General features: G+C 27.4%; 55 protein-coding genes and 1 pseudogene (1 of these 56 running past the window's edge). 53 read left to right on the top strand and 3 right to left on the bottom strand.

The window, feature by feature from the left end; all coding sequences use genetic code 11:
- Positions 1-464 precede the first annotated feature (464 nt).
- The 10 genes from BM027_RS00005 (at position 465) to BM027_RS00050 (ending at position 13,865) form a co-directional block, all read left to right on the top strand.
- Positions 465-1,400 carry a DUF5692 family protein gene (locus BM027_RS00005; RefSeq protein ID WP_090087232.1) on the top strand — a complete coding sequence of 312 codons (936 nt, stop codon included), beginning with the start codon at positions 465-467 and terminating at the stop codon, positions 1,398-1,400.
- 530 nt (positions 1,401-1,930) lie between these two features.
- Positions 1,931-2,572 carry an ABC transporter permease gene (locus tag BM027_RS00010; protein WP_090087237.1) on the top strand — a complete coding sequence of 214 codons (642 nt, stop codon included), beginning with the start codon at positions 1,931-1,933 and terminating at the stop codon, positions 2,570-2,572.
- Positions 2,572-3,480: a glycine betaine ABC transporter substrate-binding protein gene (locus BM027_RS00015; RefSeq protein WP_090087241.1), complete on the top strand. Its 909-nt coding sequence runs from the start codon at positions 2,572-2,574 to the stop codon at positions 3,478-3,480. Before BM027_RS00010 ends, BM027_RS00015 begins: the two co-directional genes overlap by 1 nt.
- A 23-nt stretch (positions 3,481-3,503) precedes the next feature.
- A complete protein-coding gene (locus tag BM027_RS00020; RefSeq protein ID WP_090087245.1) occupies positions 3,504-4,235 on the top strand; it encodes an ATP-binding cassette domain-containing protein in 732 nt (243 codons plus the stop codon).
- A gap of 213 nt (positions 4,236-4,448) precedes the next feature.
- Complete coding sequence (locus tag BM027_RS00025) at positions 4,449-6,011, top strand: FAD-dependent oxidoreductase (protein WP_090087250.1); 1,563 nt, start codon at positions 4,449-4,451, stop codon at positions 6,009-6,011.
- A gap of 455 nt (positions 6,012-6,466) precedes the next feature.
- Positions 6,467-7,804, top strand: coding sequence for an APC family permease (locus BM027_RS00030; protein WP_090087254.1), 1,338 nt, complete (start codon positions 6,467-6,469; stop codon positions 7,802-7,804).
- Positions 7,805-8,248: 444 nt separating this feature from the next.
- Positions 8,249-8,962, top strand: coding sequence for a DUF434 domain-containing protein (locus BM027_RS00035; RefSeq protein ID WP_090087257.1), 714 nt, complete (start codon positions 8,249-8,251; stop codon positions 8,960-8,962).
- Between the two features lie 472 nt (positions 8,963-9,434).
- Positions 9,435-10,277 carry a BglG family transcription antiterminator LicT gene (gene licT, locus BM027_RS00040; RefSeq protein ID WP_090087260.1) on the top strand — a complete coding sequence of 281 codons (843 nt, stop codon included), beginning with the start codon at positions 9,435-9,437 and terminating at the stop codon, positions 10,275-10,277.
- A gap of 170 nt (positions 10,278-10,447) precedes the next feature.
- Positions 10,448-12,358 carry a beta-glucoside-specific PTS transporter subunit IIABC gene (locus tag BM027_RS00045; protein WP_090087265.1) on the top strand — a complete coding sequence of 637 codons (1,911 nt, stop codon included), beginning with the start codon at positions 10,448-10,450 and terminating at the stop codon, positions 12,356-12,358.
- 82 nt (positions 12,359-12,440) lie between these two features.
- A complete protein-coding gene (locus BM027_RS00050) occupies positions 12,441-13,865 on the top strand; it encodes a 6-phospho-beta-glucosidase (RefSeq protein WP_090087269.1) in 1,425 nt (474 codons plus the stop codon).
- 498 nt (positions 13,866-14,363) lie between these two features.
- On the opposite strand, the gene BM027_RS00055 is transcribed toward BM027_RS00050, so the two are convergent.
- Positions 14,364-14,651, bottom strand: coding sequence for a DUF503 domain-containing protein (locus tag BM027_RS00055; RefSeq protein ID WP_090087274.1), 288 nt, complete (start codon positions 14,649-14,651; stop codon positions 14,364-14,366).
- Positions 14,652-14,818: 167 nt separating this feature from the next.
- Here BM027_RS00055 and BM027_RS00060 point away from each other — a divergent pair.
- From BM027_RS00060 to BM027_RS00120, 13 genes and pseudogenes are all read left to right on the top strand, one after another.
- Positions 14,819-15,067, top strand: a pseudogene (locus tag BM027_RS00060) (winged helix-turn-helix domain-containing protein); the annotation flags it as partial.
- A gap of 155 nt (positions 15,068-15,222) precedes the next feature.
- The gene (locus BM027_RS00065) at positions 15,223-15,480 is read left to right on the top strand and encodes a hypothetical protein (protein ID WP_090087281.1); all 258 of its coding nucleotides are present in this window, start codon (positions 15,223-15,225) and stop codon (positions 15,478-15,480) included.
- Positions 15,481-15,756: 276 nt separating this feature from the next.
- Entirely contained in the window at positions 15,757-16,260 is a 504-nt protein-coding gene (locus BM027_RS00070) for a hypothetical protein (RefSeq protein WP_090087284.1), read from the top strand.
- Positions 16,261-16,578: 318 nt separating this feature from the next.
- Positions 16,579-19,596 carry a hypothetical protein gene (locus tag BM027_RS00075; protein ID WP_090087287.1) on the top strand — a complete coding sequence of 1,006 codons (3,018 nt, stop codon included), beginning with the start codon at positions 16,579-16,581 and terminating at the stop codon, positions 19,594-19,596.
- The gene (locus BM027_RS00080) at positions 19,586-21,394 is read left to right on the top strand and encodes a hypothetical protein (RefSeq protein ID WP_090087290.1); all 1,809 of its coding nucleotides are present in this window, start codon (positions 19,586-19,588) and stop codon (positions 21,392-21,394) included. The genes BM027_RS00075 and BM027_RS00080 overlap by 11 nt, the downstream gene beginning before the upstream one ends.
- Positions 21,391-22,884: a reverse transcriptase domain-containing protein gene (locus BM027_RS00085; protein WP_090087293.1), complete on the top strand. Its 1,494-nt coding sequence runs from the start codon at positions 21,391-21,393 to the stop codon at positions 22,882-22,884. Before BM027_RS00080 ends, BM027_RS00085 begins: the two co-directional genes overlap by 4 nt.
- 730 nt (positions 22,885-23,614) lie before the next feature.
- Positions 23,615-24,616 (top strand): 2-hydroxyacyl-CoA dehydratase family protein, encoded by a 1,002-nt coding sequence (locus tag BM027_RS00090; protein WP_090087296.1) that lies wholly within the window; start codon positions 23,615-23,617, stop codon positions 24,614-24,616.
- Positions 24,613-25,380, top strand: coding sequence for an acyl-CoA dehydratase activase (locus BM027_RS00095; protein WP_090087299.1), 768 nt, complete (start codon positions 24,613-24,615; stop codon positions 25,378-25,380). The genes BM027_RS00090 and BM027_RS00095 overlap by 4 nt, the downstream gene beginning before the upstream one ends.
- Before the next feature lie 171 nt (positions 25,381-25,551).
- The gene (gene queD, locus BM027_RS00100; RefSeq protein ID WP_090087302.1) at positions 25,552-25,983 is read left to right on the top strand and encodes a 6-carboxytetrahydropterin synthase QueD; all 432 of its coding nucleotides are present in this window, start codon (positions 25,552-25,554) and stop codon (positions 25,981-25,983) included.
- Position 25,984: 1 nt separating this feature from the next.
- The gene (queE, locus tag BM027_RS00105; protein WP_090087305.1) at positions 25,985-26,650 is read left to right on the top strand and encodes a putative 7-carboxy-7-deazaguanine synthase QueE; all 666 of its coding nucleotides are present in this window, start codon (positions 25,985-25,987) and stop codon (positions 26,648-26,650) included.
- A gap of 3 nt (positions 26,651-26,653) precedes the next feature.
- Complete coding sequence (gene folE, locus BM027_RS00110) at positions 26,654-27,244, top strand: GTP cyclohydrolase I FolE (RefSeq protein ID WP_090087309.1); 591 nt, start codon at positions 26,654-26,656, stop codon at positions 27,242-27,244.
- A 225-nt stretch (positions 27,245-27,469) separates the two neighbouring features.
- Complete coding sequence (gene queC, locus BM027_RS00115) at positions 27,470-28,156, top strand: 7-cyano-7-deazaguanine synthase QueC (RefSeq protein ID WP_090087312.1); 687 nt, start codon at positions 27,470-27,472, stop codon at positions 28,154-28,156.
- Positions 28,149-28,802 (top strand): HAD family hydrolase, encoded by a 654-nt coding sequence (locus BM027_RS00120; RefSeq protein WP_090087315.1) that lies wholly within the window; start codon positions 28,149-28,151, stop codon positions 28,800-28,802. Before queC ends, BM027_RS00120 begins: the two co-directional genes overlap by 8 nt.
- A 27-nt stretch (positions 28,803-28,829) precedes the next feature.
- Here BM027_RS00120 and BM027_RS00125 read toward each other — a convergent pair whose 3' ends face one another.
- Positions 28,830-29,192 (bottom strand): C-GCAxxG-C-C family (seleno)protein, encoded by a 363-nt coding sequence (locus tag BM027_RS00125; RefSeq protein ID WP_090087318.1) that lies wholly within the window; start codon positions 29,190-29,192, stop codon positions 28,830-28,832.
- Positions 29,193-29,500: 308 nt separating this feature from the next.
- Between BM027_RS00125 and BM027_RS00130 the strand changes: the two genes are divergently transcribed.
- The 6 genes from BM027_RS00130 to BM027_RS00155 all read left to right on the top strand — a co-directional run bounded on the left by BM027_RS00130 (position 29,501) and on the right by BM027_RS00155 (position 35,425).
- Positions 29,501-30,157: a nitrite/sulfite reductase domain-containing protein gene (locus BM027_RS00130; protein ID WP_090087323.1), complete on the top strand. Its 657-nt coding sequence runs from the start codon at positions 29,501-29,503 to the stop codon at positions 30,155-30,157.
- A gap of 177 nt (positions 30,158-30,334) precedes the next feature.
- A complete protein-coding gene (locus BM027_RS00135) occupies positions 30,335-31,354 on the top strand; it encodes a tyrosine-type recombinase/integrase (RefSeq protein ID WP_090087328.1) in 1,020 nt (339 codons plus the stop codon).
- Positions 31,355-32,175: 821 nt separating this feature from the next.
- Entirely contained in the window at positions 32,176-32,859 is a 684-nt protein-coding gene (locus tag BM027_RS00140; protein WP_090087332.1) for a hypothetical protein, read from the top strand.
- A gap of 295 nt (positions 32,860-33,154) precedes the next feature.
- Positions 33,155-34,087 carry a GIY-YIG nuclease family protein gene (locus tag BM027_RS00145; protein ID WP_090087337.1) on the top strand — a complete coding sequence of 311 codons (933 nt, stop codon included), beginning with the start codon at positions 33,155-33,157 and terminating at the stop codon, positions 34,085-34,087.
- A 40-nt stretch (positions 34,088-34,127) separates the two neighbouring features.
- Complete coding sequence (locus tag BM027_RS00150) at positions 34,128-34,988, top strand: GIY-YIG nuclease family protein (protein ID WP_090087340.1); 861 nt, start codon at positions 34,128-34,130, stop codon at positions 34,986-34,988.
- Between the two features lie 152 nt (positions 34,989-35,140).
- Positions 35,141-35,425, top strand: a complete 285-nt coding sequence (locus tag BM027_RS00155) for a hypothetical protein (protein WP_175559905.1) — start codon at positions 35,141-35,143, stop codon at positions 35,423-35,425.
- Positions 35,426-36,050: 625 nt separating this feature from the next.
- On the opposite strand, the gene BM027_RS00160 is transcribed toward BM027_RS00155, so the two are convergent.
- Positions 36,051-36,239: a hypothetical protein gene (locus tag BM027_RS00160; RefSeq protein WP_090087348.1), complete on the bottom strand. Its 189-nt coding sequence runs from the start codon at positions 36,237-36,239 to the stop codon at positions 36,051-36,053.
- A 160-nt stretch (positions 36,240-36,399) separates the two neighbouring features.
- Here BM027_RS00160 and BM027_RS00165 point away from each other — a divergent pair, with 160 nt between their 5' ends.
- The 24 genes from BM027_RS00165 to BM027_RS00265 form a co-directional block, all read left to right on the top strand.
- Positions 36,400-36,882 (top strand): helix-turn-helix domain-containing protein, encoded by a 483-nt coding sequence (locus BM027_RS00165; protein ID WP_090087352.1) that lies wholly within the window; start codon positions 36,400-36,402, stop codon positions 36,880-36,882.
- Positions 36,883-37,188: 306 nt separating this feature from the next.
- Complete coding sequence (locus BM027_RS18085) at positions 37,189-37,350, top strand: hypothetical protein (RefSeq protein ID WP_175559906.1); 162 nt, start codon at positions 37,189-37,191, stop codon at positions 37,348-37,350.
- 28 nt (positions 37,351-37,378) lie between these two features.
- Complete coding sequence (locus tag BM027_RS00170; RefSeq protein ID WP_090087355.1) at positions 37,379-37,933, top strand: hypothetical protein; 555 nt, start codon at positions 37,379-37,381, stop codon at positions 37,931-37,933.
- A gap of 93 nt (positions 37,934-38,026) precedes the next feature.
- Positions 38,027-39,004 (top strand): phage lytic cycle repressor MrpR family protein, encoded by a 978-nt coding sequence (locus BM027_RS00175; RefSeq protein WP_090087359.1) that lies wholly within the window; start codon positions 38,027-38,029, stop codon positions 39,002-39,004.
- 413 nt (positions 39,005-39,417) lie between these two features.
- Complete coding sequence (locus BM027_RS00180) at positions 39,418-40,110, top strand: hypothetical protein (protein WP_090087364.1); 693 nt, start codon at positions 39,418-39,420, stop codon at positions 40,108-40,110.
- Positions 40,110-40,316: a hypothetical protein gene (locus BM027_RS00185; protein ID WP_090087368.1), complete on the top strand. Its 207-nt coding sequence runs from the start codon at positions 40,110-40,112 to the stop codon at positions 40,314-40,316. The genes BM027_RS00180 and BM027_RS00185 overlap by 1 nt, the downstream gene beginning before the upstream one ends.
- A gap of 54 nt (positions 40,317-40,370) precedes the next feature.
- Complete coding sequence (locus BM027_RS00190; protein ID WP_090087372.1) at positions 40,371-40,622, top strand: YjcQ family protein; 252 nt, start codon at positions 40,371-40,373, stop codon at positions 40,620-40,622.
- A gap of 103 nt (positions 40,623-40,725) precedes the next feature.
- Positions 40,726-41,658: a ParM/StbA family protein gene (locus BM027_RS00195; protein WP_090087378.1), complete on the top strand. Its 933-nt coding sequence runs from the start codon at positions 40,726-40,728 to the stop codon at positions 41,656-41,658.
- A 2-nt stretch (positions 41,659-41,660) separates the two neighbouring features.
- Positions 41,661-42,095: a hypothetical protein gene (locus tag BM027_RS00200; RefSeq protein ID WP_090087382.1), complete on the top strand. Its 435-nt coding sequence runs from the start codon at positions 41,661-41,663 to the stop codon at positions 42,093-42,095.
- A 24-nt stretch (positions 42,096-42,119) separates the two neighbouring features.
- Positions 42,120-42,857: a hypothetical protein gene (locus BM027_RS00205; RefSeq protein WP_090087387.1), complete on the top strand. Its 738-nt coding sequence runs from the start codon at positions 42,120-42,122 to the stop codon at positions 42,855-42,857.
- Between the two features lie 173 nt (positions 42,858-43,030).
- A complete protein-coding gene (locus tag BM027_RS00210) occupies positions 43,031-46,309 on the top strand; it encodes a hypothetical protein (RefSeq protein ID WP_090087390.1) in 3,279 nt (1,092 codons plus the stop codon).
- Positions 46,310-46,398: 89 nt separating this feature from the next.
- Entirely contained in the window at positions 46,399-46,572 is a 174-nt protein-coding gene (locus BM027_RS18090) for a hypothetical protein (protein ID WP_175559907.1), read from the top strand.
- A gap of 29 nt (positions 46,573-46,601) precedes the next feature.
- Positions 46,602-48,800: a hypothetical protein gene (locus tag BM027_RS00215; protein ID WP_090087395.1), complete on the top strand. Its 2,199-nt coding sequence runs from the start codon at positions 46,602-46,604 to the stop codon at positions 48,798-48,800.
- A 319-nt stretch (positions 48,801-49,119) separates the two neighbouring features.
- Complete coding sequence (locus BM027_RS00220) at positions 49,120-49,701, top strand: hypothetical protein (RefSeq protein ID WP_090087399.1); 582 nt, start codon at positions 49,120-49,122, stop codon at positions 49,699-49,701.
- 183 nt (positions 49,702-49,884) lie between these two features.
- The gene (locus BM027_RS00225; protein WP_090087405.1) at positions 49,885-50,436 is read left to right on the top strand and encodes a hypothetical protein; all 552 of its coding nucleotides are present in this window, start codon (positions 49,885-49,887) and stop codon (positions 50,434-50,436) included.
- A 526-nt stretch (positions 50,437-50,962) separates the two neighbouring features.
- Positions 50,963-51,481 carry a hypothetical protein gene (locus BM027_RS00230; RefSeq protein ID WP_090087408.1) on the top strand — a complete coding sequence of 173 codons (519 nt, stop codon included), beginning with the start codon at positions 50,963-50,965 and terminating at the stop codon, positions 51,479-51,481.
- Between the two features lie 97 nt (positions 51,482-51,578).
- Entirely contained in the window at positions 51,579-51,956 is a 378-nt protein-coding gene (locus tag BM027_RS00235; protein ID WP_090087411.1) for a hypothetical protein, read from the top strand.
- Between the two features lie 272 nt (positions 51,957-52,228).
- Positions 52,229-53,173, top strand: coding sequence for a DUF4062 domain-containing protein (locus BM027_RS00240; RefSeq protein WP_090087415.1), 945 nt, complete (start codon positions 52,229-52,231; stop codon positions 53,171-53,173).
- A 125-nt stretch (positions 53,174-53,298) separates the two neighbouring features.
- Positions 53,299-53,466 (top strand): hypothetical protein, encoded by a 168-nt coding sequence (locus tag BM027_RS18095; protein WP_175559908.1) that lies wholly within the window; start codon positions 53,299-53,301, stop codon positions 53,464-53,466.
- 75 nt (positions 53,467-53,541) lie between these two features.
- Positions 53,542-53,829, top strand: coding sequence for a hypothetical protein (locus tag BM027_RS00245; protein WP_090087419.1), 288 nt, complete (start codon positions 53,542-53,544; stop codon positions 53,827-53,829).
- Positions 53,829-54,293, top strand: coding sequence for a hypothetical protein (locus BM027_RS00250; RefSeq protein ID WP_090087423.1), 465 nt, complete (start codon positions 53,829-53,831; stop codon positions 54,291-54,293). Before BM027_RS00245 ends, BM027_RS00250 begins: the two co-directional genes overlap by 1 nt.
- A gap of 374 nt (positions 54,294-54,667) precedes the next feature.
- The gene (locus tag BM027_RS00255; RefSeq protein WP_090087426.1) at positions 54,668-55,129 is read left to right on the top strand and encodes a phage terminase small subunit P27 family; all 462 of its coding nucleotides are present in this window, start codon (positions 54,668-54,670) and stop codon (positions 55,127-55,129) included.
- Positions 55,126-56,808: a terminase TerL endonuclease subunit gene (locus BM027_RS00260; protein ID WP_090087430.1), complete on the top strand. Its 1,683-nt coding sequence runs from the start codon at positions 55,126-55,128 to the stop codon at positions 56,806-56,808. The genes BM027_RS00255 and BM027_RS00260 overlap by 4 nt, the downstream gene beginning before the upstream one ends.
- A 25-nt stretch (positions 56,809-56,833) precedes the next feature.
- Positions 56,834-57,671 carry the 5' portion of a phage portal protein gene (locus tag BM027_RS00265; protein WP_090087435.1) on the top strand. 449 nt of this gene lie beyond the right edge of the window, so the window shows 838 of its 1,287 coding nt (coding positions 1-838); it begins with the start codon at positions 56,834-56,836; the stop codon falls past the right edge of the window.

Below are 57,671 nucleotides of genomic sequence, written 5' to 3' on the forward strand. Positions count from 1 at the left end.
TATAAAAAAACTCCTTCTTGTAATAAATTGTTATCTCAATTATTGCCAAGAAGAAGTTCATTTTATTCAGTTTACACAAAATTATTTACAGGGCCGCTAAAGAGGGTCTTCTTCTTTTTTTATCTCTAAAATCATTTCATCAGCATTATATCCATAATTTTATTTATATGCACAATGCTTTAAGATTACTAAAATCGACCTAAGAGAAAAGCAAATTCAAACATCATTATTCAAATTTAACATAATAAAAATATTTCTTATACCTATTATTTTGATATAAATAATTCCAATGGTTTAAAATTGATCATTTGAAAATAATTGACATAAAAAACGCTATATAATATATATTATACTTATAGATAAAAAAAGACACCAAGTTCACAAATATTCATACGTTAAATGATTTGTGGCAGACAAGAATATTAGAGTTATGTGGAATGCTATTTTTATGGAGGTAAAATGTTATGGGTTTTTTGTATGAAACAACAAATTTTACTGGTTGGGGAATTTGGTTTTTTGTTTTCTTTGCTTTAATGGCATTTAATGAGCTTGGTCGTTCTACAAAATGGGGCGGACTTATACTTTTTCTAATTGTTCCTATAGGGCTAACTATCTTTGTTTGGCCAACAACTGCAGCCCCAGGAAATGAATATGGTACTGGCAATTGGTTTAATTGGGTAAAAACCTATTCAGCCATTGCAGGGTGTCTTGGTTTTATGGCTATTCGCTATATTCCATCACTTACTAAAAAGAAGTGGCCATTATGCTTTCCACCTTTTATCTTGGCAATTAATATTTTTGAAGCAGCTCTTCGTGATTTTCAATGTTTTACATATGGTGCATGGAATGGATCATATATAGACAATCTTTGGGTAATGTCAGGACCATGGAATATCATGAATGGTATAGCTGGACTACTTAACATCATTACCATCTGTGGCTGGGTTGGTATTTTTATTTCTAAAGACAAAACAAAAGATATGATTTGGCCTGATATGATTTGGCCTTGGATTATAGCTTATGATTTGTGGAATTTCGCTTATACCTACAATTGTATAGCTGATCATTCATTTTACTGTGGCTTGGCCTTGTTGCTTTCCTGCACCATACCTGCTTTTTTTATCAAAAAAGGAGCGTGGTTGCAGCATCGTGCGCAGACTCTTGCCTTATGGATTATGTTTGTCATGACAGTACCTTCGTTTGCAGACCGCATAGCTCCTGTAGCTACTACCCATAATCCAATTGCATTTTTTATCTTAAGCTTCTTGTCATTAATCGCAAATGTTGTACTAGCAGTTTATCAGTTTAATAAGATTCGCAAAAACAAACTCAATCCACTAAAAGACGAAATCTTTGTAGAAACAAAAGTGTATAAACAGGTCACTGAAGAAAACAGATAATTTATAAAATTAAAGCACTTCCTAAATTATTTTTAAAATACTTACTTCATGATTTTGTCCTGATAGTTTGATTCACACGGGATAATATTATGATCTCACAAGAATACTTGTTAGATATATGATGAACTTATGATTTCTGCTTGTCTGACAAAGGTTGAAGCGTACACTTGGATTAACCACTTTATTTTGGACAATCTCTAATTAAGGATAAAGAAATCCGATACCACAACTAAAAAACGATAAAAATAAAAAGCAGAAGACTAAATGTAAGAATAGAATAAAAGCAATAATTGTAGATATAAAAAAATATAAACTTGGATGTAAGGTTATTTTGCTATTATGTAAAAAATGTTCTATAGAATAAAATATTTATTAGTATTAAACAAGGATATTAATTCTCTAAAAGTAATTTTTAGGGAATTTATTCTTATTTAAAGAATAATGTAGTAAAGAAGGATTTATTGAGCCTAATTATATTAATAATTAGTATAAAAGATAATTGATAATTAAAAGAAATTTTGGAGGTTTAAATGATTAGAGAAGTATTTCAGTTATATATTGATAGGTGGGATTTTTTCTTAAAGTTAATAATGCAACACTTGAAAATTGCAGGACTATCAATATTAATAGCATCCATATTAGGGTTAATATTAGGGGTTTTAATTAGTGAGTATAAAAAAACATCATCAATTGTTCTTGGGATAACAAATTTTGTTTATACAATTCCATCAATATCCCTTCTTGGATTCCTAATTCCATTTTCAGGGATTGGAAATACAACAGCTATAATAGCACTTACAATTTATGCACTTTTACCAATGGTTAGAAATACATATACAGGGATAGAAAATATAGATTCTTCAATAATTGAATCGGCTAAAGGGATGGGGAGTACACCTTTTGAAATATTATATAAAGTTAAACTTCCTCTAGCTACTACAGTAATTTTGTCAGGACTTCGAAATATGGTAGTTATGACAATTGCGCTTGCAGGTATTGCTTCTTTTATTGGAGCAGGTGGACTTGGAATAGCTATTTATAGGGGTATAACAACAAATAACACAATTATGACAATTGCAGGGAGTTTGTTAATAGCTTTATTAGCATTAATAGTTGATTTTATTATTGGGAGTATTGAAAAAATCATTAAAAGGAGATGGAAGTTAGTATAATGAAAAAATTTAATAGGTATTATAAAAAGGTTTTGTTAGTAGTAGTAGTATTTACTTCGGTAATTTCGCTGGTAGGGTGTTCAAATAATGGTAGAAAGATTAAGATTGCCACTAAACCAATGACTGAACAATTTATTTTAGGCGAGATGTTAGCATTATTTATAGAAGATAATACTGATTTTAAAGTTGAAATAACTAAGGGAGTAGGAGGTGGAACAAGTAATATTCATCCTGCTATTGTAAAAGGTGATTTTGATCTTTATCCAGAATATACGGGCACTGGTTGGAGTTTTGTACTAAAAGAAGAGGGGATTCCAGATGATAAAACATTATATAAAGGTCTTACAGAAAAATACGAAAATCAGTACAACTTAAAATGGGTTGGACTATATGGATTTAATAATACTTATGGATTAGTAATAAGGAAAGATATCTCAGAAAAGTATAATATAAAAACTTATTCTGATCTTGCAAAATATTCATCAGAGCTTATATTTGGAGCAGAATATGATTTCTATGAAAGAGAAGATGGATATGATGCATTATGTTCCACTTATGGATTAAAATTTAAAAAGGCAATAGATATGGATATTGGTCTTAAATATCAAGCAATAAATTCTAAGGAAATTGATGTAATGAATATATTTACAACAGATGGACAACTTGCTACTTCTGATATTGTAGTACTTGAAGATGATAAAAATTTCTACCAAACATATTATTGTGGAACAGTTGTACGTAAAGATGTACTTAAAGAACATCCAGAATTAGAAGAGGTTTTAATGAAAATGGAAAACATTTTAACAGATAAAGAAATGGCTGTATTAAATAATAAAGTAGAGGCAGATGGTCTTGATGAAAGAGAAGTGGCAAAAGAATTTCTAAGCAGTAAGGGATTATTAAAATAATAATATCATAGGGAGAAATATTTATGGAAAATCAAGTAATTATACAGCTTAAAGGTGTTTCAAAGGGATATAGTAATAATCTAATATTAAATCATTTCAATTTAAGTATAAATAAAGGTGAGTTTTTAACTATAATAGGTAGTTCAGGTTGTGGTAAGACTACAGTACTAAAGCTCATTAATGGATTACTTACACCAGATAGTGGTAAAGTCTATGTAAATGGAGAGGATATATCAAGTGTTAATCAGATTCGATTAAGACGAAAGATTGGTTATGTTATTCAGGGAATTGGATTATTTCCACATATGAATATAAGGAAAAATATTGCCTATGTACCGAATTTAATAAAGAAAGATGATAAAAATAAAATAAAATCCAAAGTTGAAAAGCTAATAAAAGTTGTTGGGTTAGGTGAAGAGATGCTAGATCGTTATCCAAGTGAACTTTCAGGAGGACAGCGTCAGAGGGTTGGTCTTGCAAGAGCTTTAGCTGCTTCTCCAGATATATTACTTATGGATGAACCCTTTGGGGCAGTTGATGAAATAACTAGAAAGTTATTACAAGAAGAAATATTACGCATTTATAAAGAACTTAATGTGACAATTGTATTTATTACTCATGATATTAAAGAGGCATTAAAGCTTGGAACTATAGTACTTGTGATGGACAAGGGTCGGATAATACAAGTTGGGCCTCCATCTGAAATAAAAGAAAATCCTAAAACAGATTTTGTAAGAGAACTAATTGGTGCATAAAGAAAAGTCTTTTAATTATCCCTCAGACTGATGTTTGAGGGAATTTTTCTTTTAGACCAGCTAATAATAGTCAACTAAGAAGTTGAAAAATATTTTTTAGAAAAAGGGTATAAGAAATAAACCATTTTATATTCCTATGTATAATAGTTGTATGAATAATTTTATATAAGTATCAAATACTAACTATTATTAAATGGTAAAGGGAGAATTTTTATGAATAAACTAAATAATAACAACCCAAATATTAGTGAGTATTTAAAATCTTATTGGATAACGTCAACACCAGAAACAAATTATCCTTCCTTAGACGAAGACATAGAGGTAGATGTGGCAATTATAGGAGGCGGAATTGTTGGTATAACTGCAGGTTATCTTTTAAAGAAGGAAGGAACAAAAATTGCTATTATTGAAGCAAGTAGAATTATTCAAGGAGCTACTGGTTTTACTACTGCAAAAATAACTTCTCAGCATCATTTAATATATGATAAAATAATAACTTCAATGGGGATAGATTTTGCAAAACAATATGCTGATGCTAATGAATCCTCAATAGGATTTATTGAAAATATAGCAAATGAACTTAATATAGACTGTGATTTTCAGAGACTCCCAGCATACATGTACACAAGAAAACAAGAATATATTAAAGATATCGAAAAAGAAACTGAGGCAGCTTTAAAGATAGGAATAAAAGCAAAGTGTATAGATAAGTTACCAATTGATCTAAACATCGAATCAGCTTTAGTTTTTGAAAATCAGGCTCAATTTCATCCGAGAAAGTATTTACTACCAATAGCTGAGAAGATACCTGGAGATGGAAGTCACATATTTGAAAATACAGAAGCAGTTGAAATTGAAAAAGGAAATTTAGTTACTATTATTACTAATAAAGGTAAAAAGGTAATAGCATCAAAGGTTATTATTGCCTCTCACTTTCCATGTTATGATGGCAAGGGATTATATTTAACAAGACTTAGACCACAAAGATCTTATGTTATTGCTACAAGTATAAAAGAAAAGTTCCCAAATGGAATGTTTATTAATGCTGAAGATCCTGGACGCTCTTTGAGAGCTCAATATGATGGAAAAAATCAATTAGTACTAGTGGGTGGGGAAGGACATAAGACTGCTCATGGGGATAGTTTTAAGGAACATTATGATAATCTAGAGGAATTTTCACAATCAATTTTTAATGTTAAAGATGTTCTTTATAGATGGTCAACTCAAGATTATATAACCTTAGATAATGTACCTTATATAGGAAACCTAACAGCTCTAGAAGAAAACATTTATGTTGCAACAGGCTTTGGCGAGTGGGGAATGACTAATGGAACAGCTGCTGCACGTTTGCTTACTGATAAAATTTTAGGTAAAATTAATCCTTGGGAAGAAGTGTTTAACCCTTCAAGGCCTTTTAGTGTAACTGCTTACAAAAAACTATTTACTGAGAATTTGGATGTAGCAAAAGAACTTATAATAAGCAAAATTAAGTCTGGTGAAAACGAAATTAATATTAAATGTGGAGAAGGAAAAATAGTTAAATTAGATGGTGATAAATATGGAGCATATAAGGATGATGAGGGTAAATTACATATAGTTGATATTACTTGTACTCATGTTGGATGTGAATTAAAGTGGAATGATGCAGAAAAATCATGGGACTGTGCCTGCCATGGCTCAAGGTTTACCTATGATGGCGAAATTCTAGAGGGCCCAGCAACTCATAAGTTAAATCATTATAAGGAAGGCAAAAATAAAATAGATCTTAATTTGTAGTTTTAATTTTGACAATCATTATAATAAGATTAAAATGTTGGTTTTGAAGTGTATGCTTTGTTTCCACCATATAAAAAATCGTATAACTATGTTATGCGATTTTTTTAATTTATAGAAATAAATTAATTATAAAATTACAGTTTAGTATTAAAATTATTTGTTAATTTAAAACATAAGTTTAATAACAAAAAAGTTATATATTCTTAATTAATTAAGATGAAATATATAGAGGGAAAGGCGGAAGGATATTTTTGATTATTTTAAAATCGCAACAAAAGCTACAAGAAAAGTTATAAGTAAAATTGCCTGAAATAGGAGTGAAAATGATATTTGTTAAAGTAAGATATACATTGAATAAAGGGGAAGTCTATGATATCATAGACCGGAAATGCAAAAAAATAGTAGTTTTGTAAATTAAACAACAAATGATAAGCCGTGAAGGAGAATAGGTGATTATGAAAAAAAATGAATATGGTTTGTTTACTGCAATAACCATGATTATAGGAATAGTTATTGGATCAGGAATTTTTTTTAAAAGTGATAATATATTAGTGGCCACTGGAGGAAGTACTAGTCTAGGAATTTTAGTTTTTTGTATTGCATCAATAGCTATTATATTTGGTAGTTTAACGATTGCAGAGTTAGCATCAAGAAACTCAAAAGAAGGTGGAATAATAGCATATGCAGAGGAATATTATAGCAAAGCAGTTGCTTGTTCATTTGGATGGATGCATACATTTATTTATTATCCAGCATTGCTAGTAGTTGTTGGATGGGTAACAGGAATATATACATGTATGTTATTTGAAATCCAAGGAACTTTAGAAAAGCAAATAGGTATAGGCGTATGTGCTATTTTAGTTTTCTTTTTACTAAATATGCTATCGGCTAAATTAGGAGGATATTTTCAAAATTTAGCTACAGTGATAAAATTAATACCTTTAATAATGATTGCAGTTATTGGATTAGTTTGGGGGGATGTTAGTAGTATAAAGTCAACCGATATTACCAACATGCAGTCATTTGCTTGGATTTCAGCAATAGCTCCAATATCATTTTCTTTTGATGGATGGATAATAGCTACAGCTGTTGGACATGAAATAAAAGATGCTAAAAAGAATTTACCAATAGCATTAATTGTAGCACCAATAGTTATTTTAGTTATATATATATTATATTTTGTAGGAATATCAATATATGTAGGACCAGAAAAAATTATGGATTTAGGAGATGCTCATGTTAATTTTGTAGCAACTAATTTATTTGGACCTATGGGGGCTAAAATAGTATTAATATTTGTTATTATTTCAATTTTAGGTGCTACTAATGGATTAGTATTAGGAATGTCAAGAATGCCATATTCTTTAGCTAAAAGAAAAATGTTTCCATATTCTAATAAAGTATCTAAAATGAATGAAAAACTAGGTATTCCTTTAATTTCAGCTTTTGTTTCTCTTGGGATTTGTTCTGTATTAGTGGTTGCACATTATTTAACTCAGAAGTTTGGTTTATTACCAAATTCAGATATTTCAGAAATAGCAATTACAATGAACTATGTGTTATATGTACTTTTATATTATAAGGTATTAAAAATGGGATTAAGAAAAGAAATTAAGAGTAAATTTAGAGGAATTGTATGTCCGATAATGGCTATAGTAGGTTCTTTTATTATTGCATTAGGAAGTATATCTAATCCATTATTTATTTTATATACGATAATATGTGCAATGCTTATAGGCGCAGCAGTTGTATTTTCAAAAAAGCAAGAAAAGAGTATAAATGAACATATATAGAGTATTAAAAATATAATTAAAGGCTCTGTTTTAAAATTGTGTTGATATTGTTACATAGCTTAAATAAAAAGACGCTACTACAAAATGTTTTTTTAAAATCATTTTGTAGTAGCGTTTTTTTATTTATAAATATTTCTCCGAAGGAACGTGGTGCGCGAACTTTATTCTGAAAAATTAGTAAATAAAAATATTTTAATAATATAGTATATGGATAATACTTTCGTGAGAAGGGGTTGTCTCAGAATAAAATGGACCCCGAGTGAAGTAATAACAAAGAAATAGAAATAACATTTATTAAAGAAGACTAGAAAAATTTCGCTAAGGCATATGAAACAAAATAACAATAATTAATATACTTATCTTACTAGAATACATAGTAGTGAGAAGGGGGATATATAAGGATATAAATAATAAATACTAATTAAGTAAGGTTGTGTATATAAAATGAGTAAAGTATCTAAAAGAGGTTTTGATGAAGCTGATACAAGATGGTTTTCAGAAAAATCACTTATAACATTAAGAAAAGCTCATAAAGAAATTAAGTGGTTAATAGATAGAGAGTATAAAATAGAAAATGTAGTTACTTTTGTAGGAGACAGATATCAATTTTCAACAAGACAACGAGATGCGTTAAAACGTTCTACATGTACTACTAAAAATCAAATAATAAGAAAAGAAAAAGAACTTTCTATTAATGAGATGAGTAATGGAATTATACAGATAGATACATTTAACCTAATAATTACACTGGAAGTAGCTTTATCTGGAGGAACCTTAATTACAGGTAATGATGGAAATATTAGAGATTTGGCAGGCTTACGAGGAACGTATAAGTTAATTGACAAAACAGATATAGCCTTAGAGTTAATAGGCGAGCTTTTAAAAGATAAAGAAGCAAAGGAAGTTAGATTTTATTTAGATTCTCCAGTTTCTAATTCTGGTAAGTTGAAATCTAAGATACTAGAATACTCTAAACAATGGGGCTTTGAAACAGAAGTTGAATTAGTTAATAACGCAGATATTGTTTTAGAAAATCTAGAAAGAGTAGTTAGCAGTGATTCAATTGTGATTGATAAGTGCAAAAGCTATTTCAATATGGGCAAAAGTATAATAGAGGATTATATAAATGAAGCTAATATAGTAAATTTAAGCAACTAATTAGGATGGGCTTTAAACCCCATACACTTGTAGCCTATATTCATGACAAGAAATCTTAATACAGATAATCCAATTGAAAATTTTGCTGCATCATTTAGAAATTAAGGAGTTAGAGAAATTTACAAACTACAATACTATTAATATTTCTTAAAAAATCAGAGCGAAGGCTATAACAAGTAAGACTACGAAATAAATGCAGCTAAAAGATTAGTAAAGAAACTTAAATATAGAAAATTAGGAATATAAATTTTAGGGTTATAGTCTTTATTGTTGTGAACCTTTTTATGAAATGTGTGATTCAGACAAATTGAATTTTATTTTAAGGCAGTTGTTAGAAAACGTTGACAGAAAGTTTATTGTGAGATATAATTTTGTAAAAGAAGGATAGTGATTGTTTAAGTGCAAGCTAAACCTATTTACAGAGACAAAATTCTGTAAATAGGTTTTTATTTATATACGGAGGAGGAAACCAATGCTTATCAATAAAATATTAAATAATAATGTAATAGTTAGTGTTGATGAAAATAACAATGAAATTATCTGTATGGGTAGAGGAATTGCATTTAATAAAAAATGTGGGGATGAAGTTTTAAATGAAATGATTGATAAAATATACAAGCTTTCAAGTGAAGGTATGTCAAGTAAATTTCAAGAGTTACTAGCAAATATTCCATTAGATTACATGAAATTATCAGATGAAATTATTGAATATGCAAAAACAAGTTTAGGAAAGAAACTAAATGAGAGCAGTTATATTTCTTTAACAGATCATGTATATACGGCTATTCAGAGATTTTTAGATGGAGTATTAGTTAAAAATGCCTTGCTATGGGAAGTTAAAAGGTTTTACAAAGATGAATTTATAGTTGGTATGAAAGCTTTAGATATGATTGAAAATAGATTTAATGTTAGATTGCCAGATGACGAAGCTGGATTTATTGCATTGCATATTGTTAATGCACAATTAGAGGAAGGTATATCAATTGGACATGATATTACTGGAGTAATACATGAGATATCTAAAATTGTGACATATTATTTTAGCATAACATTTGATGAAAATTCAGTATATTATTATCGTTTTTGCACTCATCTAAAATTTTTTGCACAGAGATTATTTACTGGAAATGAATATAGAGATAAAAATGATGATGGACTGTTAGATGTTATTAAAGTTAAATATGCTGATGCATATGCATGCGTGCAAAAGATTACTAGTTTTATTGCTGATAAATATGCATATGATTTATCAGATGAGGAGCAGTTATATTTGACAATTCATATTACACGAATTGTACAAGAATCTAAAAGATAAATCCTAAACATCTGTTTAGAGAGATATATATAATAAAAAAAAGGAGGTATAAATTCCTAGGGAATATGACAAATTAGAGTGATATTGGATAGTGACATTAAGTTGGCTAAACCTTCATGATTGAAAATTATAAATTAAAAATTATAATATGAAAGATGGAGGAGAAAAAAATGAAAAAGTATCAAGAATTAGCAAAAATAATTATTGAAAATATTGGTGGAAAAGAAAATGTAAATAGTTTAACTCACTGTGTTACTCGTTTACGTTTTAAATTAAAAGATGTAAATAAGGCAAATACAGAGATATTAAAAAATACAGATGGTATTGTTACAGTAATGAAAAGTGGAGGACAATATCAGGTTGTTATAGGAAATCATGTACCTGATGTATATTCTACAGTAATGGAAGTTAGTGATATGAAAGAATCGGATGAAAGTAGTGCGAGCAAAGAACAAGGTGGTAACTTATTTGATAAGTTCATTGATATTATCTCTGGAATCTTTCAACCAATTTTAGGCGTGCTTTGTGCAACAGGAATGATAAAAGGTTTTAATATATTATTTTCTATAATGGGATTGTATACAAAAACTAGTGGTATATATTTAATATTAAATGCCATAGGGGATACAGTATTTATGTATTTGCCTATTCTTTTAGGCTATACATCAGCAAAGAAGTTTGGGTTGAAACCTTTTGTTGGTTTGGTAATAGGTGCTGTTTTATGCTATCCAGCTATCCAGGCATCTAATATTAAAACAGTAGTTGATCCACTTTATATTATATTTCAGGGATCAATATTTGAATCACATGTGTATTCAGAATTTTTAGGATTGCCAATTATTACAATGGATTATACTTCATCAGTATTACCAGTTATTTTTATTGTTTATATAGCATCAAAATTTCAAAATCTATTCAATAAATTTATCCCAAATGTTATAAAAACATTTTTTGTGCCAATGCTTGTATTAATATGTTCTCTAGTTATTGGTCTTTTAGTTATTGGACCAGTTGCCACGTTTGCATCTAATTTAGTTGGTCTAGGAGTTTCTAATTTATATAATATGGCACCTGTTATAGCAGGTATTGTTATTGGTTTCTCTTTTCAAATTCTAGTTATTTTCGGATTGCATTGGGGAATAATCCCAATTTACATAAATAATATGGTTACACTTGGTTTTGACCAAGTATTAATGCTTGCATTCTCAACTGTATTTACACAAGCAGCAGTTGTTTTAGCAATTTTCTTTAAAACAAAAAATATAAAAATTAAAGAATTAACAATTCCAGCATTTATATCAGCAATATGTGGTGTTTCAGAACCAGCTATTTATGGAATAACTTTACCAATGAAAAAACCTTTTTTAATTAGCTGTATAGCATCAAGTGTTGCAGGAGCATTTTACGGATTAAAAGGATTTAAAAAATTCGTTATGGGTGGAATGGGAGTATTTGAATTACCAGGAATGATAGACCCTAAAACAGGAGATATGACACATGTATATATTGCCTTAATTGGTGTAGCTATAGCCAGTGTAATTGCATTTGTACTAACTATGATAATCTACAAAGATAACGAGTCTGCAAAATCAACCGAAAACAAACAAACAAACGAACCATTAATGACAAGAGAGATTATTAGTAGTCCGCTAACTGGAAAAATTATACCATTATCAGAAGTAAAAGATGATGCTTTTGCACAAGGTGCTTTAGGGAAAGGTATAGCTGTATTACCCTCAGAAGGAAAAATAGTTTCACCAGTAGATGGTGTTTTAACAACTTTCTTCCCAACAGCTCATGCACTTGGAATCACATCAAATGCGGGTGTAGAAATATTAATTCATGTGGGTATGGATACGGTACAATTAGAAGGAAAACATTTTACACCCAAGGCTAAACAAGGTGAAACTGTGAAAAAAGGTCAAGTATTATTAGAATTTGATATTAAAGGAATTAAAGAAGCAGGATATGAGATTATAACTCCTGTAATCGTAACAAATTCAAATCAGTATTTAGATGTAGTAGAAACAAATGCAGAAGATATTGCGTTTGAAGAAGATTTACTAAATGTTGTAATTTAATTCAAGCATATAAATTATATAATTTTATTAATTCAAAAAGGAAGATGCAAATCTTCCTTTTTGAAGAAAGTGAGGAATAAATATGAGTTTTCCAAAAGGTTTTTTATGGGGAGGAGCAACTGCTGCAAACCAATGTGAAGGTGGATATTTAGATGGTGGAAGAGGGCTGGCTACAGTAGATGTAGTACCAGCTGGTAAAGATCGTTTACCAGTGGCATTAGGAATGAAGAAAATGCTTGAATGTGACAGTGAACATTATTATCCAAGTCATGAAGCAATTGATATGTATCATAATTTCAAGAATGATATAAGGTTATTTGCTGAAATGGGCTTTAAATGTTACCGCTTATCTATATCTTGGTCAAGGATTTTCCCGAATGGAGATGAAAGTAATCCAAATGAAGAAGGGTTAAAGTTTTATGATGAATTATTTGACGAATGCATCAAATATGGAATTGAACCTTTAGTAACCATTTGTCATTTTGATGTACCTATACATTTAGTAAAAACAATAGGATCATGGAAGAGCCGTAAAATGATAGAGCATTTTACAAAATACTGCGAAACTGTTTTCACTCGTTACAAAAATAAAGTTAAATATTGGCTAACATTTAATGAGATTAATATGTTGCTTCATTTACCATTTATGGGAGCTGGTATTTTATTTGAGGATGGGGAAAATAAGGAAGAGATAAAGTATCAAGCAGCTCACCATGAGTTAGTTGCAAGCGCAATGGCAACTAAGATTGGACATGAAATAAATCCTGAGTTTAAGATTGGATGTATGTTGGCAGGAGGTAATACATATCCCAATACATGTAACCCTAAAGATGTATGGAGATCAATGGAGCTTGATAGAGAAAATTATTTCTTTATTGACATACAATCAAGAGGCGAATACCCAACATATGCCAAGAAAATGATGGAAAGGCAAGGAATAAATATTAAAATGGAAGACGAGGATGATGAATTACTGAAGAATAACACAGTTGATTTTATTTCATTTTCATATTATTCATCAAGACTAATAAGTGCAGATCCAGCAGTTAATAATTTAACAGAGGGAAATGCATTTGCAACATTGAAAAACCCATATTTAGAAGCAAGCGAATGGGGATGGCAAATTGATCCACTTGGATTACGTATTACATTGAATTCTTTATACGACAGATATCAGAAGCCATTATTTATTGTTGAAAATGGTCTAGGAGCAGTAGATAATGTGGAAGAAGATGGAATAATAAATGATGACTATCGAATCCAATATTTAAGAGAGCATATTAAAGCAATGAAGGATGCAATTACAGAAGATGGAGTAGAACTATTGGGATATACACCATGGGGATGCATAGATTTAGTAAGTGCAAGTACTGGAGAAATGAAAAAACGTTATGGATTTATATATGTTGATAAAGACAATGATGGAAAAGGTACATTAGCACGTAGTAAGAAAAAATCTTTTAACTGGTATAAAAAAGTTATAGAGACAAATGGAGAAGATATATAATAAAAAACTAGAATAGCATTATAAGACAGGCTACTGAAAAAGGGGTTGTCTCAGAATTATCAAGTGAAGTAATAACAAAGAAATAGAAATAACATTTATTAAAGAAGACTAGAAAAATTTCGCTAAGGCATATGAAACAAAATAGACTAGCATACTGACTTGTTATTTTGTTGAATATGCCTAATAGTTTCTAACATTTAAAGTTGTACCCATAAAAGATTGCTCCTAATATGCATTAGGACAATCATTTATGGAACACCTTCAAATTAAGAAACTCTAAGCTTATTTTTCAATGCTTCTTCCACAAATGTTATTTCTATTTCTTTTTTTTGAATATACATCATATCATTAAATGATTTGTATTATGATGCAGCCCCTTTTTTAATTTATGATAAATTACACTTCACCTCTAATTAATAAAATTACAAAAATTATACAAAAAATAAAACTCCTAAAAATCTTTAGAATTTTAGGAGTTTAGAACTTAAGAATTTAATTTTAAAACACATCTTTATCATTTTCTATATTTACAATTTCAGCATCGGTATTAACTTCTATAAAGTTTATAATATTTTCAAAAGTAGAATCTACCATTGCACTTGTATTACAAACACCAGCAATTCCAATTACAATAGTTTGATGTATATCTTGATTATCAACTTCTCCAACGGATATATTAAATTTATTTTTTAGCTTTTGAATTATACTTTTAACAACCATTCTTTTTTCCTTTAAAGAATGAACCCAGCTAGCTCTTAATGTTACTTTTATTAATAATATTTTCATATATTAACTCCTTTTCTATAAGATTTATGATATTTATAAAGAAACACCTATATAAACAGAATTTATAATATTTTTTTATAAATATATTATAAATATTCTAAATCATATTTATTCTTAAGAATATGTAATAAATGTATAATTAGAGTAATAAAACTGTGGAGGGTGGAAAAATAGGAGAAACTATAGTTACTCTAACGGCAAGAGAATATGCAATACTAGAATTATTATTAACTAATCCTAATAAGGTATATAGTAAATCTAATATTTTTAAAAGTATATGGGGAGACGAATTTTTAGATGATGATAATACTGTAAATGTACACGTGAGTAGATTGAGAACTAAGTTATCTAGTGGAAATAATAAGGAAGATTATATAGAAACAATCTGGGGAATGGAATATAAATTAAAAAAATAGATAATTAAGTACTACAATATCAATACTATATTAAAACAGAGCCTTATTTAAAAATTAATAAACTGTAATATTATATTAAGAAATGTTTAATATAATTGACAAGCAGCTGACAAAAACTAATAATAATATATTTATTAGAGAGGATGTGTAATCGCATGGCAAAAGAAAATAAAGAATTAGAAATAAAAAAAGAAGTTACAATAGAAGATAAAAAAATATTAAGTATAGCCTTAAATGGAATAAAAGGATGGGAATTTAAGCCTATAACAGTGATTACTAATGGCATAGAAGATTATTATTTTATTTGTAAAGTAAGAACAATTATAGAAGATTTACAAATGAAAATGGCAAAATTATATATTAAAATTCAAAATAAAAATCCAATATTATTAAGTATAGAAGAAATAGTTTAATAAAGCAGTAGGTAATAGAAATGAAATGCACCTCCAAATGTTACATATGATATATCATATGTCTAACATTTGGGGGTGCACTTCAAAATCTTACTTACTGCTTTTTGTTTGATTTAAATTATAAATAATAGTGAAATTATATATATAAATATAAAAAATATTATTGAAAATATGTTGGGGAAATAATGAAAAACTTAATTTAAAAAATCTTTCACCAATAAAAATTTAATTCTATATTATAAATAAAGAAGATAAAGTAAAGGGAGATGAGATGGTGTGGCACAAAATTCAAACTACAAAAATAATTATTATAGGTATAATAAAAGCAATAATGAACATACAAGTGATAGAAATGATGGAATAAATTTTACTGAAGAGGATATAGAAAAATTAAGATTATTAGATATACAAAGACGTGCTCAAATAATAAGTATATACGCTTCTATCCTTTCATATATGTCAACAATAGAAGGAATTGAATTAATTTATAGTAAATATACCAATAATTCAAATTCAAATAATGTGCCAAATCCAGATATTCCAGCTTTACAATCAGTTTATCTTGGGCTAATTACAAGGTCAATATTTACTGAAATAGGAGTTAACAAATACAATATGTTATATGAAAAGTACATTAATGGAAAAATTACTTATTCGCTTAAACCTAATATAGATATTAATATAGGAAATATGTTAGGAATTATATCATCTTATTATACATTGAGAGGCACAAAAGGAATTTATGATAGAGATATTAATCAACCTATATTTGGAATATGAACAAAGTTTTTAGTTTCAGGTGGTGGAGTTTTTAATCCATTAGGAACTAAGAAAAAGTTATTAGATTAGATCTATTTTAAACCATTCTTATGTAAATTAGACAAAAAAGTTCAAAATAAAACAAAATTATGCTAAAATAGATAATAATGAATTATATGGTTTTAGTGTTTTACACTAAATAATAATAATTATGATATTAAAAATTAGGCTATGTTTTAAAATAGTGCTGATATGGTAAATTACAATGCCAGTTGGTGCTTATATTAAAATATGAACATTTACTTAAAATATAGCTCAAAATTAAGGTGGTTTACTGTTATGTCAAAGTCTAAAGAAAACAACTTTTTTAAAACAGTTTTCTCTTTTTTAAAATCGAAAGAAGGCACAATTGAACAGCCAGACTTAAACGAAAATGAGATTAATGAAAACTGTTTAGTTAAAAAAACTAAAGTACAAAAAAGAATATGGAAAAAGGATTATAACCCATTAAGAAGTATAGTTTTATGGGGATATGATAGCAATGATAATCCAAGTTTTCTTATTCTTTATGGAGAACATGAATTTAAAAGTACTGAAAGTGATGGAGAATCTATTAATAATATTCTTGAAGATGATGTTAAATATACTAGTTATGTCATATTCAAAGGCAAAGAAGGACATTTACCATCTTTCCAAGCAGTAAAAATTATAGAAGATGGTGGATATTATAATAGGAATAAAGATGAAGATTTTCCTAAAATGTATTATAAAACAGGAATAAAATATAATTGGTACTGGAATAGAGATGAAAATTATTTAGTTAAGGAATTTAAAAAGTTAGAATCAGAAAAGCAAATTGTATTGCCTTATTTTACAGAAGTATCTTATGAAGAATGTGTAGAGAAGGTAAAATCCCAAAACATTAAATTTCCTGACTTTAAATTAGCTAAACATCCTAATGAAATTTTGAAATTAGATGAAGATATTTCTAAGTATTATGCAATTATTTATGATATGTTGAGTAATGAAAATCTTTATATGAGAAAAAAGAGTTTAAATGAATTGCTTGAAAGTAATGCGCCGAAAGAGATATATGATTTGCTTTTAAAGGTGGGAAGTACTGAATTAGTATCTGGTTTGTTTTTAGAACTTGCTAAGAGAAAGAATTCATTATTAATTGAAGAAGCAAAAACTATTACTGAATCTGATATAAATTGGGGTGGCGAAAATTATACAAAAGGTGTAAAGAGATGTACAAATATCTATATAAATACAATAACTCCAGAGTTAAAGAAGAATAGAGTAATTTCTATACGTGAACATTTACCACAAATGGATTTACATCTTATCAGTATTAATGGTAAGGATATTCAGCCAAATAAAATACTTGAAGGAGTTCATTATAGAAAATATGCTGCACAGGAGTTACTAAAAGAATATTACGGAAGATATGATTATGAAAAGGGTGAATGGATACAGTATAGATGTCCAGAACGTTATAAAGTAGGTCCTTATACTGATGGGGTAATATTAAATACTATTGATTTTAAAAATACAATAGAGGAAGCTGAAGCTTATGGACTAGCAGATGTTATTGGAAAAATAGCATATTATTTAGATGCACCACGATTAACTTATTATTTTAAAGGTAGTGGTAAAAGTAAAGAACTAAAATATTTTAAGAGATATGTAAGAAGAATTATTGATTCTTATGGAAAGAATGATCCGGACAAATTTATGGAAGCAATGAAATCTCTTTTAACAAGTTATACAAAATATGATTATGTATGTAAATTCCGTGGTAATTTTCAATTTAATGATTTTATAAAGAACTATCTATATTATGATTTTAATGAAAAACCTCCTACTGGTTGGGATAATTGGTATGCTAGACATGAGTGGATGGAAAGTGACCAATTAATGAAACTTGAAGGACGATATGAGTTTATGAAGGAAATTTGGGATAGCCATCTAGAAGATGTATTAGATATTGCTATTAATTCAAATATTAACTCAGTATTTAAAGCATGTTATTATATTTTGAAGGATTCTGAAAAAACTAATGAACTTATTAATAAAATGTCTTACAAGCAGCTAAGTGATTTAACACAAGTTTCTTATGAACCACTTGCACACATGTTTATGGATATTCTTACGAAAAAGTTAAATAAGCTTAATACATTTGATTCAAAATTAATGATTGATTTAATTAATAGTAGTGATGAAGCTATTCATGAGATTGCTATGAAATTCTTTGAAAGAACTAATGGCTCATTTAAAGCTAATGATATAGTGGATTTAATGTTTTTAGATAATCTTAATGATTGGACAAGTTTATTTAAGGAAAATGTTCTTTCTTTAGAGGGAAATGAGTATTTAAAATTTGTAAAAGCTATTATAAATAATGCTGATAGATTTAAAAATTCTAATATTAGTTTTTCTAAGGATATTAAGGATTTACTTTCACTTTCTACGAGCAAAATCCAAAATATTTTAGATAATGAAAAGATAAGTTTAATATCATATATTATTTCATCAATTTTTGATAAAGCTACAATGCCAGAATGGATGGAAGTATTTTTAGAAGAAGTGATTTTCTCACTTTCATATGAAGATTTAGATGATTTACTTAAGGGAGTTGTTATAGAATCTACACCAAAAGCAATTTCAGTAAGAAATAGACAAATTATTTCTATTTTAGAATCAATACAAAATAAGAATTTACCTTGTGATGCTGAATTTATAAGCATATTAGAATCTGGTACATCTCAAATGATTAAAATATTGTTTGGAATTATCATGGAAAACTGTGAAGAATTAAATAGAAGATTTTCTACCTTATTAATTATGTTTGAATCTGATGTAACTATACTTAATAAAAAAGCAGAAGAAATTTTTGATAATATGGCTAAAGAAAAACAAAAGAAATTGCATGGAATTATAATTGATTCTCCTGTAAAGAAAGTATATTTATTTGGACTTAGAAAATTAGATGAAATTTATAGAGATTTAATTCCTAAGGAATTTATCATTCAAATGTTAGAGCATACTTCTAATGAGGTGAAAGCTTATATTTCTGATAAGACAAATGAAATACTACATAATTTAGGCAATGGAAATGAAGATATTTTCATGTATTATGTAAAGACTCTTTTATTTCTTCCTAATAGAATTTCTAAGAGTAAAGACAATGTATATGAAGCTATTCCTAAATTTGTACTTAAATATAGAAATAAATTAGATGAATTTGAAGATATGCTATTAGATATTGGAGGTTCAAATGTAATTATAGATTCAGAACGTGCACTTATTACATTAGCTAAAATTAGAAAGGAGGTTATGTTCATTGAAGGTTAATTATCAATATGCAAGTCCATCAATGTGTATAAAGCAAAATGAACAAACTGTCTTAGGACTTAGTCCTGATCTTTCTAGAGATGAAAAGGTATCTTTTTTAGGTAAATTAAAGCATCCACTTATTTTTAGAGATGCAATGCTTATGCTTCGTGAAATTGTTATTTCAGACGCAAGCCAAAAAAAGAAAGAAAGAGTTGAATTTTTTGAGTGGCTTGATGGAGAAATTGAAAGACGAATTTTAAAACATGAACAATATTTGCCACAGGTTAGAGAAAATCTTAATAAGGATATGAATGATTTAATAGGTAAATTAGAAGATAAAAATACAGATATATTCAAGCTGATTGATGTTAAAAATAATCTTAAAAAAGAAATTGATAAACATGATATTTGGAAAGATTACTATAAAATCGAAAAAGATTTTTGGAAATTCATAAAAGATAGAGATCTTGATCTTTGGTTTGTTTTAGACCCTGTAATAACAGTACATCCTGATATGGTATCTTTTGAAGCATTTTCTGTGGATGAATCTACATATGGATGTTTATCAATTGATATGGAAGAATTTGAATTGCTTCAAAAGCCATCTTTAGGAACAACTAATATAGATTTTTCAGCTAAATTAGCTAAGGAAATTGAAAGATTTAGAACATATAGTGATGTAGAGCTTTCTGTTAATCCAGAAGGTTTTGCAGTAGATACTGGGGTAATGCCTGAACATATGGAAAAGAAAATAGACCTTCCTGAAACGTGGATAAAGGGATTTAATCAAGTTTCTTCAGCTGCAAGTTTAGGTGGGATAGATATTGAATTATCACCTATAGATATGTATGATATATGTTCATTTCTAAGAAGACATAAAGCTAAAAAAAGTCCAAGATATATGAAGTGGGTACTAGAGCCTAATAAACCTGTAAAAATTATTTTTGAACCTTTTGGTACGGTTCTTACACTTAAAGCAATATATACTGGAGAAAAAAAGCGAGAAGAGAAAATGTGGGGAAGAAGACGTTGGCTAGTCTTAGAAAAGATAATTCCACTATCTAAGTCTTTTAAAGTAAGACTGCTTGGTTTTGGAATGCCACAATTTATTACAGCTGATATGGGAACAATGAAAATGACTATAGGTTTTTCATCATGGTCTTCTAATGACTGGGTTAAAGGAACTGCCTTTAATATTTTAGGAGGATTTATTGGTGATGGAAACTATGATAAAGTTTATAAATTATTAAAAGAAAAGCGCTATGCTTCAATGGAGAGTATTTATGATAATTTAAATGAAGATTCAAAGAGCGTAAATAAAGCAGGAATAGGTATGCTTTTAAGACGTGGTGAAGGTTATTATGATGCAGTAAATGATAATATAAGATTTAGAAAATTATGCAATGCACCCATTCCAAAAGAATTATATGAAACAACAGATATTGAGTTAAAAGTTCAAGAACATATAGATGAAGGAATGGATAATTTCAGAGTAAGAATGAGTGATGATAATGAATTTATTTTTACACATTCATTAAAAATGCCAAATAGTAAATATAAAAAATGGAAATATTATCGTACAGATGATTATAATAGAGAATTTGATTTAACAGAAACTTTATTAACAATAGATGAAGATGGCCAAATTTCAAAAGTTAAATGTAACTGTAGAGAGTTTAATAAGGGACCTAGAAACATTTCAGCTCCTTGTGCGCATATTCTTGCTTTATATATGATTTCTACAAAATTTTTGAGATTAAAACTAGAGCCTAACAAAGAATACAAAATCAATGATATTATGGAGACAGTACTATGATGGAGAACCATGAAAATAATATGAATAATAGACAAAACTACAGAGAAACTGTAAATAAAATGGGTAAAAAGGAATTTACCCTTATAAAGATGCAAGAATACGGATTTTGGCCAAAGAATTTACCTACACCTTATGAAAAACAAGAAAATGAAACAAAAGAGCAATATGCACAAAGAAAAGATTTGCTAGAAAAATATCAAAAGATAATTGATGAAATTGCTAATTTATATGAAGAAAAAGATAAAATAAATGAAAGACTAAGAGAATTTCAGAAAAAGTATGATGAAACATGGGACTATGAAAAAATCAGATTAGATGTATCTAAAATTATTATGGAAGAGTCTATTGCTAGACGTGCTGAAAGAAAGAAACAAAGAGAGTTTGAAAAAAGACAGCGTTCTGAGGCATGGGAAAAAGAAAAAGCTGATAAAATTGTATTTATAGGAAAAGGGTATTCTTCGTTACTTCAGGATACAGAAACTGATGATGAAAAGTTATTATCACAAGAATTACCTCTTATAAAAGATGATAAAGAATTAGCTAATTTCCTTGGAATAGAATATAAAAAGCTAAGATTTTTAGTTTACCATAGAGATGTAGTTTCAGTTGATCATTATAATAGATATACTATTCCTAAGAAAAAAGGTGGAGTTCGTAATATTGCAGCTCCTAAATCAATACTTAAAAATTCACAAAGAAAAATTTTAGAAGAAATTTTATCAAAAATTCCTACAAGCAATTATGCCCATGGATTTTTAAAAGGAAGATCAGTTGTTTCAGGAGCAAAAGCTCATACTAAGCAGCCTGAATTATTAATTAATATGGACCTTGAAGATTTCTTCCCAACTATTACATTTGAAAGAGTAAGAGGGATGTTTAAATCCTTTGGATATTCTGGATATGTTGCATCTATGATTGCTATGATTTGTACATATTGTGAACGTATGAAAGTAGAAGTTAGAGGAGAAGAAAAGTACGTTAAAACATCAAACAGAATTTTACCTCAAGGTTCACCAGCAAGTCCTATGATTACAAATATTATTTGTGTAAAATTAGATAAAAGATTAAGTGGACTAGCGTCTAAATATAGTTTCGTTTATACAAGATATGCAGATGATATGAGCTTTAGTTTTATGAATGATAATAGTGACTTAAACATTGGAAAATTCATGGGATTAGTTTCAAAGATAATAGAAGAAGAAGGCTTCAACATAAATAAAAATAAAACAAAATTCCTACGAAAAAATAATCGTCAATGCATAACTGGCATTGTCATAAATAATGAAGAAATTGGAGTTCCAAGAAAATGGATCAAAAGACTAAGAGCTGCAATTTATAATGCTAATAAAGTTAAAAATAATGGTGATCTTCCATCATCTAAAGTAATAAATGAAATATCAGGTATGACATCATGGATAAAAAGTGTTAATGCAAGAAGATATGAAGATATTATTAATGATGCTATGGATTTGATAAATAGCCAATTATAAGGTTGCATTTCTTGAACTTACTCAGCGAATGGATATGAGTCAAGTTTATTTTAAAACATATAAAATTAAAAAAATAGTCATAAATTGTTGAATTTTAAGTTTCAATATGGTATACTTTAACAAGTAAGAAAATTCAATAATAAACGTAGATTTCTTGGCCTTTATGCCTCGGTGTTGCGCCGCGGTGGAGATTTGTTAGACACACATCATTAGGTTGCGCGCAATTCGCTTCGCTACCAATACTGTGCACATTAAAAATCGAGCCTTCGGTTATGTGACAGTATTGGTGCTACGCTGAAGTGTCACAACCAAATATAAGAATTGTTAGCAAGAAATCTATGACAAATAGAGAGATTACCTTTTATTTTTAATAAATTAGGTAATCTTTTTTAGTTTCTATATAAAATAATAAAAATTCATTTAAATAAAAATCAATAATATTATTCTATATTATTAAAAAATGAATTGAGGTTGGGGGTCAAATAAGACTTTCAACCTCTATTTTATAAAATCAATTTGACTTACTTAATTGAATATAGTAATATGTACACATATTAAATAGAATAATAAAGACAGTTCGTGTAACCATCCTGTCTATAAACAAAACTAGGGCGTAACTACCGACTTAGGTAGTTTTTTGTTTAAGGGCGGTTTCTGCCCTTTTTTATTTGCAAAAAATTAGTTATTAATATATAGTTTCTGCCTTTACAAATGTAAGGAGGTCGTGATAATGAAAAAAATAGGATTAACAACAACAGTTCCAGTAGAAGTCCTTATAGCAGCAGGATATACACCTGTAGATTTGAATAACCTTTTTATAACATCTACTGATTATTTAAAATATATAGATATAGCTGAAAGAGATGGTTTTCCTAAAAGTTTATGTGCTTGGATAAAGGGGATTTATGGAGCATGTATAGAAAACGACATTAAAGAGATAGTTGGAGTTATTGAGGGAGACTGTTCTAATACCAAAGCTCTTATTGAAGTACTTCAATTAAAAGGAATTAAGGTTTATCCATTTTCATTTTCACACAGTCATAAAAGACAAGATATAGAAAATGAAATAAGAAAGTTTATGGATATATTTAATGTAAGTCTTGAAGAAGTTGAAGTAGTTAGAGAAAGACTAAATGAAATTAGAGAATTATCAAAAGGAATTGATGAATTAACATATGTGCATAATAAAGCTAATGGCTTTGAAAATCATTTATATCAAGTAAGCTTAAGTGACTTTAACGGAGATTTAGGTGCTTTTGAAGCAGATTTAAAAAAAGTTATTGATGATATAAAAAAAAGAAAACCGATAAATAAGAAGCTAAGATTAGGATACATAGGTGTTCCGCCTATGACTGGAGATATATATAAGTTTGTTGAAAATTTAAATGCTCATTTTGTATATAATGAAGTGCAAAGAGAATTTGCGTTTCCTAGAGCGGATAAAGCATTAACTATATTTGAACAATATTATGATTATACTTATCCTTATGATACTGAATTTAGAATTATGGAGTTAAAAAAGCAAATTGAAGATAGAAAATTAGATGCTATAATTCACTACACTCAAGCTTTTTGCCATAGAGCAGTTGAAGATATAGTGTTAAAGCAAAAGTTGGATATTCCAATATTGAATATTGAAGGAGATAAATTAAATATATTAGATGCAAGAACAAAACTTAGATTAGAAGCTTTTCTTGATATGCTACTAGATTTAAAGGAGAGTAAAAAATGAGAGTGTTAGGTATAGATCTTGGAAGTAGAGAAGTTAAAATTGTTTTAATGGAAGATAATAAGATAATACAAAATAAAAAAGTAAGTACAATGAGTTTTTACAGAGATTATTGCAATTTTGATGGGAAGGTAATAGTAAATTTAGAAAAGCTTGATATAGGACAAATTGATAAAGCTGTTTCTACAGGTTATGGAAAAAACAATACTGATTTAAAACTTTTTACACCTATAAATGAGTTAAAAGCACATATATATGGTGCAATTTATCAAACTGCATTAAAAGACTTTATACTTTTAGATATAGGAGGTCAAGACGTTAAAGTTGTAAAAGTAGAGAAAGGTATTACTACTGATTTAGAACTTAATGAAAAATGTGCTGCTTCCTGTGGAAGATATTTAGAAAATATGGCTAATGTACTTGAAATATCTATTGATGAAATGAGTAAATACTCAGAAAATCCTGTTGACTTAAATTCAACTTGTGCAGTATTTTCTGAATCAGAGTTAATTGGGAAAATAGCTGAAGGAGTAAGCATTGAAAGGTTGTGCGCAGGGGTTAACTATTCTCTTTACAAAAGGCTACGCCCTCTTTTAAGCAAATTTAAAGGTAAAAAATTAATTATAACTGGCGGTGTTGCTAGTAATATTTCAATAAAGAAATATCTGAAAAATGATTATGAAGAAATAGTATTAGTAAAAGAACCTCAGTTTAATGGAGCAATCGGGTGCTGTTATTATGGAAGTAAGGTACATTCAAAAAAATAATAGAACAGTATAATTTTCTCTTCTGAGTCATACTGCATCGGCAAAATCAGATAATAGTCTGCTATTAACTGAACTTGCCGATGCATCTGACACGAAAGACAATACTTATCTTTGGTCTATTATTTTCTTTTATGTGCCTAAGATTTTAAACTAAGTTTTGGAGGAAGAAACATGTATATTTTAAAAGCAGAACATAGCTTTGATAGTGCTCATTTCCTTGCTAAATATGAAGGTAAATGTGGAAACATTCATGGCCACAGATGGAAGGTTGAAATTGAAGTACAGTCAGAAACCTTAGTGAAAGGTGGTCAGCTTGATGGCATGGTAATAGACTTTGGAGATTTGAAAAGAGATGTTAAAGATATGGTGGATTATTATGACCATGCATTGATTATAGAACAAGGAACTATGAGAGAAGAAACACTAAATTGTATAAAACAAGATGGATTTAAAACAATAGAAGTTAATTTTAGACCAACAGCAGAAAATTTTGCGGCATTTTTCTTTAAAACAATGAAAGATAAAGGATATAATATAAACAGATCCACTGTTTATGAGACTCCTACTAATAGTGCTACATATGAAGAAAGTGAGGCTCGTTAAAGTGAATTTTAAGGTAGTTGAAAAGTTTGTTAGTATTAATGGAGAAGGTCGCCTTTGTGGACAATTAGCAGTATTCATAAGATTTGCAGGGTGTAATTTAAACTGTAGCTATTGCGATACAACTTGGGCAAATGAAAAAAATGTTTCTTATGATCTAATGTCTTGTCATGATATATATGAATATATTAAATCAACAAAAGTTAGGAATATAACTTTAACTGGAGGAGAACCTCTTCTTCAAGAAGGAATAATAGGACTATTAGAACTATTATCTCAAGATAATAAACTTGATGTTGAAATAGAAACTAATGGAAGTGTGTTAATAGATAAGTTTTCCACGATAGAAAATCCACCAAGCTTTACTATGGATTATAAACTTCCTTCAAGTAATATGGAAGATAAAATGTCATTACAGAACTTTAAATATTTAACTAAGAGGGATACAGTGAAATTTGTATCCGGTAGCATTGAAGATTTACAGAAGGCTAAATATATAATAGATAAGTACAGTCTTGTAGATAAAACTAATGTGTATATTAGTCCTGTATTCGGAAAAATTAATATGGATGATATAGTAGAGTTTATGAAAAAAAACAACATGAATAAAGTTAATTTGCAAATACAACTTCACAAAGTTATATGGGAAGTAAATAAGAGAGGTGTATAATATATGAAAATTGATATAAAAGCAATTGAAGAACATATAAGAGGTATTTTAATAGCTCTAGGTGATAATCCTGATAGAGAAGGACTAAAAGATACACCTAAACGTGTAGCTAAAATGTATGAAGAAGTATTTCAAGGGATGTGCTGCAGTAATGATGACATTGCAAGTATGTTTAATACTACTTTTGAGGATGATTTATTAATAAAAGAAAATACCAAGGATATAGTGTTTATGAAAGATATAGAAATATTTAGTCATTGTGAACACCATTTAGCACTCATGTATAACATGAAAGTTGCAGTAGCATATATACCTAATAAAAAAATTATTGGTCTAAGTAAAATAGCAAGAATATCCGATATGGTAGGCCGTAGACTACAGCTTCAAGAAAGAATAGGAACAGATATAGCTGAAATCTTGCAAAAAATAACTGAATCAGAAGACGTAGCAGTTATTATAGAGGGTGAACATGGATGTATGACTACTAGAGGAATACAAAAGCCAGGTGCTAAAACAATATCGACTACTTTAAGAGGAAGATTTAATACTGATCCAATTCTAAATAACAAATTAATGATGCTTTATACTAAATAATAAGGCTATATTTTAAGTAAAGGTTGATATTGTAGTATAAGGGCGAACTGGCATTGGAATTTGCTTTTTAGAACTCTTAAGTGAGAGTTCTAAAAAGTAAATTCCTCTGTCCATGAGCTTTATACTACAATATTAACACTGTTTTAAAACATAGCCAATAATAAAAATGAGTGTAGTTTGTAGTTAAGATTACACTACATAGTTTAAAGGGCGGTGTACTAATAAATGAATAAAGAAAAAGCAATAGTAGTATTTAGTGGTGGTCAAGATAGCACAACTTGTTTATTTTGGGCAAAAAAGAGGTTTAAAGAAGTTATAGCAGTTTCTTTTGATTATAATCAAAAACATAAGTTAGAATTAGAGTGTGCAAGAGATATATGTAAAAAATATAATGTAGAACATCATATTTTAGATTTAAATTTATTAAATCAACTAGCACCAAATTCACTAACTAGACAAGATATAAATGTTGACAAAGATACACCTAAGGAAGGACCTCCTAATTCATTTGTAGATGGAAGAAATATGTTATTTTTAACCTTTGTTGCAGTATTTGCAAAGCAAAGAGGAATAAATAATATTATAACTGGTGTATCTCAAAGTGATTTTAGTGGATACCCAGATTGCAGAGATGTATTTATAAAATCATTAAATGTTACATTAAACTTAGCTATGGATTATCAGTTTGAAATTCTTACACCATTAATGTGGATTAACAAAGCAGAAACTTGGAAAATGGCTAATGATTTAGGTGTGCTTAATATTGTTAAAGAAGAAACCTTAACTTGTTACAACGGAATAATAGGTAATGGTTGTGGAGAGTGTCCAGCTTGTAAGTTGAGAAGAAATGGATATTTAGAATTTAAAAAGGAATACTTAAAATATGTAGAGGAAAAGATAAAAAATGAATGAAATAAAAGCAGTATTATTTGATATGGATGGAGTTATATTTGATACAGAAAGGATATATTTAGATATTTGGACCAAGGTTTTTGATAAATATGGATATAAAATGACTAAAGAGGTTTATGTATCTGTAATGGGAAGAGGACGTAAAAATGTTATTAAAACATTCTTGGATGTGTATGGACAAGATTTACCTATAATAAGAATGTATGATGAAAAGGATGATAGTTTAGTACAAGTTATAGACAAGGGAGAAGTTCCTATGAAGTTTGGAGCTAAGGAAATCTTAAATTTTTTAAAAGAAAATGGATATAAGATAGCCCTTGCGACCTCAGCCAAAAGAGATAGATTAAATAAACAATTGAAGATGGGTGATATTAAAAAAGTATTTGATGCTATAGTTTGTGGAGATGATGTAATAAATGCAAAACCAGATCCAGAAATATTTTTAAAGGCAGCTAAAAAACTTTCTGTAAATCCAGAAAATTGTATTGTTATAGAAGATTCACCAGCAGGTATTAAAGCAGCCTATAATGCTAAAATGATAGGTTTACATGTAGAGGATTTAAAAAAGTCCGATGAAGAAATTATGAAATATTGCCATAAAAGTTTTAAAAATTTACTTGAAATTAAAGAATACTTAAAAAGATAGGTGGATTAGATTTTCCACCTATCTTTTTTACTTTTCTAACATTTTAATTAGTGTATTATAAGAAAAATCTACTATTTCAGCACAACTAATATTATTTGCTTTTAATTCTCTACACATTTCTGTAGAATATTTTTCTTTTATTGTTGTTATAAATTCTCTTGAATAATTTCTAGCCATATTAGTTTCTGTATTATCATTTCTTCCTTTTAAATAACCTATTATTACAATACCAGCATTTATAGCACCACAAAGGCTTCCAACACCTACGCCAGCTCCCATTCCACTACCTAATCCAAGTGGAATATTTTGATTATGCTCCTCATTATAAGATTTAATTAAAGATTCAGCACAATTATATCCTTTACTAAGATATTCTGATGGACATGCCATTAAAATCACTCCCCTAAAATAATATGTAATTTATTGTCTACTACATTATATTACTATATTTTTTAATAATAAACAGTGATTTTGTTACATAATAGAAATTTTAAAGAGTATTAATAATTTATTTATTACAATATTACTAGGAAATTTTAATTCCAGTAATATTTTTTTAGTTAAAAAGAAGATACATAGATTAAGATACATATAATTTACAGTAAGATAGAAGACTATTTATATAAAATACATGATAGAATATATATTAATGTCATATTAGTCATTATTTAATAATTGTATTTAGTAGGAGGAAGAATATGAAATTTGGTAATCTTCAAAAAATAAGAAATGGAAAAAGAACCTATGGAATAACTCCACATATTCCAGGAGGTTTTATTACTCCAGACATTATGCAAAAAATTGTCGATGTAGCAAAAAAATATAATGCAGTATTAAAGCTAACATCAGGGCAAAGGATATTAATAACTAATCTTAAAGAAGAGGACTTATCTAGCATATGGAGTGAACTTGGTATGGAGCCTGCTGTTCGAACACAGAACTCAGTAAAGAATATTGAAATGTGTCCTGCTGGATTATGTAAGAGGTCAAAATATAATACTATTAGCACTGGTATGAAGCTTTCAAGAAGATATCAATGGATGGATATGCCATGTAGAACTAAGATAGGAGTATCAGGATGTAGAAATGCTTGTGGTAGTGTATATAGTAAAGATGTTGGAATAATTGCTGATAAAACTGGATTTATTGTAACAGCTGGAGGATCAGCGGGTTATAATCCAAGAATAGCAGATATTATTGCTAAAGATATAACAGAGAAGCAAGCGTTAAAGTTAGTAGATAATATTTTTATATATTATAAGGAAGATGCAGAGGATGGAGAAAAACTAGGATTTTTTATTGATAGAGTTGGAATTGATAAATTTAATGAAGAAGTTCTTAAAGATATATTTTAATGTAATTTATATCATATATAGGAATAAATAAAGAAATAGAATTTTAATATATTATCTGAAATGACGCCTACCAATTATTTAAAGTAATACTAAAATTATAATTTTACGCCTATAAATATAATAAATGTAATCCCTCTAATATGTTGAGTTTATTTCAGTATATTGGAGGTTGTTTTTATGCCAAAAATTAATAGGAAATCAAAAACAATAGATGATTTTATAATTGATTATTTAGAATTTTGCTCTTATAAAAATTTATCTATAAAAACTATAAAATCTTATCATCAAACCTTAATGCTATTCTCACAATGGTTAAATGAATTAAAAGAAATAACAGATATAAAAAAAGTTAATAAAGAGATTGTAGAAGACTATCTAAGGTTTACTAGAGAAAGAGGAAAATATACTTTTACGTGCAATCCAGAAGGTGCTTCTATAGCTAATTTAGACAAGAGAGAAAACGATGGAAAAACTATTGCGATATCTACATTAAATGGGTATTTAAGAAATATAAAATCTTTTGCTACTTATTTAGAAGAAAACAATATTTGCAAAAATACAAAAATACATTCATGTAAATTTTTGAAAACCGAGAGGAAAGCAAAAGAGCAATTGACCGATGAAGAATATAAAAAGTTAATTAAGTCATTGGATTTAAGTAAATTTTATCAGTTCCGAGATTTTGTAGTAATTAATCTCATTTTTGATTCTGGAATGAGACTAGGGGAAACATTAAGTTTAAATATCTATAATTTAGACATTGCTAGAAGAACAATATTAATACCTGCAAATACTACAAAAAGCAAAAAAGATAGAGTTGTTTTCTTTAGTTCTAACATGAGTAAATTACTACAAAGATGGCTTAAATATAAAGATGCTATGGTGGAAACAGATTTATTATTCCCTGCACAGAGAACAAACGCAGTGCTAAGTATAGGTAACTTCGAGAAAAACTTTAGAGTGTACTTAAAGAAAGCTAAGATAAACAAAAAGATAACTCCACACGGATTACGTAACAATTTTTGTCGAAGATTCATATTAGCAGGTGGAAATTTGCTAGTGCTTAGTAAGATATTAGGACATTCTAGTGTAAAAGTTACTGAGTCTGCTTATTTAGACCTACAAAGCGAAGACCTAAGAAGAAAATATCAGGCGTATAGTCCTTTAGCCAATATGGACAATGATAGGGGGTATTAAAAATGAGATATGACAGATAAGGCACATGCAATAGAAAATATTATTAAAAAATTAAGATAAAAAAATAGAGGTGTATGCGAAACACCTCCACCAAAACTGAATATCGTTTTATAAATACTTTTGCAATCCATAAAAGGATATACAACCAAACTGTAAATATATTGTATATCAAAAAAAATAGGATTGCAATAGGTTTATTTCCTATACACTTTTTTAACGGGCTGAAAATTACGCTCGTTAACGTATAGGTTAACTGTTATGCACTATGCAGTAGCAATCGGGAAATCTCGAACGCTAAAATATAGTAGGTTTGGTCAGCCAATGTATAAAAATGACCAATCTTATATATTCCATTGGACTTTCTCTTATTGTAGTTGATGGTAAGGTAATATATAAGATTAGGTGCGTGGCGACCAATAACCTTTAAACAACAGTCAATTCGGTGGTATTTTGGCACTCTAATGAGTGGGTAAGTATTAGTAATTCAACATCAAGGACAAAATTTTGATGGTAAAACTGATATGCGTAAGCGATAATAATAAGAGTATTGATGGGGATTCTTAACGGATAAACCAAACAATCAATAATTATTTTCCTTATGTTCACAATTAATTTTTTTGTGAATGTAGGTAAAATAATTATATCCAAAAATAACTTACAAATTTCCAAACAATATCAAGCCTTAGTTCTAAAGTCAACACTTAATTTCAAATTAATATTAGGATAACAAAGAGTAACTTAGATAGAAATAAAATTGATAATTCATGTTATAATAATTGCAATGTAAAACTAAACTACTAGTAGTAGGGAGCGATATAATTGTGTGTATAAAAATTAGTAAGTATTTAAAGGGATATCGAAATAAATATGCAGTAAATTATAGTTTTTATGATGAGAGTATTATTCATTTATTTGATTTTGATGAGAAAGAAGTCTTTAATACAAGCGAAACTGGCAGTTCATCATTTTATAGATCGGAGATAAGAAGTCTTTTAAACGAATTTAAGACATTTGACAAGGTACAAGATAAATTGAATATGGAAAAGAACTCTTTTGAGCGAATGATAATAGAGGCAGTTGAGGATTTTTATGAACATGAGTTTAAAGACCAGTTTAATAAGAACCAGTACAGAGTGTATGTTCGTAATAAAAAAGAAAATGAAATAATACAAGATATGATATATTTCGAAGAAGAATATGATAAAACTTTCAATGACGAAGAACATTTCAAAAAATGGTATATAGAGATAATTAATTACAACTACAATACAAAATTTACTACATATAATGAGGCTAAAAGATTTCATAAATCTGAAGGGTGGAAACAGTTGAAGGGGGAGAATAATTCCCACAATTACGGTTTGACACCAGAAGAAGATGAGCTTTTGCAGGAAGTGCTTAAGATAGGATTCACTAAACTTGCGAAGAAATATCATCCTGACGTAAAGGGAGACGATGAGAAAATGAAGTTGTTGAATAGTTTAAAAGAAAAGATTAAAAAATAGTCAAAGAAAAATAAAAAGGATAACTCACTAGGGTGTAATGAGTTATCCTAAATACTGGTTATAATTTATTATTTGGGGAAATAATAATGCTTTAACTACTTTATGTTTTTATTATAGTACGGATTTGTGACAGGATTATGGCAAATTTAAATAATTAATCTTAATAAATGAGAATATTTTATAAGAGGCTAAGGAGTTTTCATTGCTCCTTAGCCTTATTTTTTTCGCTTTATGAGTAATATCCTATATATGGGGAAATATATAAATTAAAAGGTTAAAAAGGATTTTGATTTATATGCGAAGATTAACAAGATTAAAAGGTTTGTTTGAAATATATTATAAGAATATAGAAAAAGTTCATGGTATGGCAATTATTTATGTTGGATATTCACCATATTCAGATATTGTATATATAGGTAAAACTGAAAAGCATTTAGATGTTAGAAAAGAAGAACATTTTCAGACTTTAAGAGCAGGAAATCATTCTTGTAAAGTATTCCAGCAACTATATAATTGCGTTGGAGAAAAAAATATAATATTTAAGGTTGTTGATCGATGTTTAGCAAGTGAAGCTAAAACATTAGAAACAAGATATCATAGAAAGTACAACAGCAAATTTGCTGTATGTAGCCATAAGTATAACGGAAAGGATTTTTTTAATATTATGTTTAAATATGTGACAGACCCATATTTTGAACCTTTAAAATTTAGTGAGAAATTTATAATTGAAATTTATATGAATTATTATAGAAGTAATAATGAAGGTGAATGCAGAAGTTCACAAGAAATAATACAGGAAGTATCAACTAGTGGAATGAAATTATTACAAGAAGAATTTAAAGATACAGAATTTAGAAAAATATTAGGCAAGGTTATAAATGACTTAAAAATGGATGAAATAGATATAAATGATAGTGTAAGTAAGTATATGTATATTAAGATGATCTATGATATATATAACGATGAAAAAAATGAATTAAAAAAGATACTTATAGATAATATTTATAAAGAAAAAGAATTATATGATGATTTATTAAATTTATCAATATCTTATGCAATAGAATATGATACTAGCGAGAAAAATACTTTAAAATCAATGGATATGGTTATAAATGAAATTTTTGGCAAGCAATTTCAATTTAAGCCTAGATATTCTGATTTAGTTTATTATTATTGGCTAGAAGAGTCATGTAGATATTTATTTAAAAAAAAATATTCAGTCCTATAAATGTGGAAAATATTTATTGTTTTATATAAAGGAGATATAAATGAACATAGAATTGAATAAAATTCCGATTCTTCCAGGAGTATATATAATTAAATGTCTTGACAATAAGCGTATGTATATTGGTTCGGCAAAAAACTTACAAACAAGATTTAGAACTTATAAAAGTCAACTAAAATATGCAAATCATAAAGTCGAACAATTAAATGATGATATTAAAAAATATGGATTAGATAATATTGAGATAGATATATTATGTACTTGTACAGGAAGAGTTAGAACTATCATAGAAAGATACTATATAAAGCATTATAATGCAATTAGCTTAGGGTATAATAGTATAAATGCACCTAAAGTTTTAGCAAAGGACAAAATAAATATTATTGGAAATACAATTAAAGGTAAAAATATACTGTATATTAATAATTGGTTGGAAAAATATATTCTTGAATTATTTGATTATAAAGATTCAGAAGTAGACAAAGTCATTTCAATGAAAGATTTAGTTGAGATGTTTGAAAAAGAATTTAAGGTTGAAATAGATGATTTATCAATAATTTTTGAATTTATTAGAAAATTAGATGCTACTATATTTGTAAAAGATACAGATTCGGACATATATTATGAAATAAGTGGTAATCAAATGTGGAAATTTATGCATTGGGAAGAATTTAGTTCGGATAAATATATTGATAAAGATACTAAGGATAGAGTATGCAACCAATTAACACTAAGTAATATATTTGTAGAATGCACTAAGTATAATGGGAATAATAATGTTGATATAGAAAGGATATTTCAATCAATTGATTCTTTTAGAGCTAATAATCAAATAATAGATGCTACTTATAAAATACAATATCATAGATTAGGTAATTTAGATTTAGGTTTTGTAGATAAATAAAATATGTTTGTAAAATAAATTAATTACAAGACTAGGAGCAATCTTAGTCTTATTTTTTTATATTAGTTTACAATAATTAAGAGGATATTAGAATTATTTGGCTAAATAAACTATAACTGGTATAAAAGTGCTGGTTAATATTTTATGGGAGAGTGGATGGAATGGAAGGTACTTTTAAAGAAAAAACATATAAAAATACATCTAATGTTATAGTTACTGATGATATAGAAAAAGTATCTCAATGGATATCGGATGTAATACTATTTATAAAGGCAGAAACTATATTAGATGAGAATGATTCTATTACAAAACAATTTATTTATGAATATAAAAATGTTAAAAATACACAAATAGATGATTTTAAAAGATTGGTGGGAACTGTACGAAGTTTAAAAGAAAGATTTGATTCAATAGATAATAGCGTTAATGCATTTTAAGGGGTACGAATATGACATACGATGAATTTTAAAAACAAATTTTAGAATCAGAAATAGATGATTGGGAATATGATGATGATTTAGGTTTATATATTTTAAAGACTAATATATGTATTTCAATTTTAAGTGATAGAAATGATATTAAAGATAGGGAATTTTTTGAAGATTGGGTTGAAAATTATTCAGATAAGAGTGCCTGTAGAGCACGTTTCTTTTTAAGGTATAATGGTTCGATAATAGAAACGTTTAATACTGCGGCGGTTGATGGATATAGACAATTAATACCATATCCTAAACGCTTTAGTAGTTTAAGCATAGATAAAAAGCAATATAAGATAGGAAAAATAGTAAATATTCCATATAAAGGTTATGATTTCGATGAATATTTAAGTATAGCACAAATTAAGATTAATTAAAATACAAAGGATTACCACAATAAAAACTGGTAGTCCTTTTTTAATACCTCAAACTCACCTAAAAGTATTACTCTAATACTTGACTAAATCACTAAGGTATAAAAACAATACTATATATTAACTACTATTCTTTCTTATATTAATTACTTTAAGTCTATATTAACTACAATATAAAAGAGCAATAAAAAAGTAGATACTTATTTAGGTATCTACTTTTCGTTATTTTCATTTATAAGGTCAAATATATTTTTTTCGTCTAATTGTTTTCTCAATATATCTATTGAAAGATCATATATTGTTGATTGGTTCAATTTTGTCTTTTCGCAAATTTTCATTACAAAATCCATATTATCACTTCTTAATGTTGAGTTTAATCTTTTTCTATGAACTAGAGCCATTATATACACCTCATTTCTACTAACTAGTATACTACAAGTTACTGAACTTTACACTATTTTAAAAAACTTTACGAAAGGTATTGCATAGTTACGTAACCTGTGATATATTAGGTACATAAGGTTACGTAACTTAACGCAATGGAAAAGGAGGTAGTAATAAATGAACACATCTAAGGACTTTATAAAATTTCGTCAATATATTAGAACTCAAAATTTAAAAGTCAATGAGCAATACTTGCTAGAGTTATTTTTCGAGTATACATCAATTCAATATGGATATGCGTTCCCTAAATTCTCTGACATCATGTCATCGTTTAATACTACCTCTAAGAATCGCATAAGTAGCACTATAAAGAAGTTAGAGAAAAAGGGGTTGATAAAAGTAGATAGAGATCACACAAACAATAGATACTATGTAGTTAATATCGAATTATTCATCAATCAAGGTAAAAGTAATGATAAAAATGGAAATAAACCTACAAAAGAAATAGAAGGACAAGTTTCTATAGAAGAATTAACTCCAGAAGAATCAAAGGTAATAGAACTAACTAGCTTCACACCAAATCAGTCTAGGAGGCTCTTAGAACTATCAAAAAACAAACTAGATAAAGTTTATAGAATACGCAGAGTATGCCCTAGATAGAGGTGTTAAGAACATATATGGATATGTTAAAAAACTTATTGAAGTTAATGCGGATGTAAGCCAAGGCACTAAAGAGAATTATCATAAAAAATCTATACCTTTTGTGGAAAATTGCAGTAGCAGGGAATATTCAGAAGAATACTATCAATATATAGAAAATCGGCTTCTTGGATGGGCATAAATATTAAATTGCTCTTTGAAAAATGAATATTAATAAAATGAAAAAGGCAGTAACATAATTACCACCAATCCATTTTGCAAGATTAGTATAGCTTATGTTACTCCTAAAATCAAGGGGGAAGAAAAATGAGTTTAAATTTATATGGACTAATAATTAAAGCAGCCAACGAGAATAATATGAATATGACATTGGAGGAAATCAGCAGAATTAACGATTCAATTAATGAACTAATTGCTAGGGGAATAAACAAAGATATGATTTTGAATAATTTAGAAATGTTAATGTAAAAATTAAAATTTAAGGAGTGTATTAAATATGTGTGAATTAGCAGTAAAAATCAAAAGAAATCAATTTTCAATAAATCTAATAAAGGATTTAAATTACATACCAAACAAAGGAGCAGACACAAAAGAAAGTATTTTAAATTTATTTAATGCCATAAGTGTAGCAGGTAAAACTTTAATAGAAGCTATTGGAGATGCACATTACATCGTTGATGAATCTAAAAATATAGTGAAAGTCTATAAATGTAAGATTAGCAATAAGGTTAATCCAAGCAAACCATTTAGTAGCGTTCTAACTAAGAAGCAAGTAGATTTTGATGATTTTTCAAGTTTTATTGTATGGAATGGTATTGAGTGTGAGGAAGAACTTTGCTTTATGACAGCTAAAGATTATAAAAGTAGAGAATTTAAAAATGCCATATATGCAACAAGTGAAGATGATATTTGGAATGCATTGGAAGCTACGATAGAAATGGATTATGATACTATGGAGAAAGAATTTGAAGGTGTCAGATTTAGAGATAACGAAAATACCTGCGTGGTAAAATTTAACAATGAAAAAGAGTATGCTATTTTAAGAATGTAAAAATATAATGTGGAAGAGTTAGATTGAATACATATTCTTTTTATGATACTATATAAATGATTTAAAATAAATTATAGTAGAGGTGAGAAGAATATGTATGATTTTTTAAGCAAGATACCACCAACTATTTCTTACATAAAAGAAAATTATGATAAATTTCAAATAAATAAAATAAAATGGTTAGAAAGTAGTATGGAATACGCTTTTATAACGCAAAGAACCTATTGGGTGACATATAAGCATAGTATACATGATATTGAAAAAAAGAAAAATAAGGATTTGTATGATTTTACCAACGAAGAAATTGAAGAAATGTTAAATCAAATTGGAAAAAATATCAAAACAATTAGAGTTTTAAAAAGTATAATAATTAATTATATTGAGTGGGCAATTGAAAATGGATACAAGTTAAAAGAAAATCCAGATGGCTCTCTTGACAAATCTAAATTATTTAAAACCTTTAGAGCAAAACTTGTAATTAATTATAAAACACTTGATGAATTTTATCATATGCTTGAAGAACTGAAGTGCAGTGATATAGATAAAATGATGTTGGTTTTAGGAAGATATGGAATTGTTGGAAAACAATTTATAGATATGGCTAACTTGAAATGGGAAGATGTAGATAGAGAAAATATGTTTGTTAATGTGGGGAATCATATTAAATTACCAATAGATGAGAGATTTATAACATACTTAGAAAGAGCACACAAATGTGAAATATATGATTATCAAACAAGCACGTTAAAATATATTGATTTTGGATATGTTATGAAAGTATCAGATAAATCAGAAGAAAATATAATTAAATATAATACTTTAAATACTAGAGCATACTCAATATATAAAAACAATGGTATGAATAGAATTGCATTTGGAGACCTTATCACTTGGAGAATGTTTGATCTATTATTTGAAATATTAGAAAATAAAGGTGAAGTAACATATAAGGATATAAAGAATGTGATTACTATTTTAAAAGGTAGTAGTACAATGTCAAAAGCACAGTATTTAAAAGAACGGTTTATGATTGTAAAAGAGTATCGTGAGGAATTAACACGTACAATATAAACAATTTAAAATATTTTTAAAAGGGGATTGTTATTTTAAATTGTTTATGTTAATATTAGTTTACAGGAAATAATAGGATTAATTAGCAGATTGTATATAAACAATTTAAAATAAATTTTTAAGTTAATAATTATATAATCTGCTAATTATAAAACTTACATCAACAATTTAAAATAAAATTCAATGATAATCAATAAGAAGGTTATTATTTTTATAATATATATCAACAATTTAAAATAAATCTTTAATTTTGAAAGGAGGTGGTTAAATTGGATGTAATAAAAAAGTAATCAACTTATACGATGTCCCCACATCATAATGTACAAGCTGACTACTTACAAATATGTATACGGATATTATAGCAAAAAACTAAAAATTAATCAAAAATAATCAATGAAAGAAGGAATATTAAAATGATAAAAATATTAAAAAACAAAAAAGGAATTGGCTATGTAATTATGAACAAAGAGGAATTAAAAGAGTTTTCTCTAGTGAGTAATCCAAAATGTGATGAATGTTTTAAGGAACTAACTAATAAAGAAGAGATTATATACATACCTTCTTTAAATGAAGCTTATTGTAAGGAATGTGGAATTGAAAAATTAAAATGGTGTTCACCATATGAAATAACTGATATGCCTTATATTGAAGATAAAATTAAACAAATTAATATGGTTTTTAATGTGATAGATGAAAAGAAAGATGTGTTAGAGGTACTCAAAGAAGATAAGCAAAGAATAGAAAATCGTTCAAATATAAATCAAGGATATGGGTTACTTAATCAATTATATGAAGCAGTTCCAGAAAGTTATAGAGATAAAATATCATATAATGATGAAACCATATACTTTGATGGTGAAGAAATAGGATATATAGATGATATTAATTATATTGGATGTATTAATGGTAAAATCTGTGGTCGGGATGATGCTGAAACTACTGAATTTGATAAGTTTATCAATGTTAATAAAATAGGTAGCTACAGAAACATATTCTTTACTTACAAAGATAATGGAGAATATGATTGTGAAATTATTGAAGAACTTGAAAAAGGTAAGATTTACGGTAGAAATGAAAATGGAGAAGTTTTGGAGGTAATTAAATAATGGCTGATTTTGATAATTTAGAAGATTTTTTCAAATCTTTAGAAAATGAAGATAATATGAAAAAGGTATTAAAAGAAGAAAAGATTGAAGATAAGTGTCCTATATGCAAGAGAACAATAAAAATAGATATTGATAAGAATAATACACTTAAATGTCCTTGTTGTGGGGCTGAATTTAATGTTACAGAATTAAAGATTGAACAGTAAACTATATAAGGATTAAATGATAAATCAAAAAAGAAGAAAGAAGGAATTGAGACAATGAATAAAAAAGAATTAATTTTAAATATATTAGAAGGATTATATGAAAATAGTAAGTTGTTACGTAGTGGAGAGTTAGGGATTGCAGAAGAATTATGGAATGAAGTTGTGGCAATAGCTCTACAAGGAGAATTGATTTTTGGAGCACCTGCAAGTCGTGATGAATACGGTAAAGTAAAAGTTGATTGTTATAAGCAATATATAATATCCATTAAAGGAATTGAATATTTAGAACATAACAAGCAACAATAAACAGTTACATAAGGATAGGCTGTACAAGCCTTCCTTAAACCTATTATAACCATATATTTATAAATTAAAAAAAATAAGTAAAAATTAAAGAGGAGAAATAATGATGAATAATGAAGTTAAAATAAATGATAACAATGGAGCAAGCAAAAATAAAATATGTTGCATAGACCTAGGAAACTACAATGTTAAGGCAATTAATGAAAAAGGAAAACAAATAACATTCCAAAGTAATGTAAGTAGAGATTATGAAACATTTCCAGATGGGTTTAAATATGTACTATTAGATGGAGAATACACATTCTTTGAGAAAGGCAATTTTAATCTTGAGTACATAAAGACTCAAAAAAATTATACAGCACAGTTATTATATGCAATCTCATTATTACATGAAGATGAAGAAATTATTGAAACTAATTTAGTTCTATTATTGCCAATTAGTGAAATGCAAGAGAAACAAAAATATATAAACGATTTAAAAGGTAAAGAGTTTGAATTTACCGTTAGAACAAATAAAAAGCAAGATAAGATTATAAAAATAAATGATGTATTTGTTACTCCAGAAGGATATTCAAGTTATTTCACTCTTAAAGATGATATTAAAGATAGTAATCTACTTCTTATAGATGTTGGTGGAAGAAGTTCTGATGTAATTGCTCTGGAACATGGGAAACCTCAAATATTAAAAACATATAAAATAGGCATACTCGATATGTACATGAAGCTACAAAATTTAAATGCAGATAAAGAATATAGATTGGAAGAAATTAAAATTGCTATCGACAGAGGAGATATTAAACTTACTAAGAAACAACTAGCAAGTTTTGTAAATGATATTATTAATGAAACAAAAATAGATTCTATAAATTTAAATCATTTTGATAATGTAATATGGACTGGAGGAGCAAGTAAGGTATTAGAAGAAATTATAAATGATAATCTACCTAAGAGTTGCTATATTCATGAAAATCCTTTATATAGTAATATTTTAGGTGCTTTAGAAGTAGGAAAGATAGCATTTGATAAAGTAGGTGCTTAGTCATGGGAAAGGGAAATAGAGAAGCATTTACATTAAATGAATCAAGTTCGAGGGAGAAGATCGTTTTTGATTTTCTCCAAACCCAATATAATAAAAGTCAAGTAATAAAGGATATTTTATATGAGTATATTATGAGCAATAATTTACAAATAAGCACACAACATATACAACATAATCACGTTATTAATACAACAAAATGTGTAAATGATGTATCAAATGTGTATAAAGATACACAACAAAATGATGTAATAGTTGGTAATGATGTTGCACAAGTAAACAATAAGATTGATACAAGTACACCAAAAGATAATGCTAGTAATGATAATGATTTCAGTATTGATTTAAATAGTATTGATGATGAAGAAGTAAATATTTCTACAGAAAAAAAGAATAAAAGTGCAACTGAAAATGCACTAGATTTTGTATTAGGTATGTAAAGATAAGAAAGCGAGGAAACATAAATGGATATAAATATAGTTAAGGCAGATAAAGATTATAGAACAGAAATAGAAAGGGCATGTAAATTATTAAATTTGGGAGATGGAGATTATACAGTAGAATTTTATTTTGGACAAGATGTAGAAAATGATTATGAAAGAATATATGGAAGTAGATATTCAATTAGCGGAGGAGCATATTCAGAAAAGGGAGACAGGATATTCATAAAGAAGGGTGAACCTTCAATAATTACTCATGAATTAAGCCATTTAAAGTTTAATAAATTATATACTAAAACTAAAGAAAATGTTTTTGTATTAGATTTTATTGATGAATATTTAGCTAAGAAATCAGAGTTATTTGCAACCATTAACTTTATAAAGGAAAATGAGACACTAATTAATAATAGCAAAATTCATACAGTAGAAGAATTGTTAGAAGAACAAATAAATTGCCGTAAAAAAGAATTAGAAGCTATGAGTAAAAAACTAGAGGTCACAACTCATCAATTAGATTATATGAGAAGAATAGCTAACATGATTGCATGGCGAGAATATTTAATAGATTGTGAATTGTATGACTATAGTAAAAATATGCAATATGATTTAATAAATGGATTGTCAATGTGGAATGATGTTTTTGATGATGTTGATTATAACAATATAAATGAAAAATATAATGAAATTGAAATGGTGTATAAGGATTATGAAAAATACCATTTAGAAAATAAAAATCTAGATAAAAAGATAATATTAGATTAAATCAATACATAGGAGCATAAGCATTAAAGCTTATCTCCTGTAACTTTAAAATTACAATTTCATTTGGATAAATAATCTCTTTAAATACTGTATAAGAGGTATGGGGGTTCACTACCGTTACCCCAACCTTGAAATTGTGGAGAAATAACAATATGAAAGGAAGTTGAAAATTAATGAAACAAAGACAATTTATTATTAAAAATTATGCAGTAAAACAAGGGGTAAAGGAGATTATGTTAACAGATAGTTTTGGAATGGAGTTGTATTTACAATTCAAAGAGATAAAAAATAAGAGTAAGAAAATAAATATAGACAACATAATAAAAATAATGCTTCCAAGTGATGAAGAAAAGGCATTAGAAATACTAAAAGATGGATACATAGACGAGAATGGAAAGAAATTCATAGCATTAGCAACTACTACAGGATTCATGAAAAAAGAAGAATTAAGCGAAGGTATTATAGCTAGAAAAGATGGAGTATGTGAGTACCTATTTATAGCAGAAGAAGATAAAGCTTTTGTAGATTTATTTCATAAGGTTGTTTCATGTGGCAAAATTCAAGAGAAATTAAATACAACCACAATGCAAATAAATAAAGATATTATTAGTAGAGTTAGTTTAGCATTTAGCACAACAAATAAAGTATCTTACTACTGGAAAAATAAGATTGCAATATTACCAGAAACAACTTATCAATATGCTAGAGAATATGTAACTTTAGATAAAGAAGCTTTAAGAAATGGACAAATAGAATTAAATGAACCTAAAGTAATAAGTGTAGAGCATACTGCATTTGATGGTTTTGGATTAGCTTCACCAGAATTTTGTGATATGCTATCTGAAAAATATGGATATAAAATAGATTATTTTGGTCTAAGAATGTATCCAACAGCAACTAAAGGATTATGCGTTAGATTTTCATTTGTGCAATACTTTGAAGATAATTTTAAGGAAAACAATGATATGTTTTGGAAAGATGAAAATGGAGATTTCTTTACATTAGATAGATGGGGAAAAGAAGTAAATCTTTCTAAATGTTCACTAATACTAAATGAAACTCAATGTAAGTGGGCGAAGTGGTATAAGAACATGGACGAAATATATGAAGCAATAGATAAAGAAGAATATAAGAAATACAAAGATTTATATTATAGTGTGTACATAGCTAGAGTTAATAAGAAGGAACTAGAGCAATATACAAGGATGAATTATCAGCTATTAAATGTAACCAATCTAACAATTTCTGAGATGGAAGAATTAACTGCTTATGATAAAGAAATATACAATAGTATGATTTGTAAAAAAGATAGAAACATTGATAGAATAAAAATCTTTATGGGAGATATGAGTAAGGGCGACGATGAAGGATTAAGAGCATCTACTAAGGTTCAGTATCTTATGCAACAAAATGATAGGTTTTATAAAACTAAATTTGCAAAAGAAACCATTGCTAGAAACTTAGAAAAATATATAAATGAATTATGTGGGAGTAAGTTCTATGTGAAAGGTAATTATAAAACTTTAGCCTGTTGTCCGATTACATATTGTCAACATATAATGACAGGAAAATCAACAACAGAAATTTCAGAAGGATTACAAGAAAGACAATTCTATGTGTCAAGTGAATATGGTAAAAGAGTATTAGCTAGAAATCCTTTAGCAAGTTTTCATGAACCACAAAAAATAGAATTAGTTGAGCATGGCAGCTTGAAAAAATATTTAGGTGAAGACTATAGTTCTGAAATTATATTTTTTAATATGCAAGATGATACAGCAAAGCTTCTTAGTGGAGCAGATATGGATTTAGATGAAGGATTTTGTATAGATAATGAAACTATATATAATTCAATAATTCCTACAATACCTTTTTTAAATGTAGATGATGGTGCTACGGGAGCAGAAATGTTATTTACTTGGGATAATATGTATCAATCTATATTAATGAGTTCTGGTAATACAATAGGAAAAATAGCTTCATTAACTGCAAAAATTAATACTTATAATCAGGACTTAGGATTTATTAGAGTTAAGGATAATAAAGTATTTACTGGTAGAGAATTGTATAACAAACTTATGTATAAAAAAGAAGAATACTATAAGGAGCTATTCAAAGCTGATTACGAACAAATAAAAGAAAATAAAGAAACTATAAAAAAATATAGTGAAGAATTAAAAAAAGCTGATATATCTAAAGTAAGGATATCTACTTGTTACAATATGATTAAATGTAGCCGAAACGAAAATTCAAGAATATATGACAGTATGAAGGAAATTAAATGGAATTATTTCTTAGAAAGACTTGCTAAATATATTGAAGATGGAAGGCTACTTGATGTTAGAGAACTACCAGAAGAAAAAATAAAGGAGTATCTAAATAAAAGATTCAATGAAAATGCTAAATATATTTATTATGCTTTATATTTAAATCAGAAAGCTATCGATGCAGTAAAGACATTAAATCCAGTATCAACAGATGAAATTAATCTACTTAAAGAATGCTTCATTGAATACAAAAAAGATAAAGATGGAAATATTCTTATGATTGAACAAAAGGATAAGGATGGTAATGTAAAAACTGATAAAGATGGAGAAACTAAGATGGTTAAGGCAGTATTAGTTAATAATGTTAAAAAATATCCATATTTCATGAAGTTTACTAAAGACTATGTTAATGATTGGAAAGTTGAAGAATTAAATAGAAGTGCCTTGACAATTAATGCTAAAAGAATCGAGGAATATTTATTAACTAGAATAAAGGATATTAGTAGCAAGTTAGAAGATAATAATTCAATAATTTTAGAGAGTCTAAAACCAAGTAAAGAAAAAGCAGATAGTAAGGTAAAAGCAACAATTATCCAAATCTTAGGTAACTATAAAAGTGTTGCTAGAAGTACAATAAAAACAAAAGATAAAAATAAAATAAATGAGAAATGGGATAATTGTGATAAATACAGTATTGAAGAATTAACTCAATTTGAAAGTGCAGAATTTATTGAAGATAAAGCATTAGTATTAAAAGAATTAAATATAAGTAGCAAATTTGCAATCAGATATTTCTATGATGTGCTAAAGTATTATTTAGATTTAGAAAGTAATAATGTATATTCATATCAAGAAGTAAAAAAGGAAACTGATATAGAATTTATGCACAGATATTTCATCAAGAATCAAGATAAATGCAAAGATAATAATTTACACGAAGATTTTATTCATGAGGTTAAAATTAATAATGGTACTGAATTAAAAATAAGAGTTGGTAGATATCAAGGAATTGAAATTACAGAAGAAATGTATGTAAATAATAAAATTTTATATAGGTCTGTTGATAATACAGAGATGGGATTCATATTTGACTATGAAAAATGCGGATTAGTAGATGGACAAGTTTTAAAAGTAGTTGAAAGTAATGTGTCTAAGAACGGTAAAAGTGTAACATTAATTGTTTCATAGATAGGTATGGGGTTGCCACCCCAACCTTGATATTGTGGAAAGTGAAGTAATATCACTAATCCAATTGAAGTATGAAAGGATGAATTAATATGAATGATACAGTAAAAATAATAAATCAATTACAAATGGCTAGATATATGAAACATGGGGTTAAACCAGTAGATATGTTCTATGATGCTGAAACTAATAAAGTTATATTTGTGTTTGATAAAGAAGAAACAAAACCATTATTTGATTTATGGATTAGAAGACAATTAGTTTAGAAAATATAAGTATGAAAGGATGTATGTGGTTGAAAAAAATAATAACATTAATAGAAAATATAGAATATGGTAGAAAATATTTAGAACAAACAGATAAAAAAGGAAATAAGACAATAAATACAGATAATTATATTTTTAATAATTTAAGTCTTGAAAGAGTTACATATACATCTGAGGATATTGTAGATATAACAGATGAATTGACAGTGGTGTCAAATGAGATAACAGAAAGTTTTAAGAATACATTTATAAGTCGTGGTAGAGAGGCAACTACAGAACAAATATATTTTGCAAATGAAACTGCAAAAGTTGTTTTGGGAGAATCACAAGATAGTCATATTATTGTTGATCCTGCTCCTTGTGGATTTGGTAAAAGTACAATCAAATTAGAATTAATGAAATATTTTACTAAGTTATATGAAGAAGAAATTTTAACTACTGGTGTAATCATTGTTGGTGATAGATTAGAAGATTTAAAACAACTTCAAACAGATTTAGGAGAATACTCAAAACATACGTTCCTACTAGAAGGCTGGAATGAAGACGTTTGTAAAGATAAATCAATAAAAATTGCAGAGAATAAAATGTGTAGAAAATGTACATATACAAATTGTAAAGTTAAGATTCAAGGTTATGAGCAATCTAAATATCCAATTTTATTGATAACTAACTCTAGATTACAACAATTTGGTGAAATGATTGGTAGTCAATATAAGAAATGGGATGGTGGAGAAAGAAAAATATTACTTATAGATGAAAGACCTCAAATACTTGATAATGTGCTTGTTAGTAAAGAATTATTAAATAAAATAGATACTGCAATTTCAAATGTAGATTATGAAAATATGAGTGAAAAAACACAATTGTCTAACTACTGGAAAGAGATTATAAATCTTGTAGAAAGTAAAATGATACCATTACGAGAGAATTATAAAAGATTTATAATTTCTAATACTTGTAATATTGGAGTGTGCTTAGATAATGAATCATTTAAAAAATTATGGGATAAATACATGAAAAAAGATTTTTATAGAGAGTTAACTCATATTCATACAGTATTAACTCGTGGTGGCTTTTATGTATGTGAGAGCAATAAGGAATTTATAGCAACAATAGGTTGCAGGAATTTAAGAAATGATTATAAAGATTTTGAGAAAGTGGTTATTTTTGATGGTTCAGCATTGTATGATCCACAATATATTAGTATGTATGATTATAATGAAGAAACTGGAGTAGACAATAGCGATTTAAGATTCCTTTATATTTCAAATGGTAGAACATATGAAAATTTAAATATTACTGCAAACTTAGCTCATAAGATAAGCAAAACAGAATTTAAGAATAAGAGTAAATATTTGGTTAAAGCAACAGCAGAGTATATAAAAAATAAAGTTAATATAGGTTTTCATGCAAATAATTATGTCGTTACATATAAAGAGCAAGCAGGTCAATTAGGTCAATTGTTAGATAATTCAACTTTAAAGCATAGAATACCTAAGAACGTGGATGGAAAAGCATATTATTTTGGTAATACTAAGGGATCAAATGAAATGGAAAGTTGTACAAGAATGTTTCAAATCGGTTGGGATACTTTACCAGATTATCTAGTAGCCATAATGTGGCTTAGTTGTAAAGGTTCATGGGATAAATTATTAGAATTATGCTTAGACAAAGAGAAAGCTATATTATATTCAGAAATGTTACAAAAGATGGATAGACATGAAGATACTTTTAGACAAAAGACTTATTCAAGTGGTAATAAAAATTATTGTTTTGGATTAGTCGAAATAGATCAATTTCAATATTTAGATACAGTTAGTAAGTTTTATCAAGAAATTCATAGAACAAAACTAAGAGATTATAATTATAAAAATGATATTGATATTTATGTATTCCAAGCTTCTAAATATTTAATTTTCGAAATGATTAAAAACTTATTGCCTAAATGTAACTTTAAAACAAATAAGGATACATTGTCAGAATTTCAAAGAGCAAAGGATGAAAGTTTTACTAAGGCTGATGGAACTAAAACAGTAGCACAAAAGTTCTTAAATTGGAATACTAATAATTGGAACGGTGAAAAGGTAAATATATCAGAAATTAAAAATAAATGTGAAATGACTAATGAGGAATGGAAAAATGTTAAAAAAAATAAGAGTGTTAAAGAAATTCTTTCAGAATGTACTAGGATTAGAGAAGGTAAAGAATATTATTTAACTAGAATTTAAAAGTTAGGTAGGTATAGAATCATATATAATATATATATAGTTTTATACCTACCTAAGAAATTAAAATATCATATAAAGAATGGATAAGTTGATTTAAAATATAAAAAGATTTAAAAATTTATCAGTCGGATATTACTTGTTTTTATAAGGGTTTAGTTGAGCTTTAGCGAAACTTGCCTTATCAAAATAATTAATAGACGAAATTGAGTCCCTAAAGGGACGCCGTAAGGCAGGGAGAATACAGTATTAGAACTAAATTAGGTCATATATGGATTTTGAATAAAAAGTTATGCTACAATAATAAAAGGGAGATGATTAAGTGGCAGAATGGTTACAAAGTTGGTCAATAATAATTTTAACAGGAGTATATGTAATAGCAACAATTGCAATTTGTATTTTTAATTATAAGTCTGCAAAGGCTACTAGAGAGCAAATAGTAGAGTCACAAAGACAATTTGAAGAAAGTAATAGACCTTATGTTAATGTAATCTTTGAAATAATAAATGGTGGACTAGCATGTTTATCTATATCTAATAATGGAAATAAGATTGCTGAAAATGTAAAGATACATATAAATGATAAATTTTTAAATTTAATGAATGCAAGAGATAGAGAAGAAATATCCCAATTTACTTCCCGAAGTATCCGAATAGGAATTAATCAAAAATGGACATTATGTATTGGATCACATTTAGATTTGACAAAATTATCGAAAGAAAAAATAATAATAGATATTAATTATAATGATGGGGAAAGACAATTTAATGATACGAGTATAATAAGTCTAAATGGATATTTAGGAACATTAATATTTAAAAATTATCATAATGAAATGGATAAATCATTGAAAAAAATAGCTACTATACTTGATGAAAATAATAATTTAAAAGAAAATAAGTAAAATTACACAGTATAAATTAAGAACTTAGTACAAGTTTTACTAGGTTCTTTTTTGTTATATAAAAATAGTTTATTGAAATATATAAGAGAAGACTCAGCTTCACTACCGTTTCGCTTTCGCTCCTGTGATTGTGGAAGATAAAAATTCCAAATAAAATAATTAAAATTAAAGGAGAAGATAATTATGTTAAAAGAAAAGGAAATTGAAGCAATGAAAATATTAATTAAAAACAACAATGCAGCCAAGTTTGGATTGGACGAAGATTATGAGAATTTAGGTTCTTTAAATGTTGAAGATTATTTGGAGAGTTTATTGGAAGATGAAGAATCTGATGTAGATGCAAAGAAAATGATTTTCAAGTTTACAAATAAATATATACATAAAAATCTATATGCTGTAAAAGGTGTATTAAATGATGTTTTATACATTCTTATTGAAAATGAAGATGATGAAATAATTGACAGATTAAGAATTGGAGAATTTAAAGTTGAAGAAACTTGGGACGATTACAGTATTTTAACTATGCCAATGAGAATTGAAGATCATTTAAGACTTTATGCAATTCTGGATGAAGAATTAGAAGATAATGATAAATTAGAAATGTTTAATCAAGTAGGAAAATATTTAGGATTAGATAAATACATTTGTAGTGCAAAAGATAATGATTTATTTGAAAGCACAATAATGTTAATTTCAGATAAAGACGGAAATATTATTGAAAAGATTAATTATTAAAATGTAGATTGTTAGAAATCATGTAATTTAATTATTGCATGATTTTTTTAGAGTCTATATTAATTGGATTCTGTTCGTTTACGTCAATTTTTTTGACATTGTTAGAGAGTTTGCTTATTTCTGTGGGGTAGTACCACCTTCCTCGAGTAAATATTAGATTAATAAGCTAAGTAGAATCACGCTGAGCGAAGATATAAATTATCTCGGTTCTAATGGACTGGACTACAAAGTGCTGAGTATGCACAATAACTATACTCTATTTTATTTGTTAATATGAGTACACCACTTCATTTCTTCTTTCTTTTATTTATATATTTCTCCTTTTTTGTAATTTATAAATAAAGTGGTGTACTGGTATAAGCAAATAAAAACAAAATATATACTCATGAAAATAAAAAATTAGATGTAAGTAAATTTATTTAAAATCAACATTTTTAATTTCATAAATATTGTTAATTTTACATATTTAATAAAAAACATAAATAAATATACAATTATGGTATAATTATCAGAGGGGGGTATAGTGATGAAAAAATTAAGATTAACAAAAGTAATAGCCAGTTCATTAATAGTAGCTTCAGTATTGGCATTAAATCCAATAGGAGTTAATGCTGAATGGAGAAGTGATAGTAAAGGTTGGTGGTATGAAGAAGGTTCAAGTTGGGCTGTTGGGTGGAAACAAATTGGTGACAATTGGTACTATTTTGATTCACATGGCTATATGGCTAAAAATATAATTATTAATGGATATATTCTTGGAATAGATGGTGCATGGGTAGAGAATGACCCAAATGTTAATGCAACATTTCCAAAAAATAAAATCAATATAAAAGATTATAAAATAACAGTATTCTATGTAAAAGAAACCGGTGAAATATGTAAATGCGTTGATGGGGTTAAAACATATTCAGTATTGGACGCTTCAGCAAATCAAGAGGAATTAAAAAAAGTATATGGTATTATTGTTATGGGAAAAGATGTAGAAATTCAATATGGATATAAAAATTTTAAAGTGGTTAATGGTAAAGTAATTTATAAAAAATAATATTAAATATTATGAATTTAATACAGTATAGTAAAAGGGTATCTAATTTTATAGATAGCCTTTTTGTTATATAAAATATTAAGAGGAGGAATGCGTAATGAAAGAATTTGAACAAATATTTAACGGTGAGGTATTAGTAGGTTTAACTAAAAAAGAAGTATTAAAAAAATTAAAGGATATGCAAAAGCAGATAGAAGAAAAAATAGAAAGAAAAATTAAATTTAATTTGGTTTTGCAAACGGAATATGACGAGATATTGATAGGTTCAAGTTTGATTGACTTTAAGAATAATTGTATTAATTTAAAAACAAAAAATAGTGTTATATATGAAACAGATGAAGGAGAATTATTTTATAAAAAAGATGGTTTTGATGAAACACGTATTTGTGACATAGAGGAGATTGAAGAAATTACTTATCTGATAAATACAGGAGAATATAGAATTATAGATGGTAAAGCAGATTGGCACTTATAGAAATATAGGTGTCTTTTTATATTAAAAAATGAAGGAGATAGAGGATTATGGAAAATAGAAAGAAATTACAATGTACAATAAAGGGAAGAAAATTAGACATGTATTTCAGTTTAGGTTTTAAGTTGAAAAATGAGGAAGATTTTCTTGAGCAAATAGCAATAATTTAAGCAATTATTTGGTATAAAAGAAGGTTAATGAGTAATTATTTGTAATATTCTTGAAGGATTTTGTTAACTTCTGTATAATTATATATTGTATAGGAGAGTGATACAATGGCAAAAAAGAAATTGCAAATATTTATTTCATCAACATATATAGATTTAAAAGAAGAAAGACAAGCAGCAGTAGAAGCTATTTTAGGGTCTAGGCATATACCAGCAGGAATGGAATTATTTAAAGCAGGAAATACCTCACAATTAGAAACAATTAAAAAATGGATTAATGAATCTGATTTATATATGTTAATTTTAGGTGGCAGATATGGAAGTATAGAACCTATTTTAGGAAAAAGTTATACTCAAATTGAATATGAATATGCTTTAGAAAAAGGAATACCTGTATTTGCTGTTGTACTAGATGATTCATTTCTATATAGGAAAGCTGCTGACAAATCATATGAAGTATTCGAAAAAGACAATAAGGAAAAATATAACGAATTTAAAGAATTTGTTATGACTAAAATAATAAAAATTGTGGATGATTGTAAGGATATACAAATAGCAATAAAAGATTCAATAGTTGAGTTAGAGAATGATTATCCTTTATGTGGTTGGGTAAGAGCATCAGAAATTGAAGACTCTACTAAAATAATAAAGGAAAACAATAGATTATTAAAAGAAAATGAAAAGCTAAAGAATCAATTTGCAAAAATTAAAGAACAAGACAAATTGAGTAAATTTGGATATGAAGAAATTAAAAGAGTATTAAAGAAAAAAACTATTAAGATATCAGGAGAATATTTTGATGATAAAAAAGATTTTAATGCTACTTATTTAGAATTTTTCATATTGTATAAAAATGCTTTTGTTACAGGAATTACTAATAGAGTTGGGGTTAGTGACTTTCAAAGCCATATTTATCATAAAATATGTCCACTTTTAATTTCTTTTGGTTTATTAGAAATAAACAAGGTTACTGGAGCTGTATATAGAAGAATAGAAATGTCAAAAGCAGGTTTAGAATTTATGGCAAGATTAGAAATTGAGAATAATAAATAATATAGTTATTAAAACTCTAGAAATAGGGTTCTTTTTATTATGCAGAAATACTATAATAGTTTCATTAACAGGTATATAATAGTAATAAGATCAAAATTATACTTTTAAACGAAAGGGATGTTTATATGTTTGTTATTTATTGTATATTTGTTGTCCTTGCAATTTGTATATTTTGTGGAGTTTGTATCGGAATATATAATGTAAGAGTAAGTAATGCACAAATTGAAACCAGAGATTTACTTAAAAAACAAGTTAAGTTACAAGAAGAACAGATTAAAGATGTAAAAAGATAATAAGTAATTAATAGGGGTAGTATTCAATTATACTGCTCTTTTTTAATGCAAAAAAAAGAAATTGGAGGGATAAATATGAGTTGGGATGTAAAACATAGACCATCATTAAAATTTAGTAATAATGGAATGGATTTAAAACAAGGTGTATTAGAAATAGAGAATGAATGGCTAGAGGGTAATAGTTTTGAACCTAATTTTAAAGTAGTTACCCAAAATGATTATGCGCTTAGAAGATTGAAAGAAGGATGCAATGTTGAGTGTATAGAGACTGAATGGTATAAAATATCTAAAGGTCATAACTTTGTATTTAAGTTTGATGGACAATATTATAGTGTAGATTATTTAAACAGGGTATTGGCATAATGGGTAAGGTATCTTGTAGCGTATGTGGTAGGATACACGAACGTAATTATATATGCAATGCTAAGAAGCAAAGACAATTAGATAAGAGTAAGAGAGATAGAGAAAGATTAGATAGTAAGATATATAGTACAAGCAGATGGAGAAAGCTTAGAAACAATGTAATAGAAGATTACAACAATATAGATTTGTTTGCTTATTATATAGAAAGTAGAGTTGAAGTAGCACAAACTGTACATCACATTATAGAGGTTATGGAGAATATAGACCTAGCATATGATACCGATAACCTTATACCATTATCTAATTATACACATAGAAGAATTGTTCATAAGTTGTACAAAACTAAATGTAAGAATTATATTGTAATGATGTTAAATGATATGTTAGATGATTGGAACAAAGGTAATAAAGAGTTAGGAAGTTATAAGGAAAGATATAATAAGATAGTAAAAGAGTTTGAATGAATGTATAAGAGTTATGTTATATATTAGTTATAATTAAATAATAATAATTGTTGGTAGATAGTAGATGATTTATATTAATTTATTGTATGATTCACATATTAAAATTATAAAGAATGTAATTGCAGATAGTAATGTTTGTTACTGTCTTTTATTTTGCAATTAAATAGAACAAACGTTTGTACAGTGTTGCTAATAAATGGGAAATAGCTGGGAAATAATTATTATTTTATATCCCCCATAGGTTGTGAATGGGACTATGACTAGCCTAAGACATAACAGGTTCTCCCTTACTTAAATTAATTTCCCTAAATGACGATTTTTCAATAGCCAACCTTAAATAATAATTATTATCAAGTAGAAAGGATGTGATAAAAGTGGCTAGACCAGCAATGAGTGCTTCTGTTACAAGTAAGCATTTAACAGAAGAAGAAAGAAAAAATAAAATTGAAACAGAACAAAAATTGAAAGGTAATAGTAATAATATAAAGCCACCTAAGTACCTTTCAAAAGAACAAAAAAAGATATTTAAATACATAGTAAATGAGTTGGTTAACTCTGAACTATTAGGGAATTTAGATATTTATGTTTTGTCTACAACTGCTATTTGTATAGATAGATTACAAGAAATTGAAAAATTAATAAATGAAGACATTGAAAAATTAAATGATAGGAAATTAATGGGGAGTAGAAAAGACTATCAATCCGATTTATTTAGATGTATGAGTGAATTATCTATGACTCCTGCATCAAGAGCAAAACTTGGTAATTTAAATTTACAAGCACATCAAAATAAAGAAGATCCAGTTTTATTAGCATTAGGTGGTGATAATAAATGATGTTATTAGATAATGCTATCAAATATGCACATGATGTTGTAGAAGGTAGTGAAATAACTACAAAAGAAGTACTACAACAATGTAAAATATTCTTAAATGATTATAAAAATAGACAATACAATGAGGATTTTAAATATTATTTTGATGAAAATAAACTGCAAATAATAGAAAATTTATTAAAATTATTTAATTATGCAACTGGATTTGTTGCAGGAAAACCAGTTTTAGAAGGGATAGCACCTTTTCAATGTTTCTTTTTGGCTAATTTATTTGGTTGGAGATTTAAAGATAATGTTAATAAATTTAGATACAATGATATAACACTTTATATAGCTAGAAAAAACGCTAAAACTTGGCTAGTGAGTTTGGTTTTTATATTATTAATGTTAACTGAACAAAACTATTCAGAGTTTTATTCAATTTGTTTAACTAAGGAATTAGCTTCTGAAATAAGAAAAGCAATGGTTCAAACTTTAGAATCTAGTCCAAGCGTATTAAAGTATTTTAAAATAAGTAAAACTCTAACTGGTAGAATAGAATGTAGATTAACGCATAGTTATTTCCAACCTAGAGTTGCAGAAGCAGAAAAGAATAATTCCGTAAGACCTAGTGCGTTTATATCAGATGAACACGGCAATTTTAAAGAGAATAGTAACTTTAAGGCTATGCAAAGTGGACAAAAAAACGTAGTAAATCCATTAACTTTTAGGACTACAACAGCATATGCAATAGATAATTCTATAATGTTAAGTGATTTAGACTATATTAGAAAGGTTTTAGATGGAATTGTTAAAAATGAAAGACAATTCGCATTATTATATTATTCTACAAAAGAACATTTATGGGATGATATTGGAATGTATATGGCTTGTCCTTTAAGAATAGAAGAGAACTATGAAACAATAAGAGAAACTAGAGCAAAAGCACTTGTTAAAGAGGATGAAGTTGAAGAATACATAACTAAAGATATGAACTATTTCCTACCTGCTAACAGTGGAGAAACCTTTACAAATGAGGAAGAGATAAAAGGTTGTGAATTAGAAAAAGATATAGATTGGAATGGAAGAAGGGTTTACCTCGGAATTGATTTAGCCGAAAGTGATGATAACACTGCATTAGCGATGATTACATATGATGAAGAAAAAGAGGTTGTATATAGTAAAGTTTGGGCATTTATTCCTAAAGACAGAGTTGAAATGAAAACAAGAAAAGAAAGAGTTGACTATCAATCACATATCGACAATAATAATTGTTTTGCTTGTGGAGATGAAAAAGTTGATTATAAATACTTAGAAGATTTTATTTTTAAATTAGAAGAAACATATGGTGTAGAAATCGTACAACTTGGCTATGATGTTAGAAATGCAGGAAGGTCAATTCGAGAAATAGAAGAACATGGAATTGAGTGTGTAGAAGTAATACAATTTAGTAGGGTTTTACATGCACCTATAAAGTGGCTACACGAGAATTTATTATCTAAAAAGAATAAATATTATAGAAATAAATTATTAGATATCGAACTTGCAAATTGTAAAGCTAAAAGAGATGAAAATAAAGGATGGTACTTAAGTAAGAAAGCTAGTACAGGTAAAATAGATATGGTTTTTGCATTAGTAGATGCACTATATCTATTGCAACAGGAATTATTAGAAGGTGAAACATGGGTAAGTCAAAGATAAATAATATAGAAAGGATGGTGATAACATGGGATTTTTAATGGAAACTAGAGCAGAAGAAAAAAAGCCAACTACATTACAACAACTATTTAGTGGGGCTGATTTAAGCGAAGTTGATGTAAATAGAAGCAATATTCTAAGCATTAGTGCTGTATCCAGTGCAATAGAGTTAATATCTAGTACAATTTCTACTTTGGATTTTAAGCTATATAAAAAGATAAATAAGACTAAAATTGAAGAAATTGAAGAAGATAATAGATTATATTTGTTAAATACAGAACCTAATTTTTTATTTAATAGCACACAACTTAAAAAAGCTATGGTTCAAGATTTAATAATTGATGGAAATACATATGTAAACATTGAAAAATCTAAAAATGAATTTAAAAAACTTAATTACTTAGAGAGTAAAAATGTTAGTGTAATGTTAGACACTGAGGTTATACATAAAGATGCTAAACTAACTGTACAAGGAAAAGAGTTTGAGGTATATGATTTTATTATTGCAACTCTAAATACTTTAGATGGTGTACAAGGAAAAGGAATTTTAAAAAATAATAGAGATTTACTTGCATTAGCATTATTAGTTCAATCTTATTTAAATAAGAATTTTAAATCAGGTGGTGGACGTAAAGGCATATGGCAAAGTACAAAACATTTAGGAATTGAAGAATTTAAACAATTTAAACAAGATTCTAAGGATATACAAGAGACAGATGAACCAATTATTTTAAATAAAGAATTAAGTTATACACCACTTACAAATACAAATAGAGATATGCAAATATTAGAAATTAAAAGATTTTTAGCAGAAGAATTAAGAAATATATTTAATATTCCAGAAAAATTAGATAATGATGGATTTA

It is taken from the genome of Clostridium uliginosum, from assembly GCF_900112485.1.
GTDB lineage: Bacteria > Bacillota > Clostridia > Clostridiales > Clostridiaceae > Clostridium > Clostridium uliginosum.

What these genes read in the sequence shown, in the direction of transcription:
- BM027_RS00005 (WP_090087232.1), top strand. Translation starts at nt 465, where the DNA reads ATGGGTTTTTTGTATGAAACAACAAATTTTACTGGTTGGGGAATTTGG.
- BM027_RS00010 (WP_090087237.1), top strand. Translation starts at nt 1,931, where the DNA reads ATGATTAGAGAAGTATTTCAGTTATATATTGATAGGTGGGATTTTTTC.
- BM027_RS00015 (WP_090087241.1), top strand. Translation starts at nt 2,572, where the DNA reads ATGAAAAAATTTAATAGGTATTATAAAAAGGTTTTGTTAGTAGTAGTA.
- BM027_RS00020 (WP_090087245.1), top strand. Translation starts at nt 3,504, where the DNA reads ATGGAAAATCAAGTAATTATACAGCTTAAAGGTGTTTCAAAGGGATAT.
- BM027_RS00025 (WP_090087250.1), top strand. Translation starts at nt 4,449, where the DNA reads ATGAATAAACTAAATAATAACAACCCAAATATTAGTGAGTATTTAAAA.
- BM027_RS00030 (WP_090087254.1), top strand. Translation starts at nt 6,467, where the DNA reads ATGAAAAAAAATGAATATGGTTTGTTTACTGCAATAACCATGATTATA.
- BM027_RS00035 (WP_090087257.1), top strand. Translation starts at nt 8,249, where the DNA reads ATGAGTAAAGTATCTAAAAGAGGTTTTGATGAAGCTGATACAAGATGG.
- licT (WP_090087260.1), top strand. Translation starts at nt 9,435, where the DNA reads ATGCTTATCAATAAAATATTAAATAATAATGTAATAGTTAGTGTTGAT.
- BM027_RS00045 (WP_090087265.1), top strand. Translation starts at nt 10,448, where the DNA reads ATGAAAAAGTATCAAGAATTAGCAAAAATAATTATTGAAAATATTGGT.
- BM027_RS00050 (WP_090087269.1), top strand. Translation starts at nt 12,441, where the DNA reads ATGAGTTTTCCAAAAGGTTTTTTATGGGGAGGAGCAACTGCTGCAAAC.
- BM027_RS00055 (WP_090087274.1), bottom strand. Translation starts at nt 14,651, where the DNA reads ATGAAAATATTATTAATAAAAGTAACATTAAGAGCTAGCTGGGTTCAT.
- BM027_RS00065 (WP_090087281.1), top strand. Translation starts at nt 15,223, where the DNA reads ATGGCAAAAGAAAATAAAGAATTAGAAATAAAAAAAGAAGTTACAATA.
- BM027_RS00075 (WP_090087287.1), top strand. Translation starts at nt 16,579, where the DNA reads ATGTCAAAGTCTAAAGAAAACAACTTTTTTAAAACAGTTTTCTCTTTT.
- BM027_RS00085 (WP_090087293.1), top strand. Translation starts at nt 21,391, where the DNA reads ATGATGGAGAACCATGAAAATAATATGAATAATAGACAAAACTACAGA.
- BM027_RS00090 (WP_090087296.1), top strand. Translation starts at nt 23,615, where the DNA reads ATGAAAAAAATAGGATTAACAACAACAGTTCCAGTAGAAGTCCTTATA.
- BM027_RS00095 (WP_090087299.1), top strand. Translation starts at nt 24,613, where the DNA reads ATGAGAGTGTTAGGTATAGATCTTGGAAGTAGAGAAGTTAAAATTGTT.
- queD (WP_090087302.1), top strand. Translation starts at nt 25,552, where the DNA reads ATGTATATTTTAAAAGCAGAACATAGCTTTGATAGTGCTCATTTCCTT.
- folE (WP_090087309.1), top strand. Translation starts at nt 26,654, where the DNA reads ATGAAAATTGATATAAAAGCAATTGAAGAACATATAAGAGGTATTTTA.
- queC (WP_090087312.1), top strand. Translation starts at nt 27,470, where the DNA reads ATGAATAAAGAAAAAGCAATAGTAGTATTTAGTGGTGGTCAAGATAGC.
- BM027_RS00120 (WP_090087315.1), top strand. Translation starts at nt 28,149, where the DNA reads ATGAATGAAATAAAAGCAGTATTATTTGATATGGATGGAGTTATATTT.
- BM027_RS00125 (WP_090087318.1), bottom strand. Translation starts at nt 29,192, where the DNA reads ATGGCATGTCCATCAGAATATCTTAGTAAAGGATATAATTGTGCTGAA.
- BM027_RS00130 (WP_090087323.1), top strand. Translation starts at nt 29,501, where the DNA reads ATGAAATTTGGTAATCTTCAAAAAATAAGAAATGGAAAAAGAACCTAT.
- BM027_RS00135 (WP_090087328.1), top strand. Translation starts at nt 30,335, where the DNA reads ATGCCAAAAATTAATAGGAAATCAAAAACAATAGATGATTTTATAATT.
- BM027_RS00145 (WP_090087337.1), top strand. Translation starts at nt 33,155, where the DNA reads ATGCGAAGATTAACAAGATTAAAAGGTTTGTTTGAAATATATTATAAG.
- BM027_RS00150 (WP_090087340.1), top strand. Translation starts at nt 34,128, where the DNA reads ATGAACATAGAATTGAATAAAATTCCGATTCTTCCAGGAGTATATATA.
- BM027_RS00160 (WP_090087348.1), bottom strand. Translation starts at nt 36,239, where the DNA reads ATGGCTCTAGTTCATAGAAAAAGATTAAACTCAACATTAAGAAGTGAT.
- BM027_RS00165 (WP_090087352.1), top strand. Translation starts at nt 36,400, where the DNA reads ATGAACACATCTAAGGACTTTATAAAATTTCGTCAATATATTAGAACT.
- BM027_RS18085 (WP_175559906.1), top strand. Translation starts at nt 37,189, where the DNA reads ATGAGTTTAAATTTATATGGACTAATAATTAAAGCAGCCAACGAGAAT.
- BM027_RS00170 (WP_090087355.1), top strand. Translation starts at nt 37,379, where the DNA reads ATGTGTGAATTAGCAGTAAAAATCAAAAGAAATCAATTTTCAATAAAT.
- BM027_RS00175 (WP_090087359.1), top strand. Translation starts at nt 38,027, where the DNA reads ATGTATGATTTTTTAAGCAAGATACCACCAACTATTTCTTACATAAAA.
- BM027_RS00180 (WP_090087364.1), top strand. Translation starts at nt 39,418, where the DNA reads ATGATAAAAATATTAAAAAACAAAAAAGGAATTGGCTATGTAATTATG.
- BM027_RS00185 (WP_090087368.1), top strand. Translation starts at nt 40,110, where the DNA reads ATGGCTGATTTTGATAATTTAGAAGATTTTTTCAAATCTTTAGAAAAT.
- BM027_RS00190 (WP_090087372.1), top strand. Translation starts at nt 40,371, where the DNA reads ATGAATAAAAAAGAATTAATTTTAAATATATTAGAAGGATTATATGAA.
- BM027_RS00195 (WP_090087378.1), top strand. Translation starts at nt 40,726, where the DNA reads ATGAATAATGAAGTTAAAATAAATGATAACAATGGAGCAAGCAAAAAT.
- BM027_RS00200 (WP_090087382.1), top strand. Translation starts at nt 41,661, where the DNA reads ATGGGAAAGGGAAATAGAGAAGCATTTACATTAAATGAATCAAGTTCG.
- BM027_RS00205 (WP_090087387.1), top strand. Translation starts at nt 42,120, where the DNA reads ATGGATATAAATATAGTTAAGGCAGATAAAGATTATAGAACAGAAATA.
- BM027_RS00210 (WP_090087390.1), top strand. Translation starts at nt 43,031, where the DNA reads ATGAAACAAAGACAATTTATTATTAAAAATTATGCAGTAAAACAAGGG.
- BM027_RS18090 (WP_175559907.1), top strand. Translation starts at nt 46,399, where the DNA reads ATGAATGATACAGTAAAAATAATAAATCAATTACAAATGGCTAGATAT.
- BM027_RS00225 (WP_090087405.1), top strand. Translation starts at nt 49,885, where the DNA reads ATGTTAAAAGAAAAGGAAATTGAAGCAATGAAAATATTAATTAAAAAC.
- BM027_RS00230 (WP_090087408.1), top strand. Translation starts at nt 50,963, where the DNA reads ATGAAAAAATTAAGATTAACAAAAGTAATAGCCAGTTCATTAATAGTA.
- BM027_RS00235 (WP_090087411.1), top strand. Translation starts at nt 51,579, where the DNA reads ATGAAAGAATTTGAACAAATATTTAACGGTGAGGTATTAGTAGGTTTA.
- BM027_RS00240 (WP_090087415.1), top strand. Translation starts at nt 52,229, where the DNA reads ATGGCAAAAAAGAAATTGCAAATATTTATTTCATCAACATATATAGAT.
- BM027_RS18095 (WP_175559908.1), top strand. Translation starts at nt 53,299, where the DNA reads ATGTTTGTTATTTATTGTATATTTGTTGTCCTTGCAATTTGTATATTT.
- BM027_RS00245 (WP_090087419.1), top strand. Translation starts at nt 53,542, where the DNA reads ATGAGTTGGGATGTAAAACATAGACCATCATTAAAATTTAGTAATAAT.
- BM027_RS00250 (WP_090087423.1), top strand. Translation starts at nt 53,829, where the DNA reads ATGGGTAAGGTATCTTGTAGCGTATGTGGTAGGATACACGAACGTAAT.
- BM027_RS00260 (WP_090087430.1), top strand. Translation starts at nt 55,126, where the DNA reads ATGATGTTATTAGATAATGCTATCAAATATGCACATGATGTTGTAGAA.